This window comes from Roseibium sp., assembly GCF_051016195.1.
GTDB lineage: Bacteria > Pseudomonadota > Alphaproteobacteria > Rhizobiales > Stappiaceae > Roseibium.
This window is the reverse complement of record NZ_CP134616.1, coordinates 3,364,121-3,421,791: the sequence shown is the minus strand read 5'-3', so window position 1 is coordinate 3,421,791 and position 57,671 is coordinate 3,364,121. Positions and strand designations below refer to the sequence as shown.

The following is a 57,671-nucleotide window of genomic DNA, read 5'->3' as shown; positions in this document are numbered from 1 at the left end:
CTCCTGTCGGAGACCGGTGATGTCGGTCTGGCAAAATAGGGTTCAGGCGCTTTCGGCCGTATGAACCAAGCCTTTGAAAATGAACGGAAGCTGAACCGGCAAGCCTTATCCGCGCCGTATTGCCAACCCATGTTCACGCACATGTGAAATACAGCCTGAAAGGATTTTTCAATGACAGGTTTCATCGCCGTCCTGCGCGGCAAAAGACTGGCTTTCGTGCACGGCTTCGCCCTCGCGGTCGGGCTTGCCCTGGCACTGTCCGCCACCGTTCCCTCATCTGCCCAGGAAACTTTGCCGTCGACCGGCACAATCACCATGGACGGCAGGGGCACGGTCACCGTTGCTCCCGACATGGCGGTGATCACGACCAACGTTGCGACCACCGGCAAGACGGCAGCCGAAGCGCTGTCGGAAAACTCGGCGACGATCTCAAAGGTGATCGATGCCATCAAGGGCGCCGGCATCGAGGCGAAGGACATCCAGACGCGCGGCTTCGGCATTTATCCGCGCTACGAGCGCATCACCGACGGCTCGGATCGCCAGCCCAACATCACCGGCTACGAAGTGCGCAACGGCGTCGAGGTCAATATCCGCGACATCGCCAAGCTCGGCGATATCCTGAGCCTGGTCGTTGACAGCGGGGCGAATTCCGTCGACGGCATCCGCTTCGACGTGAGCGATCCGGCGGAGAAACTCGACGAAGCGCGCAAGAAGGCCGTTGAGGCCGCGCGCCACAAGGCGGAAATCTTTGCCAGCGCCGCCGGCGTCGAACTCGGAGAGATCCTGACGATCGCGGAAACCGGCACCCAGATGCCGCGGCCGCAGATGATGCGTGCGAGCGCCATGATGGCGGCGAGCCCGGAATCCGTGCCGATCGAAGCCGGCGAGGAAACCATCGGTGCCAACGTCACCATCATGTGGGCGCTGAAGTAACACTCCTGCGCCCGATTATCCGGTCCCGCACACACGGGACCGGGTCAGAGCTTACGGTACCAGACCTGCATCGGCTTTTCGCTCTCACCGGCATCACCGATATCCTGCCACGGGAAGGTGACAATGACCCCGTCGAGCTTTTCATAGCCGCGCTTCATCCAGAACGGGTCCAGCGTCCGGTAGTCCGCCGGCCGCATGGGATGGTCATCCGGCCGGATGACACCGCAGAACACCGCTTCGCCGAAGCCCAGCCTCCTGGCATGGGCTTCGCGCTCGTCAAAAAACCGATGCCCGATGCCCTGCCCGCGATAGGCAGGATCGAGCACGGATTCGGCCAGATAGAAGACTTTCTCCGGATCAAAGCCGCGCGCGCGGAGTGGCGACTGGAAAGCTTCGTACTCGTCGCCGAGCGGCTCCCCCGTTGCCGCGCCCACCAATTGGGTCCCGTCATAGGCGCCGACGATCAGGGCGCCCTCCGTCTCCGCGTATCGCTGAAGGTATCTCGCCTCGTATTCCATGGAGCCGTCGTAAAGATACGGCCAGTCGTGAAAAACGGATATCCGCAGCCGCGCAAGCTCGCCGAGTGCATTTTTCAGGTCTTCGCCCGTTAGTGTTTTTATGTCGACCGGCACAGCTAACCCTCTCAAATGTCGGCATGATTTTCCGGAGCCTTAGCACATGTTCCGGTTATCCGGGTTTGCAGTGCAAAAACCGCACGAGAATTTTGCAGATTTCCCATTGAGATTAAACACTCTTTTCTGTAAGGAGTGCGCTCCGGAAAATCACCGGGGACATCTGCTGGTTTGGGAGAGCGATATGGAAAGCAACGCCCTCTTCGAACTGGGGATGGACTTGGAGGCTCGTGTAGCAGAAGACGCAATCAGCGTTGCCGAGCCAAGAAGCACCACCCAGAAGGAAGAAAACGTTTCTAACGCGGCTGCTGGCATTTATGCCGATGACCGCCTGGATCACTTCATTCAGAAGGAAGGGGTCCACTGCGCTGGTGCGCACTTGATTATTGATCTTTACGACGCCGAAAAGCTCGACGATCTGCCTCATGTCGAACAGGCCCTGCGCGCCTGTGTCGAGGAAGCAGGCGCGACCCTGTTGCACATTCACCTGCATCCGTTCGAACCGACCGGCGTGTCGGGGGTTGCCGTGCTTGCGGAAAGCCACATCTCTGTCCACACCTGGCCCGAGGCCGGCTATGCCGCGTTCGACGTTTTCATGTGCGGCGATGCCAAGCCTGAAAAATGCGTCGACGTGCTGCGGAACGCCTTCAATCCGGGCAAGACGGCGGTTTCCGAATTGCTGCGCGGGCGCGAGGTCGCCAACCAGTTGTCGAAACCGCACACACTGGAAGCAGCCGAATGAGCGACGGCCTGGTCTTCAACGAAACCCTGTATCCGGGGGTTCAGGTCAGTTACGGCTGCGACCGGATCCTCTACCAGGAGAAAACGGAGCACCAGGACCTGGTGCTCTTTTCCAACCCGGTCTTCGGCAAGATCCTGATGCTGGACGGGGTGACCCAGGTCACTACCGCGGATGAGTTCATCTATCACGAGATGATGTCCCATGTGCCGATCATCGCCCATGGCGCGGCGAAGAACGTCCTCATTGTCGGCGGCGGCGATTGCGGCCTTGCCGAGGAAGTCCTGAAGCACCGGACGGTTGAAAAGCTCGTCCAGGTGGAAATCGACGCCTCCGTCGTGGAGTTCTCGAAGGAACACTTCGCGGACTTCAACGAAGGCGTCATTGACGACCCGCGCTTTGAACTCGTCATTGCCGACGGCATGAAATTCGCGGCGGAAACCGAACGCAGGTTCGACGTCGTGATCGTTGACAGCACCGACCCTCATGGACCGGGTGCCGTTCTGTTTTCCGAAGAATTCTACCGCAATGTTCACCGCATGCTGACACCTGGCGGTGTCCTGGTGACGCAGAACGGTGTGCCGTTCCTTCAGCGCGACGAACTGGTGACGAGCATCGCGCGCTTCTCCCGTATCTTCAGGGACGCGGCTGCCTATATCGCGGCAATCCCGACCTATTTCGGCGGTCACATGACGCTCGGCTGGGCGACGGACAATCCGGACCTGCGCAGGCAAGCCGCACAGGTGCTCGAAGAGCGGTTCAAAGCGGCCGGTTTCAAGACCAGGTATTACACGCCCGACGTCCACGCCGCGTCCTTCGCGCTGCCCAGGTTTATCCTCGACGCAGTAGAGGAAGGCCGCGCCGGGGTTTGAGAAAGTGCGAGTTTGCTATTGGGAAGCAGCTTGACTTGGCACCATGGGGCCGTTCTGAAAGTCATGCGCAAGTTGTCGCAAACAGCGTCAAGGGTGCGTGTCGGCACGCTTGTGTGACTTAGCACTCGACAACACTGCGGAATCGACCCGTACAGGATGTGCATCCTGCAATACGTACTGCACAGGCAAGTCGATCTTGGAAACCGCCTGGATCAGGATGAAGCAGCTCGACATGAGCGTGAAGACGACCAGCACATGGTCGAAATCGAAGTGCCCGGCCAACCGGCCGAAGATCGCCGATCCGATGATTTGACCGACGGGAAGCATGAAAAAGAGCACCGCGACGACGGTCGGCGCGTGGCTCTGCGAGATCCGCCCGGCCCAGATCAGGTACATCGCTGTTCCCGTCATGTAGAAGACACCGAACACGCAGGCGGCAAACATGGCGAGCGTTGCGGAATGTTCAGCCATTGTCAGCAGCAGCGCGGACGCCCCAAGTCCGACAAAGGAGATCGAATGCATCTCGGCAAGCGACAGCTTCGCAACGAGATCTCCGCACAGTCCGCCGAGGAGACCGGCAATGCCGAGCGCAATCCAGAAAAGGCTGATGTCCGCCGCACTCCAGTCGGCGAGACCGACAAGACTGAGGCCGCCACCAGTCCAGATCGCGGCACTGACCATTCCGAAGAGCAGGGCGCTCGATGCGGCCTGATGAAGGCCGGGCGACCTGAAAATCTGTCCGAAAGCGCCGGGCTTCGATGCACCCACGGGCCGTTTCGGCACCGCAAAAAACGCGGCCAGCGACAGCGCGACGGAAATCAGTGCAAACACGAGAAAACAGGTGCGCCACGTGTCCGCGAACCGCAATGCCGTGATGCTTGCGGCCACGATTCCTGCACCTGTTCCAGCGTTGATGATGCTGACCGCCCGTTCCTTGTAGCGGCTGCAGACGATGCTGACGCCGGAAACGAGCGGGGGCATCGAGAGCCCGGAGCCGATGCCGATGAATGAAAGAGAGGCGAGTAGATAGGCCTGTGATTGCGCGAGACTGACAGTCAGTGCGCCCATAGCTGCAAATGCCATCGCGGCCGTTACAGTGACGCGTGCACCCCATCTTTCGGTGAGATAGGCCGCGACAAGCAATGCGGCACAGGTTCCGGCATAGACGCTGCAGGCAAGCAGAGCGGTATCGTCATGATCGAGCCGGAATTCGTTCTGGATGGAAGGCAGAAACTGACCGAAAGCAAACCGGACGCCATAGGTGATTGAAATGACCCACGCACCCACGACAACAAACAGATAGCCCCTCATTGCAACATCCCCATCGAAATCTGGAATCGTATGAATTCTGAAAAACGGCCTCGTGCGCGAGCTACGGAATACACGCCCCACGCACGCCCAATCGGGCTATGACTCGATATGTGTTCGAAGTGTTTTGATAAAACAGCGGGAAGTCACGAGCGGCGGTAATTCAGAAAAAGTGTGATCCAAGTCTCAAATTCTATTGCAATTGCAACCACATACGCACGCAAAAGGTGCGACCCAAAATAGATCGGCTCTCAACGGTCACGTCTTCGCGGAACATCAACACATGGTTCACGCCACATGACAGACTACCAGAATGCGCCCTAATGATGTGCCTTGTCGGCCGGAACAACCCAACGTCTGGCCTATGGATTCACACCTCGTCCACGCGCGGTCGATGGTTTCATCACCGGGCGCAATCGCGAGCTTAAGCTGCAAGACATTCGTTTGGACAATCGCTTGGATGCTTGCCTACAGCCATCTGCGAAAGCGCCCGAAATCCTCAACTCTCTTTGTCTGATGCATGTTGCGTGCTGATGAGCTCGGACGAGTACACTATCGACCTCCTGCCTCTGCGCACTGTTTCGATGCGTGATGTGAACCTGCAAGCAAACTCACAGGCCGACGCAACGCCATCTCAAGAGGCCGTTATGCAAAATGGCACACCACCCAATGAGTCCGGGAAAATACACCCACAGGGCAGCCGACTTCGACTTGCAAAGGACACCTTTCACGGCGTGTCCGCGAAATGACGACCCGGACAAACCCGGTAAACCGCATTTTGCTATTGCGGAACCGCCGATTGCGTAGTGAGATTACCGATCAACCAAAGTCCCGAGGGCAACTAAACTCAATCGATTTCTATGATAATGCCTGTGTGGACCACGTGTGCGTCCGCCCAACGGTTGTATGGGATCGGGGGTTCGTTGAAGAACGCCGCCATTACCGCTTGGCCCTCGCCACTGTTGTTTGGTTGGCTTGGGAACCACGGTATCCAGTCAGCGGGTTCTCCAGTCACCCAGCCCCAACCTCCATCAGGTTCGCGCGCTCCCTCAGTCTGATACAAACCGAAAGTTGGACCTACATAGGAGTTGTCGCCATGGTCCCGCCAGAATCTCTGGTCGTCCTTGACCAACCGAAAGGCGAAGTCATTTTCCTCAGGTGTCGTGAGTGTCGCCAGATGTCCGCCACTTCGCTCGGCGAGCGCTTTCACCCCGTCGTGTCGCCCACAGCACCATGTCAGCACACCGATATACAATCGATCTTCAAAATAGCCATAAACAAATTCTTTGCCTGCAAGCACCTTTGCTGCGTTTAGAAGCCGTGGATCCGTCTCTAGCAGGGCCAAAGTCTTTGGGTCATATCGACGCGCATTGACAGAAGACACGATCGGGACTGAACTGGTTTCAGCCACAACAAATTCAACGTTCAGTGCCTCTGCCGTTCCCGCGGTCACCACGCCCGTCGATGGCAACCCCGCAGCTGCCTGGAAATCCGCGATCGCCCGGCGCGTCCGCGTCCCAATCACGCTATCCTCTGGACCTGCGTCGTAGCCGCGCGCGTTCAGCGCCACCTGCACCGCCCGCGCGTCTTCCTTCGACAGCCCAAGCGACTGCTCGGCCGAGGCCGCCGCCTCGCGAGCCACCGTGATCTGGCCGCTCTCGGCAACAACGCTTCCCGGCGCGCTTGCCAGCGCTGCCGCTGTCAACTCCTCGCGCGCTGTAAGCGCCAGATCGCGCATCGATCCCGTCGGAAACCGCTTCAAGTAGATGTCCCAGGCCCGCTCGGTGTTGATGGCCAGCGCCGCCTCGAAGATCGCCTCCTCCTGCGCTGCGGCGATTGCCGCGCCCTCACCTCCTTCGCCAAGATTCAGGTACACCTCCAGTGCCAAGTCGTTCGTCACCGTTGGCACCTGCTTGTCTTCCGTGTCGGCCTTCACATCGCGGATCACCCGCTTCATCAACGTCAGGATTTCGATGTTCTCGGTCGGCAGGTGCTTCGCCAGCGCCTGTGTGAACGGCGAGTTCTCCGAGTCGCCGTCATAGGCCACCTGTCCGGGCGAGGCTGCGAACATGAGCATCGAGCCCTGGAAGCGTCCTGCCATCGGTGCAAGGCCCCGGGTCGTGAGCGCTCGTGTCGGCGAGAAGTTCTGTGTATAGAAGTCGGTGGCCAGCGGATTGTCGCGGCAGGCGTCGATGAAGACCAGAGCGGCGCGCGCTTTTTCTTCGAGCATCTGCACGATACGGTTGAGCGGCAGCGCCTCGCTTTGCACATCGAAAGCACTTCGCAACGCGGCATCCACACCCAACAGATAGTTTTGTCCCTCGAACTGCATGCCGTGACCGGCGTAGTAAAAAAGAGTTACGTCGGCACCCTCGGTCCGGTCGAGGAAGGCGGAAAACTCTTCCGCCAGCCCTGCCCGTGTCAAGTCGGTCGCCAGCGCAACATCGAAGCCAAGTCCTTCGAGCGTATCGGCCACGAGGCGTGCGTCATTGACCGGATTGGCGAGCGGCCCCGCATTGGCGTAGTCTGCGTTGCCAACGATGAACGCTGTGCGTTTCTCGGCAAGAGCTGGAAACGTTGCGAGCGAAAACAAAAACGCAAGAATAAGAAATCGAAGCATTACAACCCTGCTGGCAATTGATCCGTTCAGAACAATTCACTTGATATGCATACCCAAAGCAGCAACAAGCGACAAGTTTCAGACCATCATCCAATAGCGACACCGAAATCAATACGATTGAACCGCGCGCTTTTGGGAAGCTCTCGAAGATCTGCTCACCAGAATTTGTAAGGTTCGGGCTCGAAGTAGAGCTGTACTGCACAACCGACCGATGACGGCTATGCTGTTTTCGCGAAATTGACGGATCGACTGCCAAATCTCGCATCACCCTTCAAACCGGATATCGCAGGTCATGAGCTCACGGCCTGGTTCGCTTGCTATTTGCTCGAGGAAAATTCAATCATCACCTGGATCGGCCCGACCGTGATGCTTACCGGCGTGCCAATCGCGAAACCGATTTAAGCGCTCCTGCCGGTCCTGCCCGCAGGCCACCGCCAGACATGATTGCCCTGATGACAGATTTGACAATCAGAGCATTGGTTACAATATGTGCATTATTGCGGATGGATTTTTACAACGAAACATGAGTAAATGAGATTGAGTTCCGAAGAGGAATTTTTGAGAAATAGACAGTAATTTCAGATTTAATATTATTGTTATTGCAGAAAATTTTTACGCGCTTAAGCTGCTACATATCAAATATAAGTTGGACGCTGTAAATCCGCTCATGGCTTAGCGCTTAGCCAAAGGTTTCAGCAATGTACTACTGTTTTTACGCGACACAGGATCTGCGAGGCTACTCGCAATGATTTCGACCTCGTACAAGGACATTTTCACGCTCGGTACGGGGCTCTTGCGGGTGAACAGAGCGGTTCTGTTCGCCGACGTTGTTGATTCAGTACGTCTTTTCGAGGTTGACGAAGAAGGCACCATTCTTCGCTGGGTCGGGTTCGTGGATGACCTCGAGCGCAGGCTGGAGGCGTCCGGGCAAGGCCGCCTGGTCAAGCGCATGGGTGATGGCCTGCTGGCAGAATTCGACGATGCAGGCTATGCGGCGCGCACGGCGCTGGACATTCAGTCCTCGATTGAAAAACTCAACGAGAACCTGGACGCGGATCGCCGGATCGAACTGCGGATCGGCATTGATATCGGCGAAATCCTTCACAGCGCCGATCAGGACCTCTACGGCCAGCATGTCAACACCGCCGCCCGCCTGTCGTCGGCATCGCGCGCAGGTCAGATCGTGACCAGCGCGGCAATCCGCAATGAACTGGCAAGCGATCCTGATGCGGAATTTGAAGACATCGGGGAACTGCATCTGAAGAACCTCCCGCGGCCGGTCAGCGCCTACGTGCTGCGCAACCGCGATGAAGCGCAAAGCGTCACTCCGAGAATCGCTTCAAAGGATCTGCAGCCGACGATCGCCGTTCTGCCGCTCATGTGTCCCGCCGTGTCTCAGGAAACGATGGTGTGGTCGAACCTGATCACCGAAGACCTGGTCGGGGCGCTGGCAAAGTCACCTGCGCTCAGCGTGATTTCGAACCTGTCAACGGCAAGCTTCCGGACAAAAACGCTGGAACTGGAGGAAATCCGGTCCAGACTGAGCGCGGACTTTATTGTGTCCGGCTCCTTTCGCCAGTCACCCCAGCAGACAATTCTGGACCTGGAACTGATCGAAACCCGGACCGGTCTGGTTGTTCTCTCCGAGCGTCTGGAATTCGATACCTCTGAGCTTCTTCAGCGCAACACCCTATTCAGTGATCTTGCCAACAGGATGCACGGCGCCCTTTTGAACAGGCAAATGAAGAGAGCCCTCTCCGCTCCCCTTCCGACGCTTGAAGGCTACGCGATCCTGTTTGGGGCCATCGCGCTGATGAACCGGTTGTCGCGACAGGATTTCGAGCTCGCAAGGGAACTTCTCGACGGATTGATCGAGCGTGTGCCGAATGCCCCTGCCGCTCTTGCCTGGAAGGCGCGCTGGCACGTGCTCAAGGTCCAGCAGGGCTGGGCAGACGACCCCGGCCTCGAAGCCAGGCTTGCGCTGGACTGCACGGAACGGGCGCTGGACATAGACCCGCAGAACTCTGCCGCCCTGGTGGCCGAGGGGTTTGTGCGAAACAACCTGCTGCATGATCTCGACGAGGCCGAAGAACTGTTCGACAGTGCCCTCGAACTGACGCCGAACGATGCGACCGGGCGCGCATTGCGGGCAGGTCTCTATACCTTCCGAGGAGAAGGGGCCAAGGCAGCACAGGACGCCGAACACGCCCTGCACCTTGCTCCCCTGGACCCGAACCGGTTCTTCTTTCAGGCAATGGCGGCCGGCGCCAGTCTGGCGAACAGGGACAATGCGCGCGCCCTGGAACTTGCGGCCAGCTCTCTGCGCCTGAACCGCTCCCACACGTCCACGCTGCGGGTCAAGGCCGTCGCCGAATGGCGTTTGGGGAAGCATGAAGAGGCCAAAAAGACACTCGACAAACTACTGAAAAAACAACCGAATTTTTCGATCAGCTGGTGGCAGAAATCATCGCCGGCGGCAGATTTCGAGATGGGGCGGGCGTTTGCCCGCTCGCTGAAGGAGCTGGGGGTGCCCGAGTAGGGTTCGATTCCCGGTCGGACATGCCTTGAACAACATTGGTGAAAGGAGCACAGGATGGCGAATTCAGGAGGATTTGGACCCGAAGGAAGCCTGGGAAGTCTTGGAAGCCTCGGGAGCCTTGGAAGTCTCGGGAGCTTGGGCAGCCTCGGCAGTCTGGGAAGCCTTGGCAGTTTGGGCAGCCTTGGAAGCCTCGGATCCGCACCGGCAAATCCACCGCTGCTGGTTCAGGCCCTGATCACCAACCGTGACGGGATTGCCGGCAGTTTCGAGCCGGTGCCGGCCGGTGATGTCGACGCGGACAATCAGGAGAGCACCGCCTATCTCGATCGGCTGTCGCCCGGCGTTCGCGCAAGCATTTTCTCGCTCGAACTCGGCTCGCGCATCGGCTTCAAGTTCACTGGCGGCGAGGCCAATGTCTATCATCTGCAAACGGAATACGGGACGTCGCAGACCAAGTATCAGCTGCTCATGGCCATGAAGCGGCCGACACAGGAGATTTTCTCAGACCAGCTGACAATGATCGCCAACTATGCGGACCTGCGTGCGGACAGGGCCGGTGAAATCATCTCCCAGCTGGCAACGCCCCTGGAATTCCTCCGATCCATTGCTTTTGTCGATCCGGACCGGACACCGTTCACGGTCGAACTTCTGGGCATGTCTCTCTGGCTCGCAAACTACGTCGAGATGCGCGTCAAGTATGCCCTGGCCTGCAAGCGTCCCATCGAGTGGTCTCCGCAAATCCAGCCGATGATATGGACACCGACCCATGGGAGCCTGCCGAGCGGACATGCCACCGAAGCCTTCTGCATGGCTCAGGTGCTCTGGCGGTTGCTGCAGGAGACAGGAACCGAACCATACTCCGGAGACCTCTGGGGCGAGATGATGATGCGCCAGGCGGCGCGTATCGCGATCAATCGCACTGTGGCCGGCGTGCACTTCCCGGTCGACAGTGCAGCAGGGGCGGTCCTCGGGTTGAACCTTGGCGAGTATTTCGTCAGACGGTCTATGCAAAATGCTCCGGACAAGGGCTGGAAATTCGACGGGACATTGTTCAAGGACGCGTCCGGTTCCGCGGAAGGCCTGGATTTCGATTGGCGGCAATATTACGACTTCGCCACCTCACCACCGGGCCTGAAGGCCGAAACTGACTGGGTGAGCGAAGAAGACTTCCTGAATTCTGCTCCAGACGCCCCGTCACAGCCACTGGGCTGGCTTTGGAACAAGGCCAAGGCCGAATGGTAACGCAGTCTTTTTTGAACCTGTCCGAACGAGAGGGAGGCCGTCGTGGTCTTTACCTGGCACGAATTCGACAGTGGTGACATTGTCCTCAATCCGGAAGCGGATTTTCGCATATACACACTGAGCCGTGCAATCGCGGTGGATCTGAAAACCGATGCGGACGACATCTGGTGGCTGACGGTTGTGCAGCCGGCGATCGATCCGCGAACAAAGGAAAATTATACGCTTCTGGATATCCGGGAGTTTGCCAGATATCTGGGATTGGGCGACGACACGAGCGACTTTCTTCTGATTCCGCCCGAGTACTCGCAGGACTTCAGAAAGAGTGCGGCTCCGGAAACGGTCTCGTTCTATGCGCGTCGAAACTACCTGAACACGGTCAACCGGTTTGTTCTCGACCCGGACGCAAACGAAACCGGGATTGCCTGGTTCGAAGTCGGCCCGGCCTTTCGGCCGGACGACATCGTCAACCAGAAGGATCCTTTTGTCATAGAGAAGCCGGCGGAATTCGAGGTGCAGGAAGGCTCCGTCGTCATGGCGGTTATCGACAACGGCATCGCCGTCGGTCACGAGCTCTTTCGCGGCTCCGCCGATGCAGCCGAGACATCCCGCGTGAAGTTTTTCTGGAACATGGACGGTGTGGCCTCCGACGACTTGCCCGCCTCGGTGCATATTGAACCTGCGACGGTCGGGAATGTATGGACAGGAAACGGGCTGACGGAGCATCTCGCTGAAAACATGCATAACGGCATATTGGACGATACCGCGTTCTATCAGTCCATCGGTGCGACGGACTGGTCAAACCGCCGGCACACGCCGATCGCGCATCGCCTGTCGCACGGCACGCATGTGATGGGTCTTGCCGCAGGTTTCCCTTCCCATGGAACTGAATCTGCTGACGCCGAAAAACGCCCCATTATCGCAGTCAACCTGCGCACGTCGGACGTTCAAGACCCTTCAGGCAGCCTTTTCGCGTCCTGGCTGGAACAGGCGCTCTTCTTCATCCTCGACCGCCACAAGCGCATCGGGATCGAGGGACAACCGGGTGTTCGCCCGCCCCTCGTCATCAATTTCAGTTTCGGGAATTATGCCGGACCGCATGATGGCACCGGGGCCATCGAAAAGAAAATCAGGAATGCCCTGATCAAGGCGGCGAACCAGACGATCAAGTGCGAATTTGTTTTGCCGGCCGGAAACGGAAATGAAAGCCGTTGCCACGCGCGTATCGAAATTTGCGGTGATCCGCCCCGGCGGCAATCGCTGGACTGGCGCGTCCAGCCATCTGATCGAAGCCTGTCGGCCTTGCAGATCTGGCTGGATGAGGAGGGACAGGTTCCTGACGACTACGTCACTCTCACCGTTGACGGGCCGGGAGGGATCGAACCGGTCGACGTGCCGTCGCATCATCCCGTCGCATGGCAGGAACTGGTCAATGAGCAGGACGAGCGCCTGGGGCTGGTCTATTTTCTCGGTGCAAACGTCGGTCCGTTCAAGCGCGGTCACTTCGGTGTTTTTCTTTACGCGACGGACAGCCCGGAAGACGTTGGGCCCTTTGCACCCTCAGGGCTCTGGAAACTGCATCTGCAAGCACCGGAACACTCCGGCGACGTCCGGGCGAAAGCCTGGGTGATACGCGACGAAACGCTGCCCGGGTATCCCGTTTTTGGCCGGCAATCCTATTTCGATGACCCGCTCTATGCAGAGTTTTATGAGCCCGGGCTCCAGATCAATCCGCTCGACCGCCCGCTGATTGGCGGGCGCCTTGGCTATGACCCGGTCGCGACCCCGGCGCTGGTTCGGCGCGAGGGTACGTTGAGCGGTTTTGCCAGCGGCGACAGAACGGTTGTCATTGCAGGCTTTGTGAATACGGATCCGCGGGAACACTGCCCGATTGCGCTCTACTCAGCCTCTGGGCCAACCAACAATCCGGCCAAGACCGGACCGGATGCATCCGGTCAGAGCGATGACAGTATCGTCATGCATGGTGTCGTGAGCGCCGGATCGGCGAGCGGATCGTTTGTCGCGATGCCGGGCACCAGCGTGTCAGCGCCGCAGGTCGCCCGCTGGATCGCCGGTGAACTCTCACAGGGCAAGCCATCCGGCCCGCCACAGGTTCGCGCTGCTGCGGAGACAATGGACCCTCCGGGAGGCAGCAGCAAACCACCCGGCACCCGCTCCGGCGGCGGGCGAATGCTTGACCTGCCGATCTTGTTCGGGCGGTCTCGATGGCCGGGCCAGTCCAGGTGATTGCTGGAGGGGCGCAAACAGCGCCACTCCAACGGGCTATGTTGCCTCAGCTGTTGTTGTTCCCAAGCGCATCCAGCAGCGTGCCGAGATTATGCTGGAACATGGTGAGGTAACTTGTCGCCGGCCCGCCCCGTTCGGAAAGGGCATCCGAAAACAGACGGCCGCCGATCTCGATGCCTGTTTCGTCGGAGATCTGCTGCACCAGCACCGGGCTGGTGATGTTCTCAACGAAAAGCGCGGCAGCACCCTGCTCCTTGAGTTGGGCAATGAGGACGGCAAGGTCACGTGCGGACGGTTCGGCTTCCGTGTCGATACCGACCGGCGCGAGGAAGGTTAGACCGTAGGCATCAGCAAGATATCCAAAGGCATCATGCGCGGTGACAACGGTGCGGCGATCTGCCGGAAGTGCGGCCAGCCGCGTGCGGGTCTCCTTGTCAAGAGCCTCCAGCTTTGCAATGTAAGCCTCAGCATTTGCTTTGAAATCGTCGGCGTGATCCGGCATCGCTTCCGACATCGCGTCGGCGACGTTGCGCACGTAAATCACCCCGTTCGACAGGGAGTTCCAGGCATGTGGGTCGGTCTCGCCGTCAACCATGACCGGCGTCACGCCTTCGGTCGCAATGTGGACGGTGGCTTCGGTCCCGGATTCGGAAATCAGCGTGTCTGACCAGGTTTCGAATCCGAGCCCGTTGACGAAAATGAGGTCTGCCTCGGCAACTGCGCGCGCATCGGCAACGGAGGGCAGATAGACATGCGCGTCGGCATCCGGACCGACGATGGTCGTGACATCCGCATGATCACCAACGACCTGCTCAATCATGTCCCCGAGGATCGAGAAACTGGCGACGACCTTGATGTCGTCATGCGCATTGGCCGGCAAGGCAGCTGCCAAGAGCGATGTCGCCACAAAACCGGTGGCCAGCGTTTTCAAAATAGTCATTGGATTCTCTCTTCAGCATAGGGGTGTTCAGTAGAGGGTTTTTTCTCTGCGGACGGTTTGCGGAACCGGCCGCCAAAGCCGAGCGGCCCGAACAGGGCGGAAATCAGAAAAAAGCCGCCGGCAACCAGAACGATCGCCGGGCCGGACGGGGTTTCTGGAAAGACATACGACAAGGTCAGGCCGATCCAGCAGCTTGCCAGGGCAAACAGAAAGCCGAGCACCAGCTGGCCGGTAATGGTACTGGCCCAGTAGCGGGCTGCCGTCGCGGGCAGGATCATCAGGCCGACAGCCATCAGCGTCCCGAGTGTCTTGAACGCGGCGAGCAGGTTCAAAACCAGAAGCAGCATGAACCCCTGGTCGACGAGCCAGGGCCGCCGTGTCTGTGACTCAAAGAAAATCGGGTCACAGGTGCTGACGATCAACGGCCTGAGAAGAACGGCGAATGCAGCAAGCGTCACCGTTGCGACCCCGCCGACCAGCATCATGGATGCATCGTCGATCCCGAGGATCGACCCGAACAGGAAACTTTTGAGCGGCACCGCAGATCCGGCCGCGGACAGGATGAAGATCCCGACCGCCAGGGCAATGAGATAGAGCGAAGCAAGGCTCGCATCGCTGCGCAGGATCGTCTTGCGCGCGAGCAGCGCCGTGAGGACGGCAACACCGACCCCGGCCACCAGCCCGCCAACGAGCAGCGACATCACCGACAGGCCCGTGGCGACGAACCCGATGACGATACCGGGTGTGATTGCGTGGGCCATTGCCTCGCCGGCAAGGGACAGGCGCCGCAGGACAAGAAATGCGCCAATGGGCGCAACGGAAGCCGACAGCACGGTGGTCGCCACGAAGGCGCGTCGCATGAACGCAAAACTCCACATCTCGGCGACAAATTCAAACATGGGCCGGTTCTCCCCGTTCAAGGGAGCCGCGGAACATCCAGGACGCCTGGCTTTGCGAGAGATAGCCCTGCGCCACGAGGCGCTCCGGCGTTAGAACCTCTTCCACGGGACCATGCGTCGCGATCCCGTTGCCCAGCAGCAGCGCGTGGCTGCAGTGATCGAGGACCGATGAAAGATCATGAACCACAAGGACAACTGCCCGGCCTTCCCCGCGCCAGCGCTCGATGATCGACAGCAGGTGAGCCTCGGTACTCTGGTCGACCGCCGCGAATGGCTCGTCCAGCAGGATCAAGGGTGCGTCCTGAAGTATGACGCGAGCAAACAGGGCGCGCTGAAGCTGCCCGCCGGAAAGCGTGTGAAGCGATCGGTCTGCAAGATCCAGGATTCCTGCCTCTTCCAGCGCTGCCGCGACCCGGTCTCGGCCGCTTCGTCCAAGACCGGACCACAGCCCGAACCCGCGCCATGCGCCCATCGCGGCGAGGTCGCGCACACGAATGGGAAAGCGCCGGTCGAACTCCGTCAATTGTGCCAGGTAGCCGATCTCGCCCGGCCGTCCTGACGGCCAGTTCAGGCGACCGGCAAGCGGTTCCTTAAGGCCAAGAAGCATCTTGACGAAGGTGCTCTTGCCGGAGCCATTTGCACCCAGGACCGCCAGCGCCGTTCCCGCCTCCACATCCAGGGACAAATGCTTGAAAAGCGTGAGGTTCGGATAGCCGAGAGACAGATTTCGCAATTCCAGGACGGCTGCCATCACAGCACCATCCAGATCATGAGCCAGAGAAGAGCTGACGACGCCAGTGCGCCTGCGGCGAGTGTCACGACACTCATCTCAGTCAGGCACGAAGGCCGGCTTTGCCGGATTTCACTTCCGGGAGCATGCCGCGCCATCAGTCCGTATCCGGACTTGGTTCCGCGAACGACGTCAGCAGGGACCCGCAGCTAGGTCTGTCGTGACTTTCCCGCAATGGGATTGATCGTGTGATCTGGCGCATCGCCCCCTCCGAATGGACGGGGATCTGGCAGAACCATATTTTTGAACGGCAGCACCGCTTTGCACATGGACGTCTCCCACCGGGACACCCCGCCCGGTCAAGTTAAGATTGCGATGGCAGGTCTCCTGACTCGCGGGTCCAAGCTTTCCCGATCCTTCCCGGGCCGTTGTTCAACAAGGCCCAGTGGCGATCATCGGGGTCGCTCACCGCTCACAGTTGCGGGGGCAGTCACGGATTTGGCGCCCTTCGGCTCTTCCTCACCGTGTTCCCTTTTCATCTTGCAGCCGTTTTCATTCTGCAAGAACCATCAAAGGCGAACCTATTTTGCCGACCAGAAATAATCAACACGTATTTGTGCTTAAGTCCTGTTTCACGCATCTCGCCTGATCTGCAGGACGGGTCAGTCCCGCGCTTCCAGCCACGTCTGCGCCGAAGCCATATTGCTGGAGACAATACCGTCTGCCAGCTTCTGCCCGACCACGGCCCCGAACTTGTAGCCATGTCCGGAACAGGCTGACACGATGGTCGCCCTGTCTTCGGTTGCCGCGAAGAAATGCTCGTCCGCCGTAAAGGTGTAGGCGCAGGTCACCACGCCGTCGACGCGATACTCCTCGATCCGTGAAAACGGTGGTGAAAAGTGGTTGCGCAAAACCTCCCCTTCCCCGGTTTTCGGCGTCCGGTCCTGGTCCGGGGTGGCTTTGTATTTGTGTATTCCGGCGCCGAACTTGAGGCCTGTTCCGGCAACGGGAGGCAGAATGTAGCCGTCGACAGGCCCGCCAGGATCCAGGATTGCAGGCGCACGTTCCCAGACCTCCGCGAGATCAGGCGGAGGTGTCAGGTAGACAACCGCCGTGCGATAGGTGGTCAGGCTAGCTGCAAGTTTCGGAAACAGTCCGAGGGTCCAGGCACCGGAGGTGACAATCACATGATCGCCTTTGAGGACCTGACCATCGGCAAGCGTCAGTGAACCGGCCGCGGTATCGACCGCGGTGACCTCCGCGTTCTCGCGCACCTCCGTTCCCTGCGCCCGAAGCCAGTCACGAAGATCTGCAGCAATTTTCTGGCAAAGAAGAACGCCGCCCTCATCGCTGACAAGGCCATAGCGGATGGTCTGCGGGGCGACGAAAGGGAACCGCGCGGCGGTCTCTTCCGGTGTCAGGTCTTCGAAAGGATAGCCACCCTCGACAAGTCCGCGCCGGTAGTCTTCGCCGCCATCGTCCTCAGTCTGCGACATCACCATGAAGCCGGTGTCGACGAGATGTTTTGTGCCCAGGTCTTCCCACATCTCGTCCCACGCCGAATAGGCATCTCCGATCCGGCGCTGATAGCCGCCCTGCCCGCCATAGGCCCTGCGGATGATCCGGTGCTGGTCACCGGAGGCGGAGAGAGGATTGGGGATCGGGCCCTGCTCGAACAGCGTGACAGGGACACCGCGCTTGGTCAGGGCCCAGGCGGTTGAAAGACCGGAAATTCCGGCTCCGACAACAAGGATTGTCATGAAGAAGTTCCTGCGGTTTGATCCCGCAGATTACCCGGCACCGGGGTGGAAGCAAGGGGCAATATGCCGCTCGATCCGCAAAGCGCCATACCCGTTTGAACGCATTGAATCTCTTGTTTAAGCCGCTCACAAACCACATGAAGCGGAAGCACGAACTGAAGTGTTTCTTTAAGCGAATAATTCGTCAGTTATTGCTGCAAATCAGCATGTTAGCCCGCAGTTCGGAATCAAATCCTTAGCGCCCTGGCTGTGGACTCTAAATAGGTTGTTCACTCACATTGAGTTCTTGAGACTGGTTGTTGACCAAACACAATCAGTTTCAGGATCGATGGAATGAACAACCTTTTTGAAATCCACACCTAGTCCCCGAGCGGCTGCGGCCCCGTCCGGCCATGATAGGCTGTCAGGGAAGCCCGGATCCGGCGCAGGTTCTCCGTCGTGTGGTCGGACCTCATCTGGGCAACCGCCATGGCCAGCGCGTCGATGATGACGAGATAGGCGTAGCGGGACGCCGTTGGTTTGTAGATGTCCGGATCTTCCGGAAGATCAATCTGCAGGGCGCAGTCAACAGCGCGCGCAAGCGTGCTGCCCGACTTGGTGATTGCCAGGGTAGCTGCTCCGTATCCCGCCGCAATTTCGGCGGCGCTCACGATTTCATCCGCCTCCCCGCTGGAAGAAATCAGCAGCATGACATCAGACTTTGACAGGGTCGCTGCCCGCATCTGAAGGACGTAGCTGTCGGACACGGCCGCCGCGGAAATACCGAGCCTGAAAAATCTGTTGGAGGCCTCTTGCGCCAGCATGGAGGAACCGCCGCCGACACCACCGACAAGCAGGTTTCGTGCGCCGGCAATATGGTCTTTCGCGGTCTCGAACACCTCCCCTTGGACCTGCTTGCGCATGACGTTCAGGGATGCCGAAAGGGCCCCGATCACCTGATCGAGAAACCCGGAGCTCGACGCCGACGCGGGCCGGTCACCGACATCGAGATACTGCAGGCTCACGGCAAGGTTTTGCGCAAGCCGGATCTTGAATTCCCGGAAGCCGTCGCACCCCATCGTCCGGCAGAAGCGCACCACCGTCGGTGTGCTGACGTCGCACGCCTTTGCCACCTCGGCAATGGTCATCGCGCTGATCCGCTCCAGGTTGGCCGAGACGAAGTCGGCAACCTTCTGTTCCCTCGCGGAGAGCTGACCATCGGATTTTCTCAGATTGGAAATCACGTCGACAGCCGCGTGTCCCAGTCCCTCGTCTATTTTCAATCGTGCTTGCATGATACCTCACCCCCATTTTGTAACTCGATTACAAAATTAGGTCAATAAACACACCCATTTAGCCTATCAGGTCGGAATTTTTGTAATTAAATGACAAAAATTCCTTGACTCACTTGTCATTCCCACGAAATTATCTAACGGAGTTTCATGCGGGAGGGGCAAACGTGAAAATCCTTGCGGAAAGAATCGGCGGAACGCTGAACCGGCTGATCGAAGCGGTCGTCGCACTCCTGATGCTGGCTCTTGTCTTCGATGTCTGGATCGGCGTCATAGATCGCTACTGGTTTCACTGGCAATTGCCTTGGCCCGAAACGCTTGCCCGCTACCTGATGATCTGGGCAGCCCTTCTGGCGGTCTCGTCCGGGATCGCCCGCCGCGAGCACATCGGCCTGACATCCTTCCTGATGAAGCTGCCCTATCCTGTCCGCCGAAGTGTGCTCATCGTGATCGACCTGCTGGCGATCGCGCTGTTTGCCTATGTGCTCTGGTTCGGCGTCGGCTTTGCCCAGAGCGGCGCGTCGCGCCAGGCGATGATCTTCGGCGCAACGCTCGAACCATTCTTCTGGGCAGTTCCCGCTTCGGCCTTCCTGGCAATCGTCCAGCTTGTCCTTGTCCTGTTGCGCGACCAGGGACTTCAGCTCGAAACATCCGCGGAGGCGCGCGCATGATTGTCGCCGTTACCTTCGTTCTCCTGATCCTGTTCGGCATGCCGATCGGTTTTGCCATTGGTCTTGCGGGTGTTGTCGGGCTCATCGACATGGGTGGCGGCCCCAACTTCCTGGCCATCGGACCAAGCAAGATCTTCAATGGGTTGAACATCTTCCCTTTCCTCGCCATGCCGTTCTTCATTCTGGCCGGCGAGATCATGAACGGAATCGGCATTACCGACCGTCTCGTGAAACTGGCGCAGGTTCTGGTCGGGCGCTTTCGCGGCGGCCTCGCCCACACCAACATGCTCGCCTCCGTCTTTTTCGCTGGCCTGACCGGGTCGGCGACCGCCGACGCCGCCGCCTTCGGCCGCACACTGGTCCCGGCCATGGAAAAAGAAGGCTATTCACGCGACTATGCCTGTGCCGTCACCGCTGCAGGCTCAATCATTGGCCCAACCATTCCCCCGTCAGGGCTTATGGTCGTCTACGGATCGCTGATGGGCGTATCCATCGGCGGCCTGTTCGCGGCCGGCATCCTGCCGGGGCTCGTCATCTGCCTCGTCTGCATGGGCGTCATCGTCATTGGGGGAAAACGCGAAAACCTTCCCAAAGCCGCGCGCGGAGCCACATTGCGCGAGGTCTGGCACACGTTCGTGTCGTCGCTCACCGCCCTTCTGATGCCGATCATCATTCTGGGCGGCATCCTGGGTGGCGTCGTCACACCGACGGAAGCGGCATCGATCGCCGTTGCCTATGCCCTCTTCATCGGGATCTTCGTCTACCGGACGCTGAACGTGCGGGATTTCTATTCCATGCTCGTTCGCACGGCGCGCATCACCGGCGTCATATTCGTGATCATCGCTTTCGCGGGCATTCTCGGCTGGTGGATGAGTTTCGAGCGCATTCCACAGATGCTGGCCGGAACGGTCCTGGGGATCTCAGAAAATCCCTACGCGGTCATTGCCATCATCATAGCGATCCTGCTTGTCGTGGGCATGGTGATGGATATCACCGCCATCCTGATCATTCTGGCACCCGTCCTTGTTCCGCTCACCGAGCAGATCGGCCTGGAACCGATCCATGCGGGCATCATTTTCGTGCTGGCGCTGAACATCTCCCTGATGACGCCGCCGGTCGGTGCCTGCCTGTTCGTGCTGTCCTCGGTCACCGGGGAAAAGCTGGAACGGATCGCGGTCAAGCTCATGCCATTCCTGATCGCCGAAATCACCATCCTGTTCCTGTTCGCATTCTGGGAGGACGCGGCCCTGTTTCTGCCGCGCGCCTTCGGATTTGTCCAATAGACCACGTCTTCAACTGAGGAGGTAATCATGAAGACTTTCAAGAAGGGGTTTGTTGCAGGCGCTGTTCTGGCGCTGACCGCGACAACCGCACTGGCCGAAGGCGGTGTCATTCGTTTCGGACATGACAACAAGACCGACCCGTTCGAAAACCCGGCGCATGCCTGCACGGCGGTGTTCTCCAACATCGTCGCCGCCGACACCAATGGCAGCGTGACCGTCGAGGTGTTCGGTTCCAACCAGCTCGGCTCTGCGGCGGAGCATGTCGACCAGGTGCGGAACGGCGTCATCCAGGCGACCCTGACGTCGACGGGCGCGCTTGCCAGTTACTACCCGCGCATCGACGTTCTGAACCTTCCATTCGCCTTCGCCAACAATGCGTCCACCTATTCCGTCTTTGACGGTCCCTTCGGTGAAGCGCTGGCGGCGGACATCGAGGAAACGCTGGGCGATGTCGTCGTTCTCGGCTTTCCGGATACGGGCGGTTTCTTCGCCGTCACGAACTCCCAGCGGCCGATCGCGGACCTTGACGATTTCGACGGCATCCGGATTCGGACAATGACGCTGCCCTCGCACCAGAAGATCGTCCAGGCTCTGGGTGCGGAAGCCTATCCGCTGAGCTGGGGTGAGGTCTATTCCGGTCTGCAGACCGGCGTGATCGACGGACAGATGAACCCGGTCCCGATCATTTCCTTCGCGAACTTCGCCGAAGTCCAGAAATACATGACCCTGACCAACCATTTGTTCTCGCCGTATACCTTCATGGTCAACCGCGCGTTCTTCGAGGGCCTGAGCAAGGCGGAACAGGACACGTTACGAGTTGCGGCGGAAAACTGTGTCGCCGCGAGCCGGGGCCTGTCACGCATCATCGAGGCCTCCGACCGTGGTCTTGCAGGCCTGATGGACAAGATCGAGGTGACAGCCCTGACAAACGATCAGCGCAAGGCCATGGCAGGCGCGACGCAGCCGGCCTTCGAGACCCATGTCGCCGAGAACCTCGACGCCAAGGCGACCGAACTGCTGACCCTGTTCAAGAGCGAAGTGGAAGCTGCCAACGGCAGCAGCTACCTGAACTGACAAAGGGTACGCACTCATAACTGGCTTGGGGAGCTTCAGCTCCCCTCGCCATCTTTTCATTTTGACCGGGGTTTTCATGCGCGTTTTTTGTGCTTCCGTCGCGACCGAGACCAATACTTTTTCTCCCTTGCGGACGGACTTTTCAGATTTTGAACAAAGCTTCTACGCACCGCCCGGCGCACATCCTGAAACACCGACGCTGTGCAGTGCCGTGTTCCCTGCCTTGCGAAAACGCGCCGCGCGCGGCGAGATCGAGCTGATCGAGGGGACCGCAACGTGGGCCGAACCCGGTGGTCTCGTGAGCGGGCCGACATGGCAGCGCCTGCGCGCCGAGGTGCTCGGCCAGCTGAAAGCGGCGCTTCCGCTCGACACCGTGATCTTCGGCCTGCACGGCGCGATGATCGCCGACGGCTGTGTCGATTGCGAGGGCGATCTCCTGGAGGCAGCGCGGCAAATTGCAGGCCCAGATTGCCGGATCGGAGCAACCTTCGATCCGCATAGCCACCTCAGCGAAAAGCGCACCAGAAATGCCGACATAATCACCGTCTTCAAGGAATTTCCCCACACGGACTTCGTCGAAACGGGCGAAGTCTGCGCGGAGTTGACGCTCAAGGCTGCACGCGGTGAAATCTCTCCTGTGATCAACGTCTTCGACGTGCGCATGATCGACGTTCTGCCCACCAGCCTTGAGCCGATGCGCGGTTTTATCGACAGGCTGAAGTCGCTCGAAAGCTCCGGCGAAGTTCTGTCGGCTTCAGTCATTCACGGTTTCATGGCCGGGGACTCGCCCGATCTTGGCGCGAAGATCATTTTGACCACGAATGGAGACATGGCGCGCGGCAAGCGGTTGGCGCGGAATCTCGGGATGGAACTCTTCGGTTTCCGCGGCCGCGCAGCGCCGGAGTTTCTAGCGCCCGTCGAAGCCCTGATGCGCGCAGATAGAAGCGCGCGTGCACCGGTGGTCATCGCGGATGTCTGGGACAATCCCGGCGGTGGTGTCGCTGGTGACTCGACCATCCTGCTTCAGCATGTGCTCGACCGGGATCTGAAGGGTGTCGCGCTTGGCACGATCTGGGATCCGATGGCGGTGCGGCTGTGTTTTGCCGCCGGTGAAGGCGCTGAATTCGAACTCAGGTTTGGCGGCAAGACATCGGCCCATGCCGGGCAACCGATAGATGCCCGGGTTCGCGTGACCCGGCTGGTGGAAAACGCCGTGCAAAGCTTCGGCGCCTCTGTCGTGCCACTCGGAAACAGCGCGGCAATCCGGATCGGGGATCTGGATATCGTTCTTAATTCCAACCGGTCGCAGGCGTTTTCGCCCGATCTCTTCACGAACCTCGGTATCGATCTGGACGCGAAACGGATCCTGATCGTCAAATCGACCAATCATTTCCACGGCGCATTTGCACCTATCGCGGGAGAAATTCTTTATGCTGCCGTTGATGGGCCCTATCCTAGCGACCCGCGCCGGACCGCCTACACCCGTTTGCAACGCGAGATATGGCCGATGGTAGACAATCCCCATCACGAGGAACTCGTATGATTTTCCCGACCCTCGACACACCTTGCGTCCTGGTGGACATGGACATAGCCGAGGCCAATATTCGCAAATACCAGGCCCATTGCGACAGCAATGGCTTGAGACTGCGTCCACACATCAAGACACACAAACTGCCGGGCCTGGCGAAATACCAGGTCGCGCAGGGAGCCGTCGGCATCACCTGCCAGAAGGTCAGCGAAGCCGAGGCCATGGTGGCCGAGGGTGGCATTGATGACGTCCTGATCACCTACAACATCCTTGGAGACACAAAGACGGCGCGCCTGCGCGCGTTGTCCGAAAAGGTCCGGCTCTCCGTCGTTGCGGACAACGACGTGGTGGCAAACGGTCTCAGCCGCGCCTTCTCGGACGCTGCCGACCCGCTGACCGTTCTGGTTGAATGCAACACCGGCGCGGACCGGTGCGGTGTTCCCTCGCCCGCCGCCGCAGCCACACTTGCAAAGCTGATAAACACTCTGCCGGGGCTGAGGTTCGGCGGCCTGATGACCTTTCCTCCGGTTGGACGGATGCAGGAGGCCGAAGCCTGGTTGACCGAAGCCAAGACCCTGATCGAGACCGAAGGACTCGAGGTGAATGTGGTTTCATCCGGCGGCTCTCCCGACATGTGGCGCACGCATGGTGATGGGCCGGTCACGGAGCACCGGATCGGCACCTATGTCTACAACGACCGTTCGCTTGTGGCCCACGGGGCCTGCACCTGGGAGGATTGCGCGCTCACGGTCCTGGCGACCGTCGTCTCCGTTCCCTCCCCAAACCATGCGATCGTCGACGCCGGGTCGAAGGTGCTGACGACGGATCTTTTCGGGCAGGTGGGGCATGGGCATGTGCTCGGCCGCGACGATCTTTCAGTTGATCAGCTCAGCGAGGAACATGGGCGCATCGTTTCCGATGGCCCGATCAACCTGAGAGTTGGCGAAAGACTGCGGATCGTGCCCAATCATGCCTGCGTGGTTGCCAACATGCTTGACAGGGTCGAAAGCGTGCGCGGCCCGGATCTCACCGGACCCATGCCTGTCGCAGCGCGCGGACAGGTCTGGTGACGTCCGGACGCCGTTTATCTTCTGAAATCAACCGTCCTTTCGAACATCACGATATTGGAGAATGAAATGCCTATCGAACGCATCGGCGTGGAACGCACCGGAGCCGGCGGACAGAACCTGCCCTTTTCTCCCGCCGTCAGGGCCGGCGATTTCGTGTTCATCTCGGGCCAGGTGGCCATGAAGGAAAACGGCGAAATCGAGCCCGGCGGGATCGAAGCCCAGACACGGCGCACGATGGACAATGTCGTCGCCGTTCTGGCAAAGGCCGGCTGCACGCTCGAGGATGTCGCCAAGGTCAATGTCTGGCTGGACGACACGCGGGATTTCTGGATCTTCAACAAGATCTACGCCAGCTATTTTCCGAACGGCGCTCCGGCGCGCTCCACGGTGAAATCGCAATTGATGGTCGATGCCAAGATCGAAATCGACGTGGTTGCCTACAAGCCGCTGTAAAGGCCCGGAGCCAGACAACCGCGGCTTGTGCCCGAGAGCATGGGTACCGCCGTTGCTCCCGCCCCTGAGACCCTGCTGCCTTTGTTGCTGCCATTTTTTGATTGGCGCGAATTCTGCTTGTTGATTTCCGCTGCGTCGGTGCTATGTCCCGCGCAGCATCCGGAGTTCAGCAAAGAGGCGAAAGCGTGCTTGAGGAAGACAAGGTGACCGACGAGACCGGCCAGCCGGAGGACTATCTGTCCAACTACCCGGACTGGGGCTATTTGCTGCGCGAATTCTATGAAGCCTACCGGTTTCTGTCTTCCGGCGGCAGCGACAAGATCCGGTCCCATCAACGGTCCGTGCGCGAAGCCATCAGCCGCGTGAGCAGATCAAAGACGGTCATCGACTTCGGTGAGCCTGCCCAAAAACCGGTCACGGCGCATCTGAAACGGGCGCTGGATGAAGGCAGGCTTGAACGGACGGCGCCCCTGATCCGGGCAATCGAAAGCGTTCAGGGACAACTTGCCTGGCAATACGGATATGAAAAAGTCCCGCGCGGGCTCAGCAAGAGTTACGCCTATGCGGAGCTGTGCGGCCCGAACGGACCGGTTCTGACGACCGAGGTAATCCTCGGCCTTGTGCTGTTTGCGCCGGGCTGCGTTTATCCTTCGCATGCCCACAGCGGCATTTCGGAGAGCTACATCTGCCTGTCAGGCGCTGTCTCGGAGAACCATCAGGGCGTCTATGCGCCCGGATCCATGATCTTCAACCCGCCCGAACACACCCACCGGATCACGGTGTCAAAGCTTGAGCCCGCGCTCCTCGCCTATGCCTGGACGGGACCGCAGGACAAGCTCGCCAGCCAGAAAATGGTGTTCAGCCGCAAGCGCAAATGAGCAGGCAAGCCACGGTCACGCGGCCGCCGCACCTTTCTCAATCACGCGGCTGATCGTGAGTTTGGCGGGCTGAAGACGGCCATCGTCCGACACCCAGCCTGGTTCGCTGATAAGTTTTTCGCACGCGATCCCCAGAGCGGGAAAGCTCAGTCCCATGGAATGGGCGAGCGCTACCCGGTCCCCGGGTTTCGGATTGAGACCGCAGCAGACATCGCGCGTCCCCATCTTCAGATGATGGGCAATGTCCCATTCCAGCACGACACCGTTGTGCCGCGTGACCACCCAGCAATGCGCGTCTTCGCAGCACCCGTCCTTCTCCTGCGGGAAGAAGTAGCCGGTCAGGTAACCCGCCTCGTAGCCTGCTGCACGCAGGGATGCGATCAGGTAGGTGTTGATGTCGACACAGGACCCCTCGGTGAGACCGCAGGAAAGATAGGGCACCTCGTCACAACCGTCGTTGAAGCGCACATCCGCATGCCCGTAGCGAAATTTCTCGGCGCAGGAATTCACAAGCGCTTGGATCGCGGCGTGACCGTCCGGCTGCGTCTCGGCAATGTTGATCGCGTCGAAGACAAGCGCTTCGGCAGCCTGCGTGTACCGGTTCCTGTGCGGCGCGAAGATGCTGTTGGGGTAACCGGGGCCACCTTCCACGTAGCTGTAACGCACCTCTACTTGCCGCCCCGGCTCCGGTGTAACGACCGCAACGATCTGTCCGGTCGTCGTTTCACCGGTCAGGGAGAACGCTCCCCCGGCGACGTCGAAGTGAACGGGCATCTGGTGCGGGGTTGGCAGGCCAACCGGAACAAGAAGCATGCGGCTTGCGTCTTTGTGCGGGTCAACGGTAACAGATACCTGCGTCTGCATCGTGCGGTCCTCAGATTGCGAGCTGGAAGATCAGGCCGGACAGAACCGCCCCGACAAAACCAAGTCCCAGATAGGTCGCAAAGACCTGCGGCTTGACCAGCGACCAGACAGCGGCCATGGCGGGGATCGAACTGACCGCTCCGGCGATCATGAAGGCCATGGCAGCGCCTGCGCTCATGCCCTGTTCCATCAGACCTGCGAGCAGTGGCGGCGCGACGTAGCTGTTGAGATAGGCCGGCATGCCGACCAGTGCGGATATGGCAATCGACCCGATACCCTCACCACCGACAACACCCGCGATCAGGTTGGCCGGAACATAGGTGACAAGCGCGGCTTCAAGCACATAGGCGAGCGCCAGCCACTTCACCAGGAAAAACGCATTGACCTTCAGTTCGCTGACGAATTTCTTGCTGCGCTCGGTTTCGCTCCAGAATTTCCAGACAGGTTTGCCGGTCAGCGGTGACGCGCCGCATCCGCAACCGCTTGCCGAAGAGCCGATCTTGACCGGGTTGGAGAAAGCGCCCGTTTTCAAAAGCACGGACACGAGGAAACCACCGAAGAGCCCGAGAGCAACCGCGAAAATCGCCTTGCCGATGGCAAATGACCAGCCGAGCGCACCGGCCGTGATCAACAGCGTTGGCGGATCGATCAGCGGCGAAGACAGCCAGAAGGCCATGATCGCGGACAGCGGCGCACCGACGGCCAGCAACCCTGCGATGAAGGGAATGACCTCGCATGAACAAAAGGGTGCCAGCCCGCCAAAGAGGGCAGCCAGCACGATGGCCTGTGTCTCGCGCCCCTCGAAGGCACGTGCGACATAGGATTCGGCTCCCGCTGCCTTCAGCCACGCGATCAGCGCGACGGCGAAAGCAATATAGGGAAGCGTGCCCAGGAACGCCTTGACCGCAAAACTCACGAAAGGAACGAATTGCACCTGGTCCGTCAGCAGAACAAGCAGCGGGCCGCCGACGACGATTGTCCAGGTCGAAAGGAGGTACTCCCGGCCCGGAAACGACTTCCAGCTCCATTTCGCTTTCTGCGGCGCACTGCTTTCGGCTTTCGCTCCGCAGCAGCCCGTGGCCCCGCCGTCCTGGTCAAGCTCTATGCGATCAATCGTATCCGACATCTGCCTTAATCCTTGTCGCAGGCGCTCGTCACCTGAATCTGAAAATCGACTCATTTTGCAGCTCGCTTCGAACGAACTTCAGATTCAAGAAGGTGACTAGCAAGTCTATGTTTCTAGTGCGGTTTACGAATTTGAAGTTCGCATCATTGCTTCTGCAGTCTCCGAAGCGAACTTCAAATTCGCCGCGCTAGCGCACGCCTTCGTCTACACAGCATTCCTTGAGGATGTACCCGGCGAGCCCTTCCAGATGATCGAACGCCGCACGATTGACCACCGACCGGCCATCCTTTTCCTGGAGAACCAGACCTGCGGAAGACAGAAACTTGAGATGGTGCGCGAGCGTCGACGCGGCCATACCGGTCCGGGTCTGGATATCCCCGACGGTCAATCCGTTCCGCCCCGCCTTCACAAGCGTCAGCACCACCTGAAGCCGGGCCTCCGAGCCAAGCGCCGCAAAACCCTGTGCAACTTCTTCCAGATCCATTTTCGTCATCCAATATAACTATATTTCTAGTTATATAGTTTTAATTGCCGTGTCAAGCCCTGCGGCCGCGATATGGGCAGCCGCACACCCACGGCTCTTCTGCCAGGGCATCGGGCAAGAGACTGCAATCCGGACGCTGAATCTTGGACCGGAATTCAAGAACAGGCGCCGCGCCGGTCTCACTCGATTTCGATGATAAACGACCGCACCCGGCCGCCTTGACCTATGTCGTTCCAGACCGGCGCCGGTTGAACTTTCCCAGACGCTCCTCGATAAGGCGCATTGTTATAGAAGATGGCGTGATGCTCGCGGTTCGCGTAGTTGTCCGGGTTTGAACCCTTCCAGTTCGTGTATTCGAGCGGCTCACCCGTAACCCAGACCCAACCGCCTGCCGGCTCGCGCGAACCGGGTTTCTGGTACAGTCCAATGTTCGGACCGATTGCTTCCGTAAGTCTGGTGTCGACATGCGCCTTGACCCAGAAGCGGTCATCGCCCCGGACGAGGTCATAGACAAAGTCGTTTTCCCGCCTCGAGGTGATCGTCACCAGATGTCCGCCGGCGCGTTCAGAAAGCGCCACCGCATCGTCCCATGTCACGAAGCTCCAGCTCAACACGGCGATGTAGATACGGCCTTCGAAGAACCCATAGATCAACTCCTTGCCGGCAAGCTCTTCAAGTGCTTTCAGCAACCGCTTGTCGTTTTCGACTTTGGCGATCAGGTCGGGGTCGTAACGGCGCGCATCGCGCGACGACACCACCGGTCCTTCGGACTTTTCTGTTCCCGAAAGTGACAGACCGAGCGCCTCGGCGGTGGCTTGCGACACCACGCCTGTCGAAGGCATCCTGAGTGCCTGCTGGTAGTTGGAAATGGCGAGCCGCGTGCGTCGGCCCATGACGCCGTCCACGGGACCGGCATCATACCCGAGACCGTTGAGCGCGGCCTGAACCTTTCTCTTGTCTTCTGCTGACAAGCCCAACCGGGTTTCTATATCGTCGGCCGTCGTCTGTTCGACCGCCTGCGGACCGAGTTCCGCGACCGCGACACCCGCCTGGCTGGCGATTTGCTCCGCTTGCAGGGTTTCCCGCGCAGTCAGCGCCATCTCCCGCATGAAGCCGTTGGGGTATCGTTCCAGAAAAATGTTCCAGGCGCGCAGGCTGTTCAGGTCGGACGCGGCCGCAAACAGGGCCTGCTCCTGCTGCATCAGCAAGGCGTTGCCGGCGCCACCCTCACCCAGTTTCAGGTAGATCTCATCCGTCAGATCATTCGTGACCATGGGGACCTGCAGATCCTTGGTGTCCGCCTTCACGTCCCTGATCACGCGCTTCATCAGGCTGAGCACCTCAAGGTTTTCGGTTGGAAAGTGCCGCGCAAGAGCCAATGCGAACGGGGAGTTTTCGCCTTTGCCGTCATAGGCCACTTGTCCGGGGCTGGCGGAAAACGTGATCATGCTGCCCTGAAACGAGTTCTGCAGCGCAGCCAATCCTCGGCTGACCATGGCCCGGGTTTGAGAAAAATTCTCGGTATAAAACCGATTGGCGATGGGATTGTTGCGGCAGGCATCGACAAAGACCAGTGCCGCGCGGGAATTTCGCTCAAGAAGCCGCACGATCTTGTCGAGCTCCAGTGCCTCGCCCTCGATATCGAATTCCGTCTGCAATTCGGCGTCCGTGCCGATCAGGTAATTCCTGCCCTCATACTGCATGCCGTGTCCGGCGAAATAGAAAAGCGTGACATCAGCGTCGCTTGTCTCGCGCAGGAAAGCAGACAGCTCCCGCCCGATTTGCTCGCGGTTCAAGTCCGTTCGTTGGGTAACCTCGAAGCCAAGGTCAGAAAGTGTTTCGGCGATCAGGATGGTGTCGCGGACCGGATTTGCGAGAGGCGGCGCATGTTCGTAATTCGAGTTGCCGACAAGAAAGGCGACGCGTTTTTCCGCTAAGGCAGGCGTGGCCAGAATTAGGAACAGAACAAACAAAAGGCGCAATTCGAAAAATCCCACATGAAGTAATCACGCGTAGAATAGGGTTGTTTTCAAACAAACGTCAATTTTGAACGGCAATCTGTGCAGCCGGCATTTCAGATCAACTAGGCATGCGTCTGCTCTTCTGGTGTCTTTGCGATCACGATCGCATCGCGGATCACATGGGCCGAGAAGGGGCGCATCCGTGTGGCGACCGAGGCAGGCTGCATATTTAAGATCGACACAACCTGCCTGCGCGATCACCGGCGAAGCCTATTTTCGTGCGGAGACCGGTCTCGTGCCCCTGCGAAACCTGTTTCCCCGCGTTTCGGACGGCAATTCGCCGAACAGCTTGTGATAATATTTGCTGAACCGGCTCCACTCCCAGAACCCCTCTTCAGCTGCAATGTCACCGATACTGTCGTTGATCCTGCTTCCGTCGATGAGCTTCTGTCTTGCGCTGTTCAGCCTTATGATCCGCGCATAAGTCGCGGGACCCATGTTCACGTTGGACTTGAAAACATTTTCGAGAGTTCGCCTTGAACTCAGGGATTCCAGTGTCTGGAAGGTCTCCGGTGCCAGGCCGGGTTGCATGCTCACCAGAAGCGCATCACGCGCCGAAGCGAACCTCTCGAACGACCGTGTACTTCTGAGCAAGTCCGGTGACTGTGAGGACAGCCATTCGAAAGAAAGTGCATTCGCGAGGCTCGAGATTGCGAGATCGCCCAGCACGTGTTGATCACCCTTGTCCCGCAATGCCGCGGCACACTCGATCAGCACCTGCGTGTCCTGTCTCAAGCGTGCTGTGAGATTTGCCGATCTTATGAACTCGCTGCGGCGATCTCGGGTCGCCAGCCATTCCGCAACATCGGGCATCAGAGCTTCGTGGCTCAAGAGCGCACTTGCGTCGACTGCAAACAAGGCAATTGCTCCACCGGGCCGAAACACTTCGAAACAATCGGAACCGGATGGCGAAATCCGCAGGATGTCGGCCCCCAAATCCGTTCCGTCGACAATCAGCGACGACTGCGGCCTGAGACCGAAAGAGAAAAGGAAAGAACCGGGAGGAATGTTACCGTCGACTTCGATCACCTGACTGTGGTCTTCGATCATCACGAGCAGACGGCCAAAGTCGAGTATCTGCACCTTGGATCTACAGTGTCCGTCGCCCAGTTGAGAGACACTGATGGACGCACCGGGCTTTTCCAGGAATTCGATACAGTCTTCCATACTGCTCGACGTGAAGAGCGAGAAATTGAAATTTGTTTCTATTGCTTGCTCTGGCAGAAACCACCACGCCATTCTCTGCGCTCCACTCCCTTATCGACGCATCTCATATGACTTAAATTAATCAATACTGTCGTTTTTAACAAACAAAGAAATGAAAGTACGCTCAAGATTTTGATTATCGTCATTTTTACTGATGCAAAAAACTGATGAATTCGACCAAGGTTGCTTGTGAATTCTATACGCCCTCTCCTTTTGTCTCTAGAGCGGTGCAACTTGTTGCGGCAAACTGGGCCTGGGCCGGAGATTGATCACGGGCATGGAGCCAAAACGAAAAAACGGCCCCGGAAGGACCGTTTTCGTGCTTCATCGATACGCGCGCCAAGCGGCTTGGTTTCAGCCGGCAATCATTCCCTCCACCGCTTTCACGAGTTCTTCGTTCTTTCGCTCATCCAGGCCATCGGGATGCGGGTTAGAAAAACGGCCGCTGTCATTGTCGAAATACTTCCCGCTCGCAGATGCAAACGCGTCCGAGAGTGCTGCCCGCAGCAGGATGTCGACGCCGATGGACAGATCGTTTCCGGCCACACCGAAGCCTTCCTTGACCATCTTGCTGGCGAGCAGCGAGCCGGGATTGACCGCGACGATCACGGGTCCGTTTGTACCAAGCTGCCCGGCAAGATGCCGTGACCACATGGTCAGGGCCAGTTTGCTTTGGGCGTAGGCGTCCATGGCTGACAGGCGCACCTTGCCGGCGAGCGCTTCGAGGCTGACTGGCGCCTGGGCCGCCGACGACAGGTTGACCACACGGCTTGACGCATCCATCAGCGGCAACAGCCGTTTTGTCAGCAAAACAGGTGCCAGGAGGTTTACCACGAACCGGATATCGAGGCCGTCTTCCGTAACTTCGTTTGCCGTGCGGAGGATGCCTGCATTGTTGATCAGTGCATCGAGCTTCGAGTGCTTGGCTGTAACCTCATCGGCGAGCTTTGCCACATCGCCAAGCCTTGAAAAATCCGCCTGGTAAGTGTCGACGTCGCCACCGCCGGTAGTTGCCATCACGGTTTTTCTCGCCGCAGCAAGCTTTTGGGCGTTGCGCCCGTGCAGAAGCACGGTGTGACCCTGTGCGTGCAGCCCCTTGGCCAACTCGAGCCCGATCCCGTCGGTCGATCCGGTCACCAGAATTGTCTTGCTCATCATGTTCTTCCTTACTGTGCGAAATCGGCGACGATTGCGTCGGAAAGCCGTTTCAGGGTTGTCTCGACATCCACCTCGTTGAAGCGCAGGTTGAGGGCGACGTGATTGAGACCGATCGCTTCGAGCGACTTCAGATACGCGCGCAGATGATTGACGCCCAGCCGGAACCCGAGATGGATGGGCCGCGGCGCAGCGTCCGCTTCTTCAGCAAGATCGACGTAGAGCGGTTGCATGACCGGCTTGTCGAAGGCGTCAAGCGTCTGAACATTCCGACGGTAATCCCGGATGACCTGCTCCTGGGCCTGCATGTTGCGAGGATAGGTCATCCAGCCGTCGCCGTTTGCCGCGATCCAGTCCGGGGCTTGCTGACTGCCACCGGTAATCAGCATCGGCAACTTGCCTGCGGACGGTTTCGGCAGCATGTCCATGCCCGGCTCCGGTGCGCCATGTGCATTCGAGAATTGCGGCCGGGTCTCGGCCATCTTCCGGATATAGTCAAAACTCTCCCGGAAGCGCGCACCTCTGTCCGCGAACGACATGTTGAGCGCCGGGTACTCTTCGGGCCTGTCTCCGGAAGCAACGCCGAGAAGCAGGCGGCCGCCTGACAGAACGTCGGCGCTGGCGGCTGCCTTGGCGACATGGGCCGGATGGCGCAGCGGCAGAATAATGCTGGCCACACCGAGGCCGATCCGCTCCGTTCCAGCCGCAAGATAGCCCAGGTAGACGAACGGATCGAACATCTGACCGGCATCTCCGAAAGACGGAACATTGAAAGGCACGTCGCGCAGCCAGACAGACGAGAACCCGAGTTCTTCCGCAAGCTGCACGCGTTCAAGATGCCGGTTCATTTCGGGAACCGCACCCATGCCATAGTTTTCAAGCGGCACAACCAGTCCTAACGACAACCGGCCGGGCTTGAAGACGGTATTGTAAGCCCGGTTTATCTCTTCAAAACCGGTCTTGTCCAAACGATTGAGCATCTTGCCCCCGCTGCGCTGGAAGCCTCACGTATATCGATTTGCTTCGAGCTGAACCATGACTGTCATCTCACCGTCGCACGGGGTCGCAAGACGGTTTCACTTTCCCGCGCCTTCAAGCCAGGTCGTCTTTTCCCTCGATCAGAAAATGAAAACTGTTCGACCCTTCCGTACGGGCCTTCAGATAGGGAGCGTATTCCGCGTCCTTCATGAAATTCAATGCCGCTTCCCTGGACGGCCACTCGATCACGATGCGCAGAGCGGCCGCGTCTTCGGAGCCTTCCACCTGCTCGTGAGACGCGGTCCGCGCCAGGTATTTGCCGCCATGCTGGGCAACCAGCCTGTTTGCCGGACCGATATAGCCGGGAATCCAGTCTTCCGCCGTTGGTGTCACGGCAAGCACGGAATAATACGCCATTTCAATTGATCCTCGATCTGTTCTGACTGCACGTCCTGCAGCCTCAACGAACAAATAAAGATCTTGATTTTCAGTATAAATAGGAGATTTAAGATTACATAATTCGTATTTCGGATATAATTGCATGGACACCGACAGCTTGCGGCTCTTCGTTCGGGCCGCGGAAAAACTGAACATCAGCGCAGCCGGACGCGAACTCGGCATGCAGCCTGCCGTCGCCAGCAACCGTCTGGCCAAACTGGAACAAAGCCTCGGCTCGGATCTGATGCACCGCTCGACGCGCAAGGTGGCACTGTCTGTCGAAGGTTCGGAGTTTTTGCCCTTCGCCCGGGAGATACTTGCGCAGGAGGATGCCGCAAGAGCTGCGCTCGGCCTGTCCAGTCCACAGGTCAGCGGCCTCCTGCGATTTGCGGCCTCGAGCACATTTGCGCAGCTCTATATCGTTCCGTTGATACCGGAGTTCCTGGCGCGATACCCGGAAATCAAGCTCGACCTCAAGCTCTCCGACACAAGATTTGACTTGATCGAGGGAAGTTACGATCTGGCATTGCGAAACTCCGCGCTCGAAGACAGCAGCCTCAAACTCCGCAAGCTCGCTGACGATACCCGCATTCTGTGTGCGTCACCGGGCTATCTGGACCGTCACGGCTATCCCGAAGCTCCCGCCGATCTCCTGCAGCACCAGCTCATCGCCTTTCAGGATCTGACCCCAAAACCATTGATCGGGCCGGGCCGCACGGCGGAATACTTCGATCCGCGCGCATCCGCGAGCCGTCTGGTCATGGACGACGGCCGGTCCTTGAAACTCGCCACGATCGCCGGCGCCGGCATTTCGATGAACTCCCTCTGGAACACGCATGCCGAGTTGAAAGCCGGAACGCTGATCAGGGTCCTGCCGGACTTCGCAGTCGACGACCGGTCAGTGCTCTGGCTCGTCTATCCGAAATCGAATGTCCTGACAGCGAAAGTCAGGGTCTTCATCGACTTCCTCCTGGAAAAGATCGGCAAGGCCCCCGCCTGGATTGACGACTGATGCAGGACTGCAGTCAGTTGCAACAGGCGGATTGAGACGCACCGCAGCACGCACTCACATCTGCGCTGGTGAGATCCAGCGCCGGTTTGCAATGGGCCCGCACCTCGCTCAAGCGGATCGCCACGGCACCGTCACCGAGTACCGGCTCCGACAGGCAATAGATCCGCATGCCCCTGTTTTCATGGGCAAACTCCACCTGTAGCGGGCTATCGCCGAGTCCCTTCAGGCTGGCAATGCTCTGCGCAAGGATCGCGTTGAACTTTCCAAGTTGCATATGGCTGCCGCCATGCCCGTCAAGCAATTGCAATCCGGCTTCGGTCCACGAAGCAAGCCGGCCTCCACAATCGATGCTGTTGACCTCGGCAAGTTTCAGTTCGGTCACATGGTATCCCTCACCGATTGCACCGTCCCCGGTCCGGAAGATCAGGGGCAATTCGGCAGGCATTTTCTCCAGTGCATCCAGAAGCGACAGTGGTGTCATGGCGGCAACCTTTCATTTCAAACTTTGTTGAAATATAGTTCAATCACAATTCAGAAAACATTTCAAGAAAGTTTGAAATATGAACGAAACTGATGCCCTGGTCGCATTTGCGTCCATGTCCAGCGCGACACGTCTGCGCATTTTCAAACGGCTGGTCGAAGCAGGCAGTAACGGGCTGACGGCAGGCGAAATCGCCGGCAGTGTCGGCGCGACGCCGTCAAGAACGTCGTTTCACCTGTCCAACATGTCGGACGCGGGTCTGGTGACTTCAAGCAGGCAGGCCCGGCAGATCACTTACCGGATCGACTTCGCGACGATCGGAGCTTTGATGCGCTACCTCCTGGAGGACTGCTGCAAGAACAACGCGACTGTCAGGGCATGTTGCCTGCCGGGCGGCAACTGCTGACCCGCCAGACATCGTGCCTAGAAACGCTCAACATGCGGGCGCAGTTCAATTTCATTGGTCCAGACGCTCCGGTGCTGACGCGTCATTTCAAGATATGTCCGCGCGATTTCATCAGGATTCAGCGTCTTCTCCGGGTCGTCATAGGGCGCACCGCGCCCCGGGCTGTGAATGGCGCCGTCAATGACAAAATGGACCACATGAATGTTCTTCGGGTGAAGCTCGCGGGCCAATGACTGGCAAAGCCCCCGCAAGGCGAATTTGCCCATCGCGAACGCCGCCGATTGCGGAAACCCCTTGATCCCGGCGGACGCTCCTGTGAACAGCATTGTGCCGGCGCTCTTTGGAACCATGCGTTTCGCCGCTTCGTGGGCGACAAGAAAGGCACCCCAGGCCGTGACATCCAGGGCAGCACGGACCTTGTCCGGATCGAGCTGCTCGATCGGTCCCTTTGTCCGGCCACTGGGGTTATAGGCGACCACATCGGGGGTCGCTCCGTCATCGTCGAGGGCCTGAAACAGACGCTCGACACTGGCCTGGCTGGAGGCGTCGCAGCCATAAGCCCCCGCACCGGTTTCCCGGCACAGATCTTCCAATTTGTCCGGATTGCGTGCCGCCAGATTGACCCGATAGCCGTCCTGAGAAAAGAAACGTGCGAGCGAAGCACTCAGCCCCTCTCCCGCACCGACGATCAACACACTCTTTGTCATGAACCTTCCCCTGGTATCCAACTCAAGCTTTTACTTGGGTATCGGACCCGGACTTGCCCAGTAAAGAGCGTGTGTATTTCATACCTCGACCTCCGGACAGCTGTCTTCGCCGGAAGAAACTGTGTCGCACAAGCACCCGCTCGAAGCCGGCCGGGGCTTTTCAGCCCGCGTCGATCGGTCGGCTGAAGCCGTGGGACAGCACTGGGGCTACCTTCATCTCCGGGAGATCGGCTACCAGGCACCCATCGACATGATCGATGATGATCGGGTCTGGCGCCCGGCTGGGTTGACCGACCTCAACCTGGAAATCAGGGAGAAAGGACTGAAAGGCGCTCAGCTTTCACCGGAGACGTCGCCGGAGCTGATTTCATCAAGCACCTGAACCTGATCGATCCAGTTCTGGAGATTGTAGTAGGTGGTGATGCGCGCGATCTTTCCGTCCCGGATTTCAAAGAAACTGCCTGCCGGAAGATCGTAGGTCTGCCCATTGGCGGGCGGCAGGCCCTCATCGGTGCCGATATAGGTGCCATGCACGATGAACTCCGCAGCCGCGCGGGTTCCTTCCTCGTTGACGAAAAGGACGATATCCGAAAGCCGTTCCTTGTAGCAGCGAGTCATGTGCACGTTGAAGGACCAGAACTTGTCCTTGCCAATGCGACGCTCCCCTTGATTGACATCGTGCACGAGATCTTCGGCAACGAGGCTCTCCATCTTCTTGGTATCACCGGCATTGAAGGCGGCGAAATAGGTGTCGATCAGAAAGCGGGATTGCTTGTTTGGCATAACGTCTCGCACAGATTGGATTGCAGCTGGACGGCGAGTTTGCACGCGACACGAATGTCGTGCAAGGGAAACACAACATTCGGGTTTACAATGCCTTCTCGCCCTCGGCGGAGCATACCGGCAGCTGCCGGGAACGCGCGTCTCGCCGCTTAGGCGAACCGGATCGCGAACCCATTTGCTCCGAATTGAGCCGAATATCCCAATCCGCAAAAGTGTGACGTAGCGGCATTGACGGATTCGCAGCGAGACACGAATGTAAGGGCAGTATTTTTTTAAAGGACTATCTGACCCATGGGAATGCCAGCCGCCCGCGTGACCGATATGACCGCCTGCCCGATGGCGACACCGGCCGTCATCCCGGTACCCCATGTCGGCGGTCCGATCGCCCCGCCGTGCTGCCTCACTGTCCACACGGGCGGTCTGCCCCAGGCCCGGGTGACGGACATGGCAATCTGTGCGGCCGGCCCGCCGGCACAAATTATCACGGGTTCACCGACCGTGCTTGTGGGCGGGATGCCGGCGGCCCGTATAACCGACAAGACCAGCCACGGCGGCATGATCATCACCGGCTTTCCCACCGTACTTATCGGAACTGCCAGCGGTGGTGGCGGCGGCGCTGGCGGCGGCGGAGCTGGTGCTTCGGGCGGCGCGCCGTCTGCAGGAGCCGGTGGCTCAGCAGCAGCTGGCGGTGCAGGCAATCCGGCGTCACCGGCCACACATCAGCAAAGCGCACTGGACAACTTCAGTGCGCAGGAGCAATCGAATTCCTGCGTCGTGGCGACATCGCGCAACATGATCAGATATTACACCGGTGTGGATGTTCCAGAATCCCAGCTGCGTGACGAAATGCGCCAGATCATGGGAAGGCCGAACCACAATTTTGAAACCCAGCCTATCAACCCGGCGCATGCGGAGCAGCTTCTTGAGAACCACGGTGTTCCAAGCACTGTCCGTAACAACCAGTCACTCGACGACATCGAAAACCTGACATCGAATGGCGACCCGGTCATGGTGGGTTTCCGCAATCCCGGGCACCGGGTTGCTGTGTCGGGTGTGGAAACCGATGCGAACGGGGACCGGACATTTGTTGTTATGGACCCCGCGTCCTCCTACAATGGCCAACCACGCCGGATGAGCGAAAGTGACTTCAACAATCGCTACAATCCGAATGCCATCGTTATTGACCCGGACTGACCATGTCCGCCCTTCGCCTTTTGTCCCTGTTTGCGATTCTGATCGGATTGACGGCCATGTCCCCACAAGATCTTCCACCGACACTCATCGGGGAGCTCAAAAAGTACAATATCGCCTTTACAAACGATCTGTTCGCTCGAGACTGGACAGGCAATGTGGAGATCTATCAGCCGGGCAAGCTTTTCTGGGTTGTCGATCCGGCTTCAAGCGAATCCCGGGTGTTTGCAAGCGCCGGCAACGGGGTCTGGAAGCCATTGAACCGGCCGCCCGATACGGCCATGCTGAACCGGGATCTGATCAAACCGGATCTGGCTGCACCCGAAACGCCCGAGATCGTCACTCAACGCCTTACGGCACTTCTGTTTGATCCCCGCGTCATTCTTTGTGAACCGGGGTTTGCCGGTTGGTCTGACAAGATACTGCAAACCTATCTCGTTGCCGGCGGACAGCCGCTAGAGACACTCCGCACTGTCTGCCAGGTTCAGCCGACCTTGATGACGCGCGACAACCAGTGGATCGCCAGAGCCCGTGTCATGGACTGGCGCGGTGCGATCGTCGACGTCGAGTTCACCGGTTCCATCGATCCTTTTCTGGTTGAAAACACCAGCGCGGTGGAAACAATGCCTGCCGGGTCTTTCAATTTTGCGGAGGAATTCTGAGGACGCGCATCCGCCTGTTGGACGGACAAGTCGGCGCACTGCCAGAGCGAAAGGCTCTCGACAATCCCTAGAAGCTTGACAGTCCGCGGGCAAGCCATTGGGATCGTGGGATCTCTTCCCCGATCTTGAAGCTGAACCGTTCGACCCGCGTTACACCTGCATTCGTCTCACATCTGAAAGCGATATCAAACCAGCGCCCGAGACTGCGAAAGGCCACGCGTTGGTATTCGAGCACCGTTCCTCCGCGCGCACGCGCACGCGGCAGCGCTTCGGGCGGCACAGGGCTGACTGCGGTCAGCTGCGCATCAAGCTCGGTAATACAGAGCAGGCTCAACCGCTCCCCTTCCGTGAGGCCACGCATTCTGGATGTGATGCGCGGATTGTTGGCAGAATAGATCTGCCGCGCCTGAATGTGGCCCGGACGGCGCACCGTTCCGGCAGAGGACGACCCCGACGAAGCCGGCGGCGTCGCACGGGCGACCTGACGCGCGGGTTTTGGCGCAGGCGGTGCTGCGCTGATGATCGGGCCCACCGTGCCAAAATCATCCGGTGCAATCTCGTCCGCGTTGCCGACATCCGCAGCGGCATCCGTTCCGGCTTCCGCCAGTTCCACCGGTTTCGGCTGCGGTTCGGGCGTGACATCCGTCTCCGTTTCACTGACGGGACCTGCAAGGGGGTCGAAGTCGTCCGCGACCTCGGTTTCCGAGGGAGCGTCTGGTGTGGTTTCTTCTGCTTCCGCGATCTCTTCTTCAGAAGCCTCTTGTTCTGGCAGCTCTTCTTCTGGAACATCTGCCTCGGCAACATCTTCTTCGGTGGCCGGTTCGTCGGCCGGCTCGGAGGTCACCACCTCTTCGCTCACGTCTTCCGCCGCTTCCTCGGCGACGTCCTCTGCAACGTCGCTGTCCTCCGTGCCGGCGTCAGCGATCTGCTCTGCCTCGTCCAAAGGCTCCGTCTCTTCTGTTTCCTGTGCGTCTTCGGCCTCTGCCACCTCTTCCTCCACGGGCTCTCGAAGTGGCTGCAGTTCCGTTTCCTGCGGTTCGGGTTCTTCCTCGGCGAATTCCTGAACCGCTTCCTGGATCGATGGAGGCGGCGGATCCTCCCTCACCTCTTCCTCTTCAGGAGCGGGCGCCGGTTCGGGTGGCGGCTCTTGAGCTTCCTCTTCTTCCGTTTCTTCTTGCTCGGGAGCCGGTTCCGGCGGCAGGTTTTCTTCCTGCTCGTCTTGTTCCTCCGGTTGTTCCTCGCTCTGGGGCTGGTCTTCTGCGGGCGTTTCCGCGGCGGCCTCCTCTTCTGCCGGGGCCGGCAATGTGATGATTTCCACCTCGACCGGTTCCTGGCCGGGCTCTGTCACATAGCCGGATATGTTGCCCAGAAGCACGAGAGCGAGCGCCCCGTGAAAGACGAGCGATGCCGCAAGTCCCCAGGTAAATGTCTGCCGGTCGTCTTTGGCCGTCTCGATCATCGGACGGTTCATATCTGCGATTATGGCCAAAAAAGCGCCCTCGACCGAAATTTCGCGATCACCATTTCTTCAAAAAGGGTCCTGATCGTAAACAAAAAACCCGGCATCAAAGCCGGGCTTTTCGCAATTCTCGTCAACTGGGCAGCGTCTTAGCTGTCCAAGAAGGAGCGCAGTTTGCGCGAACGGCTCGGGTGCTTGAGCTTGCGCAGCGCTTTCGCCTCGATCTGGCGGATCCGTTCGCGGGTCACCGAGAACTGCTGACCGACTTCTTCCAGTGTGTGGTCCGTGTTCATGCCGATACCGAAGCGCATTCTGAGGACACGTTCCTCGCGCGGCGTCAGCGAGGCCAGAACACGTGTCGTGGTTTCGCGCAGGTTCGACTGGATCGCCGCATCGATCGGCAGCACCGCGTTCTTGTCCTCGATGAAATCTCCGAGATGGGAATCTTCCTCGTCACCGATCGGGGTTTCGAGAGAGATCGGCTCCTTGGCGATTTTCAGAACCTTGCGGACCTTTTCCAGAGGCATCTGCAACTTTTCGGCAAGCTCTTCCGGAGTCGGTTCGCGACCGATCTCATGCAGCATCTGGCGCGATGTACGCACGATCTTGTTGATCGTCTCGATCATGTGCACCGGAATACGGATCGTCCGCGCCTGGTCCGCGATTGACCGGGTGATGGCCTGCCGGATCCACCAAGTTGCGTAGGTGGAGAACTTGTAACCGCGCCGGTACTCGAATTTGTCCACCGCCTTCATCAGGCCGATATTGCCTTCCTGAATGAGATCCAGGAATTGCAGGCCGCGGTTGGTGTACTTCTTGGCGATCGAGATCACGAGACGCAGGTTTGCCTCTACCATTTCCTTCTTGGCGATGCGTGCCTCGCGCTCGCCCTTTTGCACCATCGCGACGATGCGGCGAAACTCGGTGATCTCGAGACCGGTTTCGGTTGCAAGCGTCTGGATCTCCTGACGCAGCTCGCGGACGGTCTCTTTTTCCTTGGCGATGAAGTTCTTCCATCCGCGCGTCGACAGGTTGGCAACCTTGCGCAGCCAGTTCGGGTCCAGTTCCGCGCCCTGGTACTGTTTCAGGAAATCGGTGCGATCGACATTGTAGCTGTCGGCGAGGCGCAGCAGGCGGCCTTCGTAGCCCATCAGACGCTTGTTGATGTCGTAAAGCTGGGCAACCAGAGCATCGATACGGTTCTGATTGAGCGACAGGCTCTTCACATCGACGATGATGTCTTCTTTCAGCTTCTTGTAACGGCGCTCCTGGCTCGGCGACAGGGTCTTGTTGGCCAGCTTGTTCTCTACAAGCTGATCCTGCAGCCGGCGCAGTTTCTTGTAGTTGTCGGCAATGTTGTCGAATGTTTCCAGGACGCCCGGTTTCAGCTCGGCTTCCATCGCGGACAGGGAAACGTTGGATTCGAACTCGTCGTCGTCCTCGTCCTCGCCTTCACCTTCCGCGTTTTCGTTTTCCGTATCTTCGGATGCGCCTTCCGATGGCTTTTCCTCACTGGTCTCGCTCGGGGCAACATCGTCATTTGCCACCTGAGGTCCGGCCTTGGCATCCGGACCTGCATACGTTGCTTCCAGATCGATAATGTCGCGCAGGAGGACTTGGGCCTCGTTGAGCTCGTCGCGCCAGATGATGATGGCCTGGAACGTCAGCGGGCTTTCGCAAAGACCGGCAATCATCGCTTCGCGGCCAGCCTCGATGCGCTTGGCAATCGCAATCTCGCCTTCGCGCGACAGCAGCTCGACGGACCCCATTTCGCGCAGATACATGCGCACCGGATCGTCGGTCCTGTCCGCGGGCTCCTTGGTGTTGGTTGTTTTCGCGACGGCTGTCGTGGTCGTCGTGGCCACTTCGCCGCCATCGACTTCTTCCGGACCGTCCTCGGCTTCATCCGAATCGATCACGTTGATGCCCATATCGGACAGCATCGACATCGTGTCTTCGATCTTCTCGGAGGAAACCTGTTCGGAAGGCAGAACCTCGTTCAGCTCGTCATAGGTGACATAGCCGCGTTTTTTCGCGGCCTTGATCATCTTCTTGACGGCGGCGTCCGACAAATCGAGAAGCGGGCCGTCCGGGCCGTCCGTGCTTGCTTCCTGCGTTTCGTCTGCTTGCGTCGCTTTGGCTACCATATTGTGCTCCAGTTCGCGACCGCCGTGGTCGCGCAGCGCTCTATTACCGGTTTCAAACCAACCTGCCCTCTGCGCGCCGGCAGTGTCTGCGGCCGCGTCTGAAAGAATCAGTCATGTTCGGTTTGTAAGCCGTGTCCCTTAAGTCCCAATTAACCGTGCGCGTTTCGACATTGATATTTCTTGTGATCAATGCAGCACACAGCCTTTCATTGAGGCACGCGCGATTGCGCATGCCGAAGCGGTTTTCAAACGGGTCTGCAGCTTTTGTAGACTATTGCCGCGAGCAGGCTTGGGCTCCGGCGCTTGAATGCTGCAAAACCCTATTTAGCTCGGTGCGCACGATTCGCAAGTGTGATTCGTCATCGGTCAATCGGAAAATGCAGTTTTTTGGCGTCTCGCACACGTTTGGGGGCCTATCAAGCCCCTCCGAACCGACACTTCCATATGTCTTGTACATATGTCTTCACGTCTTGGCGGCAGGATTTCGTATCGTCGGCGAGCGCCGCTACTGCACTGCGGCCACAGGTGGTGCCGCTCTGATCTTCTTCGCCCGTTCGGCGAGATCCGCCTCATCGCGTGCGCACTCTTCCCGCCGGCGGCTCAGGTCCTGTGTCAGAGCCTGAATGCGTGCCCATGAATGCTCGTCCAACTGCTCATCCGCGCTTGCCAGTTCGCCGGAAAGTTCCTCTTCAAGCGCATTCAGTTCGAGCTGGTCTAGGAAATGCAGATAGGCCGCCTCGACGAAGTCTTCGGGCGGATTGGATTTAAGAAGCGGAAAACGGTGATTCAGAGCGGAGAATTCCGCCATACGCTGTTCCTGAAGACCAATCGTCTCCAGCATCATCTCGTTCATGATCTCGCGCAAAGGCTCGTCGAAAGAACTGGTCAGCTGTGCAATCGGCGCAGCTTCCAGGTCATCAATGATGCGGCAAAGGATATCACGCAGCTGGAGATGCAGAGCGTTGGTAAAGGGCAGTCCGGAAAACCGCTCAAAATTCCGGTCAAGCAAATGCGGAAATCGCATGCAAAGGCCGAGGACAAGGCGTTCCGTTCCGAAGGCATTGCTGGTTGCCACGCGCTCGCGTGCAAAGCCAAGGCCGGTGGCTGCATCCGGAGCCTTGTTGCCGCCCCGCCGGTTCTGACGCGCCTGTTCGAAAAACAGGTTGGACAGCTTGAACTTGAGGTCGAGCTGATAGCGCCGCCGCACCCGTTCATCGCGGATGGTGCCAATCAGATCGTCAAATCGTTTTTCCAGCGCGGCCTTGCGTTCGGGCGTGTCAATCCGCGAGACCGAAATCTCGCGTTCCCAGACCGCATCGAAAAGCGTCTGGGCCTTGCCAACCTCCTGCCGGAAGCCGTCCAGTCCCTTTTCGTTGACAAGGTCGTCTGGATCCATCCCGTCGGGCAGAAAGCAGAACTGAAACGAATACCCGCTGCGCAGGACCGGAAATATCCGGTCAATCGCGCGATGCGCAGCCGATACACCTGCCGCATCACCATCGAAACAGATCACCGGTTCAGGCGCAAATTTCCACAGCCGGACAACCTGGTCCTCCGTGAACGCCGTCCCCAGAGATGCCACGACATGGTGGATACCTGCCTGCCAGAGCGCAATGGCATCCAGGTAACCCTCCACCACGACCGCTTCCCCGGCCTTGAAGGCCGGTTCGCGGGCACGATGGGCATTGAACAGCATGACCCCCTTGTGAAACAGCGGGGTTTCCGGGGAATTGAGATATTTCGGCTGGCCGTCCGGCAACAAGGTTCTGCCCCCGAACGCCACCACGCGGCCCCTCTCGTCCTGGATCGGGATCATGAGGCGTCCGCGAAACCGGTCGTAGCCGGGACGACCGTCATCCGGGCGGATGACCAGCCCGGCTTCCACCATCGCGGCTTCCGGAATGTCCTTTCTCGCCAGATACGACTTCAGAGCATCCCTGCTGTCAGGTGCGTAGCCGAAGCGAAACTCCTTGAGCGTCTGCGGCATCAGCCCCCGCTTTGCGGTATAGGCTCTTGCCTGTTCACCGCGCGGCCCGGCGTATTCGTTCTGGAAAAACTGTGCCGCCATCTCGCAGATGTCGGCCAGCCCGGCCCGCTTCTTTTCCCGTTTCGCCGCCTGCGGGTCCGGTGCAGGCAGGGCAACACCGGCCTGCTCTGCCAGGCGTTCGACGGATTCCGGAAAGCTCAGGCCTTCGGTTTCGCACAGAAACGTAAAGTGATCGCCCGAGGCTCCGCAGCCGAAACACTTGTAGCGATTGCGCCGGTCATCGACGTGAAAACTGGGGCTCTTTTCCTGATGAAACGGGCAGCAGGCCCAGTAATCGCCCTTGCCCGGCTGCGTTTTGCGCCGGTCCCACGTGACGCGCCGGGCAACGATGTCCGACAGCGTCAGCCGGGCACGGATTTCATCGAGTAAACGCGGTTCAAAACGCATGTGCAGAACGAACAATCAGCTGTTTGCCTGGAGACCTCCGGCAGTCGCAACACCACTGCCGGGCCGGCCAGCAAAGATAGAATGAGTTGACCGGCAGCGCCAGTGCTTCGACCCGGCGGCGCCCATTTTCGGACAACCTGTTGACGATTGTTTGAAAACCATCAGGTTTCGAGGGGTCGAAAAACGGATGCCGCGCGAGCGGTGAACGCCTCAGTTCTCCGCGACATCATCCGCACTTTTGGAGGCATGATATCCGTTTGCTTCGCTTCGCAGCATTTCCTTCACGAAACACGACGCCTGGACAAAGTCCATTTTCCCGGGATACCGGCTCTTGAGTTCGCTCATGCAGCGTCCGATATCGCGCAGACCGTGGGCGTCGATATCCTTGACGGTTTCCTCGCACAAGGACCGGATTTCATCATCGCTCAATTGAACCGGAAGAAATTCCCGAATGATTTCCTGCTCGACCCGCTCCTGCTCGGCGAGATCGAGCTGACCGCTTGTCTCGAATTCATCGGCCGATGTCTCCCGTTGCCGGATCATCTTCTGAAGGATGTCGATGACTTCGGTTTCCCCGACGCCGTCCTTGCCGTTGTCACGGGCTGCCGCTTCCCTGTCTTTCACCGCTGTCTGGATCAGGCGAAGCGTCGCGCATCTGCGCTTGTCGCCGTCTTCCTGCGCCGATTTCAGCGCAGAACCGATTCTTTCGCGCAATTCGTCGCGCATGGTTCACCCTATCCCTGCCGCACTGAGCCCTCGGGCGGATTGACGCCCTTCCACATCTCTCAGTCAAGCCATTGAATTTTAACGATCTTTTTTCAAAGGATCAATATTGACGATCCCGGTCGCTTCCCATAGAGTCCCGCGCTTGATGCAGACGGCTATTTGCATGCAACTTTGCCTGCCACAGACGCCTATCCTGCAGCGCATGATGTCACCAACAGACTTTGGATACAAGACATGACGACTGCAGACGCATGGTCTGAGACCCCGGCGACCGCCCTGCTTGTGCTTTCAGACGGCAGCGTAATTGAGGGTCAGGGTCTGGGCGCCACCGGCCAAGCCGTTGGTGAGATTTGCTTTAATACCGCGATGACGGGCTACCAGGAGATTCTCACCGATCCGTCCTATTCGGGCCAGATCATCACCTTCACATTTCCGCATATAGGAAATGTGGGCGCAAATGACGAGGACATTGAAACGGTCAACATGGCCGCATCGAGCGGAATTCGCGGTGTCGTGCTCGCAGCGTCGATCACCGATCCGGCGAATTACAGGTCGGCAAGGCACCTGGACGCCTGGCTGAAATCGCGGGATCTGATCGGTATTTGTGGCGTCGACACGCGCGCCTTGACCGCCCTCATCCGCGAAAAAGGCGTCCCCAACGGAGTGATTGCGCATGCGCCTGACGCGCGCTTCGACCTGCCTGCCCTCAAGACGGCCGCGGCGGAGTGGCCCGGACTGGTAGGCATGGACCTCGCAAAGGACGCGTCGACGACGCAATCCCATCCCTGGTCACAGACCACATGGAAATGGGATGAAGGCTTCGGCGAGGCGAAGTCCCGCGACTTCAAGGTTGTCGCCATAGATTTCGGGATCAAGCGGAACATCCTGCGCCTGTTGTCGGAAGCCGGCTGCGATGTGACCGTTCTCCCGGCGACCGCGACCGCCAGCGACGTGCTTGCGCACGAACCTGACGGCGTTTTCCTGTCAAACGGTCCAGGTGATCCGGAAGCGACAGGCGAATACTCGGTTGAAATGATAAGGGCAGTCGTTGAGAAGGGTGTCCCGACATTCGGCATCTGCCTGGGTCACCAGATGCTGGCGCTGGCACTTGGCGGCAACACGGTCAAGATGCACCAGGGGCATCACGGAGCCAATCATCCGGTGTACGACCACACAACAGGCAAGGTGGAAATCACCTCGATGAACCACGGCTTCGCGGTGGACGCCGACAGCCTTCCGGACAACGTGGAACAAACGCACGTATCGCTGTTCGACGGATCCAACTGCGGGCTCGCGATCAAGGACAAACCTGTTTTCTCTGTCCAGTACCATCCCGAAGCGTCGCCCGGACCGCGCGACAGCCACTACCTGTTCGAACGTTTCACGGATCTGATGCAGTCTTCGAGGTCGGCCTGATACCAACTGACATTGCGGAGCGGCAAACGCCCGGCTGCAGCGGCGCGATTGCCGCGCACAGATGTCGCACACGGGCGGCCACCGGTTCGCCTCGCACCCGTTGGTGAGCCGACGCCCCGGACGCGCGCGCATACACCCCGGCCCTAGAGTTGGACCGGGGTTCCGCGGTAGACTTTGAGACTTAGGCGATCAGTTCGTCGAAAGCGGTCAGGATCTGCTCGACTTCGGCAACCTGCTCATCGAGCATCTGCTTCTGTTCAACGAGAATCTCCTGTTGCCCCTTGCAGATTTCCTGCAGTTCGCGGAATTGATCCTGCTTGCTTGCGCTGCTCTCAACCAGTTTGATCACGCGCCTGATCTCGGCGAGCGTCAGACCGATCTTTTTTGCCTGGGCAATTACGCGCATCCTGGAGACATCCCGAGTGCCGTAGAAGCGGCGCGCGCCTTTGCGAACAGGGTTCAAAAGCCCTTTTTCTTCATAAAAGCGCAGAGTTCTGAGCGTTACGTTGAAACGCTCCGACATTTCAGAGATCGCGAGGGAGCGATCTTCAAGTACCAGTTCGTTGTCCGGACCGGCTATGTCCGGAACAATGACCATAGCGGTAGCGACATTGTTCATAATATTTAGCCCGATCTTTTTCTTTTGTTTCGAGTTCGGCCTTTGCTTGCTACGCCCCCGATTTACCGGTCCCACCTCCGGCACGTCAGGTCCCACTAGCGCATTACCAAGGGTCGCTCGATTATTGCCATTGCACACGGCATGAAGCCTCAGCCTTTTGTCGGCCACGACTTACAGGTTAGACTAATACACCTGTTCGATAGTTAAAATCTAGGTAAAAATCAGAATTATTGTTTATTTTTAACATAGAATTCAGATTACAAAAAAACAAAACGTGACCAATTATAGAAAGACTAGGACCCCGCCAAACATAAAACACAGCCCTAAAGTTCGATAGTTACACCAATATTAATTATCGATAATCTGAAATGAATAAATCACCTTTTCTATGTGAGCGAATTCCTGCTCGCGCTTATTTACGTCACGGCAGGAAGACGCGGAAAAACTACTTAGTTTTCTTTGATTTTCCGAGTTTTTTTGTTTTGGTCACCAAATCAATTTTAGATGGTATCTAGGCGAATCGGCACAGTGAAGTAGCAATTCGCCAGAGCAACCTGAAATACACCTTATGATGGAATTCTTCTTAAGCGCGATTACTCAGGCAATTTAATACAGTTTGGTATTCATTGACGAATTTACGTTGGTGCAATTTGCGCCTGTGGACAACTTTCCTTGAATACGACTGCATGGCCAATTCGTTCAGTTTCAGGAGACGCCGAAAGAGGTGTGCACCGCGCCGGACGAAACCTGCTGCGCAAAGGTAATGCGCACAAATTTCAGCGGTTTTGCGGCAAACGGTCTGTTTGGGTGACAAAAAAGAGCACATTGTGCACTTCTTGATTGACAAAGTGCAATCCAGGTTATTTTTCTGAGTTCGGTCTGCGTGCGCCTGCAATGCGCTCACGCGAAACTATCGCCTTTGGAACAATCGAAATATGGCCGAAAACAAAACAAAAGCATCTCCGTCGGGCATGACACCACAGCAATTCCGCCACTGGAGACGCACGCTCGGACTGAAGCAGAAAGACGCGGCGGAACGATTGGGCCTCAAAAAGCGAATGATCCAGTATTACGAGAAGGGAAACCGGGACGGCCGGCCGGTGGAAATACCGAAATCGATACGTCTGGCATGCTACGCCTTGTCGGAAGGGATCGGCGATTTCGACGGCCAGTCAACGACACCGCTCGGTCCCGATCTGCTGGATGCCGACTGAATAAGCGTATTTTCATTCCGGAAAACGTCCAGATGTGGCCGTGCCGGGGTTTCCTAGCGATGCTCTTTTCCCTATAAGACGCGCTCAGCCAACATTGATACTTACCGTTAGACCGAGCCAGACCGGAAAGCGACAGCGCTGATCGGGGTGGCCGCTTCGACCTGCGAGCCGAGATGCCCAAACGCACAGATATTTCTTCGATCCTGATTATTGGGGCCGGTCCGATTGTCATCGGACAGGCCTGTGAATTCGACTATTCAGGCACCCAGGCCTGCAAGGCACTGCGCGAAGAAGGCTACCGCATCATCCTGGTCAATTCGAATCCTGCGACCATCATGACCGACCCGGATCTTGCGGATGCGACCTATATCGAACCGATCACCCCTGAACTGGTTGCCAGGATCATCGAGAAGGAAAGGCCAGACGCGCTGCTGCCGACAATGGGGGGGCAGACGGCGCTCAACTGTGCGCTCGACCTGGAACAGATGGGCGTTCTGGAAGAGTTTGGCGTGGAGATGATCGGTGCGCGCGGTGACGTGATCGAAAAAGCCGAGGATCGCGAGAAGTTTCGCGCCGCAATGGACGCAATCGGGTTGGAAAATCCGCGCGCTTGCATCGCTTCCTCGCCCGCGATCCGGGGCGAAGACGGCAGAATTACGGGCTACGACCGCAACACGGGTTACCTTGAAGCCATGCGGGCACTCGATGAAATCGGACTTCCCGCCATCATCCGCCCTGCCTTCACGCTTGGCGGCACGGGCGGCGGTGTCGCCTACAACCGCGAAGAATACGAAACGATCGTGCGCTCTGGTATCGACGCATCGCCGGTCGGCCAGGTTCTGATCGACGAAAGCCTTCTCGGCTGGAAGGAGTATGAGATGGAAGTGGTCCGCGACAAGGCGGACAACTGCATCATCATCTGCTCGATCGAGAACGTCGACCCGATGGGTGTTCACACCGGCGACAGCATCACCGTGGCACCGGCGCTGACCCTGACGGACAAGGAATACCAGATCATGCGGGACGCATCGATTGCGGTCCTTCGTGAGATCGGCGTGGAGACGGGCGGCTCCAATGTTCAGTTTGCCGTCAATCCGGACAACGGCAGGCTCGTCGTTATCGAAATGAATCCGCGCGTGTCGCGTTCCTCGGCGCTCGCGTCCAAGGCAACGGGCTTCCCGATCGCAAAGATCGCGGCAAAGCTTGCCGTCGGCTACACGCTCGACGAACTGGAAAACGATATTACCGGGGGTGCGACACCGGCATCCTTCGAACCGACGATCGACTACGTCGTCACCAAGATCCCCCGCTTCGCATTCGAAAAATTTCCGGGCTCGGAAGCAACCCTGACAACGGCCATGAAATCGGTCGGCGAAGTCATGGCGATTGGCCGAACCTTCAACGAGAGCCTTCAGAAGGCATTGCGGGGCCTGGAAACGGGTCTGAACGGTTTTGACGAAACCGACATTCCCGGCCTCGACCAGGGCGACGACAGGAATGCCCTTCGCGCGGCCGTGGCCACGGCGACACCGACACGGCTCCTGAATGTCGCGCAGGCCATGCGGCTAGGCATGTCGATCGAGGACATCTATCAGGCGAGCGGTATCAACACCTGGTTCCTGGAACAGATCGCCGACATTCTGGCGATGGAAGCCAAGGTCCGGAATATCGGACTGCCTCAGGATGCCGCAAATCTGCGCAAGCTGAAGTCGATGGGCTTTTCGGATGCGCGGCTCGCAAGCCTCGCCGGCCTCGACGCCAAGGACGTTGTCAGGCTGCGCAACGAACTGGGCGTTCATCCCGTTTACAAGCGCATTGATACCTGCGCGGCCGAATTCGCCTCGCCGACCGCTTACATGTACTCCACTTACGAGGCCCCCTTCATGGGCGCGCCCGCGTGTGAAGCGGCGCCTTCTGACCGGAAAAAGGTGGTCATCCTCGGTGGCGGCCCGAACAGGATCGGCCAGGGCATCGAGTTTGACTATTGCTGCTGTCACGCGGCTTTCGCGCTCGACGATGCAGGCTACGAGACCATCATGGTCAACTGCAACCCGGAGACCGTCTCGACGGATTACGACACGTCTGACCGGCTTTATTTCGAACCGCTCACGCCCGAAGACGTTCTGGAAATCATCCGCAAGGAACAGGAGAACGGAACGCTCCACGGGGTGATCGTTCAGTTTGGCGGACAGACACCGCTCAAGCTGGCGCAGGCTCTCGTGAAGGCAGGCGTACCGATCCTGGGCACCGCACCGGACATGATCGACCTTGCAGAAGATCGTGACCGGTTCCAGAAGCTCCTGATCAAACTCGGACTGGAGCAGCCGGAAAACGGCATTGCCTATTCGGTGGAACAGGGCCGCCTGATCGCCGGTCAGCTCGGCCTCCCTCTGGTGGTGCGCCCCTCCTACGTTCTGGGCGGGCGTGCGATGCAGATCATTCGCGACGAGGAAGCGCTGAATTCCTACTTGCTCGGCACGCTGCCGGAGCTGGTACCGGCCGAAGTGCGCGCGAAGTACCCCAATGACAAGACCGGGCAGATCAACACGGTTCTCGGAACGAACCCGTTACTGTTCGATCGGTATCTGGAAGGCGCGATCGAGGTCGACGTGGATGCGCTTTGCGACGGCAAGGACGTCTTTGTCTGCGGCATCATGGAGCATATCGAGGAAGCCGGCATTCACTCCGGAGACAGCGCATGCTCCCTGCCGCCTTTCTCCCTTTCCGATGAGCTCATTGACGAACTCAAGCGCCAGACGAAGGCGCTGGCGCTTGCGCTTGAAGTCGGCGGCCTCATGAACGTTCAGTATGCCATCAAGGATGGCGAAATCTACGTTCTGGAAGTCAACCCGCGTGCATCCCGGACTGTCCCTTTCGTGGCAAAGACGATCGGCGCACCGATCGCAAAAATCGCGAGCCGGGTCATGGCCGGAGAGAGCCTGGCTTCCTTCGGCTTGACCGAAAAGAACTTCGACCACATCGCGGTCAAGGAAGCGGTTTTCCCGTTCGCGCGATTCCCCGGCGTCGACACGATCCTGGGACCGGAAATGCGCTCGACCGGAGAAGTCATGGGCCTCGATACCGCATTCGGGACTGCCTTCGCCAAGGCACAGATCGGCAGCGGAACCGGCGTTCCGGACAAGGGCACCGTGTTCGTTTCCATGCGCGACCCGGACAAGGATGGTGTCGTGGACGCCGTGAGGAGCCTGGAAGCGGCCGGGTTTGATATCATCGCAACGGGCGGCACCCAGAAGTATCTCGAGGACCAGGGTATTTCCGTGAGGAAAATCAACAAGGTGCTTGAAGGCCGGCCGCATATCGTCGACGCTGTGAAAAACGGCGAAGTTCAGCTCGTCTTCAACACGACGGAAGGCGCACAGGCGATCGCCGACAGCCGGTCGATGCGACGGGCAGCCCTGCTCAACAAGGTCCCGTACTACACGACCCTTGCCGGCTCGGTTGCAGCAGCCAAAGGTATTGCCGCCCGCAAGTCGGGGAGCCTTGAAGTAAGACCTTTACAATCCTACTTCGGCTAGGGCTATTATACTCGTTGACCGGCCGGGAAAGCGCGCCTTTCCCGGCTTGGTTTGTTTTTGCAAATACGCGGTCCTTGAAACGGGCAAGATAAGCCGATGGGACCCAATAAGCTGAAGGTCTGAGACCAATGGAAAAAGTTCCGATGACCTCTGCCGGTTACAAAATGCTTCAGGACGAACTGAAGGAACGTACCACGGTTGAGCGTCCGCGCATCGTCGATGCTATTGCGGAAGCACGTGCACACGGCGATCTGTCGGAAAACGCCGAGTATCATGCGGCAAAGGAAGCGCAGAGCCTGAATGAAGGCCGCATTTCGGAACTCGAGGACAAGCTTTCGCGCGCCGAAATCATCGACGTGTCCAAACTGTCCGGTGAAATCGTCAAGTTCGGCGCGACCGTATCCCTGATCGATGAGGATACGGAGGAAGAAAAGAAGTACATGATCGTCGGCGACGTCGAATCCGATGTTAAGCAGAACAAGGTCTCGATTTCGTCTCCGATCGCGCGCGCGCTCATCGGCAAGTCGATCGGCGACAGCGTCGAAGTCGCTGCTCCCGGCGGGGCCCGGTCCTACGAGATCGTCGACGTCAAATTCCTCTGAATCCGTGACATTCCAATTGGATATGGTCTGACGTTTGGAAAGAACGCCACCGTTTTCCCTTTGACGCATCCCGGTCAGCCGTTAAGGTGAAGACCGGAATGTGTTGGAGGTCAGGTGATGGTCTTTCATGCGATCGGGATGTGGCTCTTGGCGGCCGCCATCCCGCTTTGGATCTATCGCTGGTATGTTTTTTCCAAGCTTGATGGGCGCGAGCGCAGGATTTTCAAGCGCATCGTGAGGCGGCGTCATGAAAACGCCTATGCGTTTGCGCTGCAGATGTTCGGTTACCTGATTGCCCTTGCGGCCGCGGTCATCCTGCTTGTTATGGGGCTGCGCTACATCAAGCAGGGTTCGCTGGAATTCGGTGCCTATCGGGATGTCATGCGCAACCGGCTCTATTCAGGCGTCGAGCCGATCGATCAGGCGTTGGACGCCTATCACTATGATCAGATGCTCCCCATCGCGATCATCACCACCTGTGCGCTTTTGAGCGTTGCGTTCACGCTCGTCGCCACAGCCCTCAGGGATGTCTCTCTGATGTCGCGCCTCAACCGGAAGCTGGACGGGCTGAAGGAACGGCAGGAAGCCCTGAGCTAGGCTATGGACTCATAACTGAAGTTAATTTGGATTAGATCATGTCTCGATCGGCACCACGGGCTCGTCCTTGGTGCGCCGGATCGTCAGCGCGGTGCGCACACTGTCCACGTTGGCTGCCGCAGTCAGGTCCCTGATGATAAAGTTCTGGAACGTCTGCAGGTCGGGCGACACGCATTTCAACAGAAAATCGACCTCGCCGGAGAGCATGTAGCTCTCCCGGACCAGCGGCCAGTTCTGAACGGTTTCCTCAAAGGCAATCAGGTCGGCCTCCGTCTGGCTGTGCAGACCGACCATCGCAAAGGCGGTCACATCGTAGCCGAGTTGCTTTTCATCCAGCAGCGTCCGGTAGCCCTGGATGAGGCCCGCCTCTTCCAGCGCGCGGACGCGGCGCAGGCACGGTGGCGCGGAGATGCCGACGCGGCGCGCCAGCTCGACGTTGGTCATCCGGCCATCGTCTTGCAATTCTTTCAGGATGTGCCAATCAATGGCGTCAAGCCGCGCTTTCAAACCTGTCTCCTTTGAGTCTCGCCTCTCGGGCTCGCCTGCAAATAGGTGTTGCCGACCCGCTCTGGCACCTTGCCGGGGTTCGGATCTCCACGCTAACTTGTCGACCAGTGACGAGTTATGATTATTTGCGCGTTTGTGCAAGACTATAACAAAATTGCGCACGATTCTGAAAGATTACGACAGCGGATGTTCTCCTTAGATGCACAATGAGCCGGAGACCTCTCCCGGATCCGTATGGGTGCTTACCGATGGCAAGGCCGGTGATGTCGCCCAATGCGTCGGCATTGCCGAGGCGCTCGGGGTTCCTTACACGGAGCGAACAATCGCACCACGCCCGCCTTTCTCCTGGTGGCTTCCGTTCGGTCCGACAGACCCTCGAGAATGGGAATCGCGTCCCGGCAGCCCGATCGCACCGCCCTACCCGGACATTGCCATTGCATCCGGGCGCCGCGCCGTGGCCTATCTGCGCCGGATCAGACGGCTGTCCGGCGGCCGGACGTTCACGGTGTTTTTGAAAGATCCGAGGACCGGCCCGGACTCGGCGGACCTGATCTGGGTACCGGAGCATGACCGGCTGCGGGGCCGCAACGTCCTGACCACTCCAACCTCTCCGCATCGCTTTTCCGCCGCGAAGCTTGAGAGCCTGCGAAGCGACACGACGCCCGACATAGACAAGCTTGCACATCCGCGCGTAGCTGTTCTGATCGGGGGCGACAGCCGGCATCACACGTTCACTGATAATGACCAGCATCGCCTCTTGAACGGATTGCGGATGATGGCGTCGGAAGACGGGGCCTGTTTCATGATAACGGCCTCGCGCCGTACACCGCCCGCGCTGGCCTATGGCCTGTCGAGCCTTGCCAAGTCCGGAGGGCACCTTTTCTGGACAGGCGGAGACCCAAATCCCCTCGGACATTTTCTTGCCAAGGCTGACGCAATCGTGGCAACCGCCGATTCGACCAACATGATCGGCGAGGCAACGGCGACCGGAAAACCGCTTCACGTCTTCCATCCAACGGGCGGTCACAACAAAATCACCGCCTTTTTGACGCGTTTGGAGCACATGGGAGTTATTCACCCCTTCCCAGGCCCGCTAAAAACAACTACCTACGAGCCGATAGATGCCACGCCCGTAATCGCAGAGCAGATCAGGACAGCCTTCAGCGCCTCCCGGAAGCGCGAGACTGCGGCCTGACGACCAGCGGACACGGCGGGCAGGCACAACGAGAAGACAGGAAAAGGTGTCTCATGAGCACGGAACACAGCAAGCTCCTGATTGTCGGATCCGGCCCTGCCGGTTACACCGCAGCGATCTATGCGGCGCGCGCCATGATCGAACCGACACTGGTCGCAGGCATTCAGCCTGGCGGACAGCTCACGATCACCACGGATGTGGAGAACTATCCCGGGTTTGCCGATCCTGTCATGGGACCGTGGCTTATGGAGCAGATGCAGAAGCAGGCCGAGAATGTCGGCACGAAGATCATCTACGACACCATCGTCAAGGCCGACCTGTCGCAGCGGCCGTTCCGGCTCGAAGCTGACAGCGGCACGGTCTTCACCGCCGATACGCTGGTGATCGCAACCGGGGCGCAAGCGCGCTGGCTCGGCCTTTCTTCCGAGCAGGACTACATGGGTGCCGGCGTCTCCGCTTGTGCCACCTGTGACGGGTTCTTCTACCGCAATCGCGAAGTCGTTGTTGTCGGCGGTGGCAATACAGCCGTTGAAGAAGCACTTTACCTGTCCAACCTGGCCTCGAAGGTGACGCTCGTTCACCGGCGCGACAGCCTGAGAGCCGAGAAGATCCTGCAGGACCGTCTTTTCCAGAACCCGAAGATCGAGGTCATCTGGGACCATCAGGTCGACGAGATCCTCGGCGGTGGAACGCCGAAGGCCGTGACAGGTGTCCGCTTGAAAAGCACCAAGACCGGCGATCTGCAGGAGATCGCGACCGATGGCGTGTTCATCGCGATCGGTCACGCGCCGTCCGTCGAGCTATTCAAGGATCAGCTTGAGCTGAAACCGAACGGATACCTGGAAACCGCGCCGGACTCCACGCGCACATCGATCCCCGGTGTATTCGCGGCAGGTGACGTCACCGACGACATTTACCGCCAGGCGGTCACCGCCGCCGGCATGGGCTGCATGGCCGCCCTTGAAGCGGAGAAGTTTCTGGCCGAACATGAGGCCACATCCACTCAGCAGGCGGCCGAGTAAGGCTGCCTGATCGTCCAGCGGAGGGGCACGCATGGATTGGGACAAACTGCGCATCTTTCATGCGGCCGCTCAAGCGGGCAGCTTCACACATGCAGGCGACACCCTGCACATGAGCCAGTCTGCCGTCAGCCGCCAGGTCAGCGCGCTGGAGCTCGATCTGGGCGTTCCCCTGTTTCACCGCCATGCGCGCGGTCTCTTGCTGACAGAACAGGGCGAACTCCTCTATCGAACGGCGAGCGACGTCCTGATGAAGCTGGAGGCGGTCCAGTCCAGTCTCACCGACAGCAAGGAAAAACCCTCCGGCATCCTGCGTGTGACAACGACAGTCGGCCTCGGCTCGACATGGTTGACGTCTCGCATCAAGAGTTTTGTCGAGCTATACCCTGAGGTCGATCTTCATCTGATCTTCGACGACGACGAACTTGACCTCGGCATGCGCGAAGCCGACGTTGCCATTCGGCTGCGCCAGCCGACCCAGCCCGATCTGATCCAGAGAAAGCTGTTCACGGTGCATTTTCACGTTTATGCAGCACCTGAATATATCCAGCGCTTCGGATCGCCCTCCTCAATCGAAGACATCGACAATCACCGGATCATCACGTTCGGAGAACAGGCACCGGCCTATCTGCGTTCCATGAACTGGCTGGACTCCGCCGGCCGGCCGGCAAACGAGCCGCGGCGCTCAGTCCTGAAGGTCAACAATCTCGTGGCAATCAAGCGCGCGGTGCAATCGGGCGTCGGCATCGCCATCCTGCCCGATTACATCATCGATCAGGCGACGAACCTGGTGCCGGTCCTGACCGAACAGGAGGATAAGGTGCCGTCATTCGACACCTATTTTGTTTATCCTTCTGAGTTGAAGAACACTGCACGCGTCAAGGCGTTTCGCGAGTTCCTGCTCAGCAGCGCCGAGAAGTGGGTCTACTGATCCGGCCCTCGCATCGCCGGCAACACTGCCGTGATAATAAATTGTGCAGCCCAAATTTTCATCAATCGA

The 57,671-nt window shown here is 58.8% G+C and carries 53 protein-coding genes and 1 riboswitch (1 of these 54 cut by a window edge); of the genes, 27 read left to right on the top strand and 26 right to left on the bottom strand.

From position 1 onward, the window contains the following. Both RDA78_RS15595 and RDA78_RS15590 read left to right on the top strand, forming a co-directional pair. Positions 1-39 carry the final stretch of an AI-2E family transporter gene (locus RDA78_RS15595; protein WP_434050746.1) on the top strand. The gene continues 1,008 nt to the left of window position 1, outside the view, so the window shows 39 of its 1,047 coding nt (coding positions 1,009-1,047); the start codon falls outside the window, past its left edge; it ends in the stop codon at positions 37-39. Between the two features lie 132 nt (positions 40-171). Further along, the gene (locus RDA78_RS15590; protein ID WP_434050745.1) at positions 172-933 is read left to right on the top strand and encodes an SIMPL domain-containing protein; all 762 of its coding nucleotides are present in this window, start codon (positions 172-174) and stop codon (positions 931-933) included. 44 nt (positions 934-977) lie between these two features. Here the strand turns inward: RDA78_RS15590 and RDA78_RS15585 are convergent, their stop codons facing one another. Continuing rightward, positions 978-1,565 (bottom strand): GNAT family N-acetyltransferase, encoded by a 588-nt coding sequence (locus RDA78_RS15585; protein WP_434050744.1) that lies wholly within the window; start codon positions 1,563-1,565, stop codon positions 978-980. A 184-nt stretch (positions 1,566-1,749) separates the two neighbouring features. On the opposite strand from RDA78_RS15585, the gene speD reads away from it, so the two are divergent. Then, positions 1,750-2,307, top strand: coding sequence for an adenosylmethionine decarboxylase (gene speD, locus RDA78_RS15580; protein ID WP_434050743.1), 558 nt, complete (start codon positions 1,750-1,752; stop codon positions 2,305-2,307). Then, entirely contained in the window at positions 2,304-3,176 is an 873-nt protein-coding gene (gene speE, locus RDA78_RS15575) for a polyamine aminopropyltransferase (RefSeq protein WP_434050742.1), read from the top strand. Before speD ends, speE begins: the two co-directional genes overlap by 4 nt. 87 nt (positions 3,177-3,263) lie before the next feature. Here the strand turns inward: speE and RDA78_RS15570 are convergent, their stop codons facing one another. Both RDA78_RS15570 and RDA78_RS15565 read right to left on the bottom strand, forming a co-directional pair. Next, positions 3,264-4,487: an MFS transporter gene (locus RDA78_RS15570; RefSeq protein WP_434050741.1), complete on the bottom strand. Its 1,224-nt coding sequence runs from the start codon at positions 4,485-4,487 to the stop codon at positions 3,264-3,266. A gap of 844 nt (positions 4,488-5,331) precedes the next feature. After that, complete coding sequence (locus RDA78_RS15565) at positions 5,332-7,104, bottom strand: caspase family protein (protein WP_434050740.1); 1,773 nt, start codon at positions 7,102-7,104, stop codon at positions 5,332-5,334. 745 nt (positions 7,105-7,849) lie between these two features. On the opposite strand from RDA78_RS15565, the gene RDA78_RS15560 reads away from it, so the two are divergent. The 3 genes from RDA78_RS15560 to RDA78_RS15550 are packed head-to-tail and all read left to right on the top strand — an operon-like array spanning position 7,850 to position 13,129. Then, positions 7,850-9,643, top strand: coding sequence for an adenylate/guanylate cyclase domain-containing protein (locus RDA78_RS15560; protein ID WP_434050739.1), 1,794 nt, complete (start codon positions 7,850-7,852; stop codon positions 9,641-9,643). Positions 9,644-9,697: 54 nt separating this feature from the next. After that, entirely contained in the window at positions 9,698-10,885 is a 1,188-nt protein-coding gene (locus RDA78_RS15555; protein WP_434050738.1) for a phosphatase PAP2 family protein, read from the top strand. Positions 10,886-10,927: 42 nt separating this feature from the next. Then, a complete protein-coding gene (locus tag RDA78_RS15550; RefSeq protein ID WP_434050737.1) occupies positions 10,928-13,129 on the top strand; it encodes a S8 family serine peptidase in 2,202 nt (733 codons plus the stop codon). Between the two features lie 46 nt (positions 13,130-13,175). On the opposite strand, the gene RDA78_RS15545 is transcribed toward RDA78_RS15550, so the two are convergent. The 6 genes from RDA78_RS15545 to RDA78_RS15520 all read right to left on the bottom strand — a co-directional run bounded on the left by RDA78_RS15545 (position 13,176) and on the right by RDA78_RS15520 (position 18,732). Beyond that, on the bottom strand, positions 13,176-14,069 hold the full coding sequence (locus tag RDA78_RS15545) for a metal ABC transporter solute-binding protein, Zn/Mn family (RefSeq protein WP_434050736.1): 894 nt from the start codon (positions 14,067-14,069) through the stop codon (positions 13,176-13,178). Beyond that, the gene (locus RDA78_RS15540) at positions 14,066-14,968 is read right to left on the bottom strand and encodes a metal ABC transporter permease (RefSeq protein WP_434050735.1); all 903 of its coding nucleotides are present in this window, start codon (positions 14,966-14,968) and stop codon (positions 14,066-14,068) included. The genes RDA78_RS15545 and RDA78_RS15540 overlap by 4 nt, the downstream gene beginning before the upstream one ends. Further along, positions 14,961-15,719, bottom strand: a complete 759-nt coding sequence (locus RDA78_RS15535; protein ID WP_434050734.1) for a metal ABC transporter ATP-binding protein — start codon at positions 15,717-15,719, stop codon at positions 14,961-14,963. The genes RDA78_RS15540 and RDA78_RS15535 overlap by 8 nt, the downstream gene beginning before the upstream one ends. Then, complete coding sequence (locus tag RDA78_RS15530) at positions 15,719-15,856, bottom strand: hypothetical protein (protein ID WP_434050733.1); 138 nt, start codon at positions 15,854-15,856, stop codon at positions 15,719-15,721. The genes RDA78_RS15535 and RDA78_RS15530 overlap by 1 nt, the downstream gene beginning before the upstream one ends. Before the next feature lie 202 nt (positions 15,857-16,058). Continuing rightward, positions 16,059-16,284, bottom strand: a riboswitch (cobalamin riboswitch). A 76-nt stretch (positions 16,285-16,360) separates the two neighbouring features. Further along, positions 16,361-17,458 carry an NAD(P)/FAD-dependent oxidoreductase gene (locus tag RDA78_RS15525; protein ID WP_434050732.1) on the bottom strand — a complete coding sequence of 366 codons (1,098 nt, stop codon included), beginning with the start codon at positions 17,456-17,458 and terminating at the stop codon, positions 16,361-16,363. A 359-nt stretch (positions 17,459-17,817) separates the two neighbouring features. Beyond that, positions 17,818-18,732: a MurR/RpiR family transcriptional regulator gene (locus RDA78_RS15520; protein WP_434050731.1), complete on the bottom strand. Its 915-nt coding sequence runs from the start codon at positions 18,730-18,732 to the stop codon at positions 17,818-17,820. A gap of 164 nt (positions 18,733-18,896) precedes the next feature. On the opposite strand from RDA78_RS15520, the gene RDA78_RS15515 reads away from it, so the two are divergent. The 7 genes from RDA78_RS15515 (at position 18,897) to RDA78_RS15485 (ending at position 25,686) form a co-directional block, all read left to right on the top strand. Continuing rightward, on the top strand, positions 18,897-19,400 hold the full coding sequence (locus RDA78_RS15515) for a TRAP transporter small permease (protein ID WP_434050730.1): 504 nt from the start codon (positions 18,897-18,899) through the stop codon (positions 19,398-19,400). Then, positions 19,397-20,683 (top strand): TRAP transporter large permease, encoded by a 1,287-nt coding sequence (locus RDA78_RS15510; protein ID WP_434050729.1) that lies wholly within the window; start codon positions 19,397-19,399, stop codon positions 20,681-20,683. Before RDA78_RS15515 ends, RDA78_RS15510 begins: the two co-directional genes overlap by 4 nt. 27 nt (positions 20,684-20,710) lie before the next feature. Next, positions 20,711-21,757: a DctP family TRAP transporter solute-binding subunit gene (locus RDA78_RS15505; RefSeq protein ID WP_434050728.1), complete on the top strand. Its 1,047-nt coding sequence runs from the start codon at positions 20,711-20,713 to the stop codon at positions 21,755-21,757. Positions 21,758-21,833: 76 nt separating this feature from the next. Continuing rightward, entirely contained in the window at positions 21,834-23,300 is a 1,467-nt protein-coding gene (locus RDA78_RS15500; RefSeq protein WP_434050727.1) for a M81 family metallopeptidase, read from the top strand. Next, a complete protein-coding gene (locus tag RDA78_RS15495; protein WP_434050726.1) occupies positions 23,297-24,355 on the top strand; it encodes a D-TA family PLP-dependent enzyme in 1,059 nt (352 codons plus the stop codon). Before RDA78_RS15500 ends, RDA78_RS15495 begins: the two co-directional genes overlap by 4 nt. A gap of 66 nt (positions 24,356-24,421) precedes the next feature. Then, positions 24,422-24,808, top strand: coding sequence for a RidA family protein (locus tag RDA78_RS15490; RefSeq protein WP_434050725.1), 387 nt, complete (start codon positions 24,422-24,424; stop codon positions 24,806-24,808). Positions 24,809-24,993: 185 nt separating this feature from the next. Further along, on the top strand, positions 24,994-25,686 hold the full coding sequence (locus RDA78_RS15485; RefSeq protein WP_434050724.1) for a dimethylsulfonioproprionate lyase family protein: 693 nt from the start codon (positions 24,994-24,996) through the stop codon (positions 25,684-25,686). A 15-nt stretch (positions 25,687-25,701) separates the two neighbouring features. Here RDA78_RS15485 and RDA78_RS15480 read toward each other — a convergent pair whose 3' ends face one another. The 8 genes from RDA78_RS15480 to RDA78_RS15445 form a co-directional block, all read right to left on the bottom strand. Then, positions 25,702-26,550 (bottom strand): transglutaminase-like domain-containing protein, encoded by an 849-nt coding sequence (locus RDA78_RS15480; protein ID WP_434050723.1) that lies wholly within the window; start codon positions 26,548-26,550, stop codon positions 25,702-25,704. Between the two features lie 10 nt (positions 26,551-26,560). Next, the gene (locus tag RDA78_RS15475) at positions 26,561-27,676 is read right to left on the bottom strand and encodes a permease (RefSeq protein WP_434050722.1); all 1,116 of its coding nucleotides are present in this window, start codon (positions 27,674-27,676) and stop codon (positions 26,561-26,563) included. A 187-nt stretch (positions 27,677-27,863) separates the two neighbouring features. Then, positions 27,864-28,160: an ArsR/SmtB family transcription factor gene (locus RDA78_RS15470; RefSeq protein ID WP_434050721.1), complete on the bottom strand. Its 297-nt coding sequence runs from the start codon at positions 28,158-28,160 to the stop codon at positions 27,864-27,866. A 179-nt stretch (positions 28,161-28,339) separates the two neighbouring features. Then, positions 28,340-30,142, bottom strand: coding sequence for a caspase family protein (locus tag RDA78_RS15465; RefSeq protein ID WP_434050720.1), 1,803 nt, complete (start codon positions 30,140-30,142; stop codon positions 28,340-28,342). Between the two features lie 249 nt (positions 30,143-30,391). Next, complete coding sequence (locus RDA78_RS15460; protein ID WP_434050719.1) at positions 30,392-31,420, bottom strand: helix-turn-helix domain-containing protein; 1,029 nt, start codon at positions 31,418-31,420, stop codon at positions 30,392-30,394. A gap of 321 nt (positions 31,421-31,741) precedes the next feature. Further along, the gene (locus RDA78_RS15455; RefSeq protein ID WP_434050718.1) at positions 31,742-32,542 is read right to left on the bottom strand and encodes an SDR family NAD(P)-dependent oxidoreductase; all 801 of its coding nucleotides are present in this window, start codon (positions 32,540-32,542) and stop codon (positions 31,742-31,744) included. A gap of 11 nt (positions 32,543-32,553) precedes the next feature. Then, positions 32,554-33,522: an LLM class oxidoreductase gene (locus RDA78_RS15450; RefSeq protein WP_434050717.1), complete on the bottom strand. Its 969-nt coding sequence runs from the start codon at positions 33,520-33,522 to the stop codon at positions 32,554-32,556. Between the two features lie 112 nt (positions 33,523-33,634). Continuing rightward, a complete protein-coding gene (locus RDA78_RS15445) occupies positions 33,635-33,937 on the bottom strand; it encodes a DUF1330 domain-containing protein (RefSeq protein WP_434050716.1) in 303 nt (100 codons plus the stop codon). 124 nt (positions 33,938-34,061) lie between these two features. Here RDA78_RS15445 and RDA78_RS15440 point away from each other — a divergent pair, with 124 nt between their 5' ends. Then, a complete protein-coding gene (locus tag RDA78_RS15440; protein ID WP_434050715.1) occupies positions 34,062-34,970 on the top strand; it encodes a LysR substrate-binding domain-containing protein in 909 nt (302 codons plus the stop codon). A gap of 13 nt (positions 34,971-34,983) precedes the next feature. Here the strand turns inward: RDA78_RS15440 and RDA78_RS15435 are convergent, their stop codons facing one another. Continuing rightward, positions 34,984-35,451, bottom strand: coding sequence for a DUF6428 family protein (locus RDA78_RS15435; protein WP_434050714.1), 468 nt, complete (start codon positions 35,449-35,451; stop codon positions 34,984-34,986). Positions 35,452-35,530: 79 nt separating this feature from the next. On the opposite strand from RDA78_RS15435, the gene RDA78_RS15430 reads away from it, so the two are divergent. Next, entirely contained in the window at positions 35,531-35,857 is a 327-nt protein-coding gene (locus RDA78_RS15430; protein ID WP_434050713.1) for an ArsR/SmtB family transcription factor, read from the top strand. A gap of 17 nt (positions 35,858-35,874) precedes the next feature. Here RDA78_RS15430 and RDA78_RS15425 read toward each other — a convergent pair whose 3' ends face one another. Beyond that, entirely contained in the window at positions 35,875-36,564 is a 690-nt protein-coding gene (locus RDA78_RS15425; RefSeq protein ID WP_434050712.1) for an SDR family NAD(P)-dependent oxidoreductase, read from the bottom strand. Between the two features lie 121 nt (positions 36,565-36,685). Between RDA78_RS15425 and RDA78_RS15420 the strand changes: the two genes are divergently transcribed. Continuing rightward, positions 36,686-36,946 carry a hypothetical protein gene (locus RDA78_RS15420; RefSeq protein WP_434050711.1) on the top strand — a complete coding sequence of 87 codons (261 nt, stop codon included), beginning with the start codon at positions 36,686-36,688 and terminating at the stop codon, positions 36,944-36,946. Here the strand turns inward: RDA78_RS15420 and RDA78_RS15415 are convergent. Then, positions 36,898-37,347 carry a ketosteroid isomerase-related protein gene (locus RDA78_RS15415; protein ID WP_434050710.1) on the bottom strand — a complete coding sequence of 150 codons (450 nt, stop codon included), beginning with the start codon at positions 37,345-37,347 and terminating at the stop codon, positions 36,898-36,900. The genes RDA78_RS15420 and RDA78_RS15415 overlap by 49 nt on opposite strands. Positions 37,348-37,638: 291 nt before the next feature. On the opposite strand from RDA78_RS15415, the gene RDA78_RS15410 reads away from it, so the two are divergent. Together RDA78_RS15410 and RDA78_RS15405 are read left to right on the top strand one after the other, a co-directional pair. Beyond that, on the top strand, positions 37,639-38,541 hold the full coding sequence (locus RDA78_RS15410) for a PAAR domain-containing protein (RefSeq protein ID WP_434050709.1): 903 nt from the start codon (positions 37,639-37,641) through the stop codon (positions 38,539-38,541). Positions 38,542-38,543: 2 nt separating this feature from the next. Next, positions 38,544-39,200 (top strand): hypothetical protein, encoded by a 657-nt coding sequence (locus RDA78_RS15405; protein WP_434050708.1) that lies wholly within the window; start codon positions 38,544-38,546, stop codon positions 39,198-39,200. A 67-nt stretch (positions 39,201-39,267) separates the two neighbouring features. Here RDA78_RS15405 and RDA78_RS15400 read toward each other — a convergent pair whose 3' ends face one another. The 4 genes from RDA78_RS15400 to RDA78_RS15385 form a co-directional block, all read right to left on the bottom strand. Then, positions 39,268-40,689, bottom strand: coding sequence for a DUF930 domain-containing protein (locus RDA78_RS15400; protein ID WP_434050707.1), 1,422 nt, complete (start codon positions 40,687-40,689; stop codon positions 39,268-39,270). A 119-nt stretch (positions 40,690-40,808) separates the two neighbouring features. Beyond that, entirely contained in the window at positions 40,809-42,806 is a 1,998-nt protein-coding gene (gene rpoD / locus RDA78_RS15395) for an RNA polymerase sigma factor RpoD (protein ID WP_434050706.1), read from the bottom strand. Between the two features lie 505 nt (positions 42,807-43,311). Beyond that, positions 43,312-45,240 carry a DNA primase gene (gene dnaG / locus RDA78_RS15390; protein WP_434050705.1) on the bottom strand — a complete coding sequence of 643 codons (1,929 nt, stop codon included), beginning with the start codon at positions 45,238-45,240 and terminating at the stop codon, positions 43,312-43,314. A gap of 210 nt (positions 45,241-45,450) precedes the next feature. Then, the gene (locus tag RDA78_RS15385; RefSeq protein ID WP_434056154.1) at positions 45,451-45,954 is read right to left on the bottom strand and encodes a GatB/YqeY domain-containing protein; all 504 of its coding nucleotides are present in this window, start codon (positions 45,952-45,954) and stop codon (positions 45,451-45,453) included. Between the two features lie 246 nt (positions 45,955-46,200). Between RDA78_RS15385 and carA the strand changes: the two genes are divergently transcribed. Next, positions 46,201-47,382, top strand: coding sequence for a glutamine-hydrolyzing carbamoyl-phosphate synthase small subunit (gene carA, locus RDA78_RS15380; RefSeq protein ID WP_434050704.1), 1,182 nt, complete (start codon positions 46,201-46,203; stop codon positions 47,380-47,382). 181 nt (positions 47,383-47,563) lie between these two features. Here the strand turns inward: carA and RDA78_RS15375 are convergent, their stop codons facing one another. Beyond that, on the bottom strand, positions 47,564-48,001 hold the full coding sequence (locus tag RDA78_RS15375) for a MerR family transcriptional regulator (protein ID WP_434050703.1): 438 nt from the start codon (positions 47,999-48,001) through the stop codon (positions 47,564-47,566). Positions 48,002-48,936: 935 nt separating this feature from the next. On the opposite strand from RDA78_RS15375, the gene RDA78_RS15370 reads away from it, so the two are divergent. The 4 genes from RDA78_RS15370 to RDA78_RS15355 all read left to right on the top strand — a co-directional run bounded on the left by RDA78_RS15370 (position 48,937) and on the right by RDA78_RS15355 (position 53,950). Further along, a complete protein-coding gene (locus RDA78_RS15370; protein ID WP_434050702.1) occupies positions 48,937-49,215 on the top strand; it encodes a helix-turn-helix domain-containing protein in 279 nt (92 codons plus the stop codon). Between the two features lie 173 nt (positions 49,216-49,388). After that, positions 49,389-52,751, top strand: coding sequence for a carbamoyl-phosphate synthase large subunit (gene carB, locus RDA78_RS15365; RefSeq protein ID WP_434050701.1), 3,363 nt, complete (start codon positions 49,389-49,391; stop codon positions 52,749-52,751). A gap of 128 nt (positions 52,752-52,879) precedes the next feature. Continuing rightward, positions 52,880-53,353, top strand: a complete 474-nt coding sequence (greA, locus tag RDA78_RS15360) for a transcription elongation factor GreA (RefSeq protein WP_434050700.1) — start codon at positions 52,880-52,882, stop codon at positions 53,351-53,353. Between the two features lie 117 nt (positions 53,354-53,470). Next, the gene (locus tag RDA78_RS15355) at positions 53,471-53,950 is read left to right on the top strand and encodes a hypothetical protein (RefSeq protein ID WP_434050699.1); all 480 of its coding nucleotides are present in this window, start codon (positions 53,471-53,473) and stop codon (positions 53,948-53,950) included. Between the two features lie 36 nt (positions 53,951-53,986). On the opposite strand, the gene RDA78_RS15350 is transcribed toward RDA78_RS15355, so the two are convergent. Next, the gene (locus RDA78_RS15350) at positions 53,987-54,457 is read right to left on the bottom strand and encodes an Lrp/AsnC family transcriptional regulator (protein WP_434050698.1); all 471 of its coding nucleotides are present in this window, start codon (positions 54,455-54,457) and stop codon (positions 53,987-53,989) included. 199 nt (positions 54,458-54,656) lie between these two features. Here RDA78_RS15350 and RDA78_RS15345 point away from each other — a divergent pair, with 199 nt between their 5' ends. From RDA78_RS15345 to RDA78_RS15335, 3 genes are read left to right on the top strand one after another with little or no spacing between them, the layout of a single operon-like run. Continuing rightward, positions 54,657-55,652 (top strand): mitochondrial fission ELM1 family protein, encoded by a 996-nt coding sequence (locus RDA78_RS15345; protein WP_434050697.1) that lies wholly within the window; start codon positions 54,657-54,659, stop codon positions 55,650-55,652. 53 nt (positions 55,653-55,705) lie between these two features. Beyond that, the gene (gene trxB, locus RDA78_RS15340) at positions 55,706-56,674 is read left to right on the top strand and encodes a thioredoxin-disulfide reductase (protein WP_434050696.1); all 969 of its coding nucleotides are present in this window, start codon (positions 55,706-55,708) and stop codon (positions 56,672-56,674) included. 31 nt (positions 56,675-56,705) lie between these two features. Continuing rightward, on the top strand, positions 56,706-57,602 hold the full coding sequence (locus RDA78_RS15335) for a LysR family transcriptional regulator (protein WP_434050695.1): 897 nt from the start codon (positions 56,706-56,708) through the stop codon (positions 57,600-57,602). Positions 57,603-57,671: the final 69 nt, after the last annotated feature.

Coding starts and splice junctions, on each gene's coding strand:
- RDA78_RS15590 (WP_434050745.1), top strand. CDS start 172: ATGACAGGTTTCATCGCCGTCCTGCGCGGCAAAAGACTGGCTTTCGTG.
- speD (WP_434050743.1), top strand. CDS start 1,750: ATGGAAAGCAACGCCCTCTTCGAACTGGGGATGGACTTGGAGGCTCGT.
- speE (WP_434050742.1), top strand. CDS start 2,304: ATGAGCGACGGCCTGGTCTTCAACGAAACCCTGTATCCGGGGGTTCAG.
- RDA78_RS15570 (WP_434050741.1), bottom strand. CDS start 4,487: ATGAGGGGCTATCTGTTTGTTGTCGTGGGTGCGTGGGTCATTTCAATC.
- RDA78_RS15565 (WP_434050740.1), bottom strand. CDS start 7,104: ATGCTTCGATTTCTTATTCTTGCGTTTTTGTTTTCGCTCGCAACGTTT.
- RDA78_RS15560 (WP_434050739.1), top strand. CDS start 7,850: ATGATTTCGACCTCGTACAAGGACATTTTCACGCTCGGTACGGGGCTC.
- RDA78_RS15555 (WP_434050738.1), top strand. CDS start 9,698: ATGGCGAATTCAGGAGGATTTGGACCCGAAGGAAGCCTGGGAAGTCTT.
- RDA78_RS15545 (WP_434050736.1), bottom strand. CDS start 14,069: ATGACTATTTTGAAAACGCTGGCCACCGGTTTTGTGGCGACATCGCTC.
- RDA78_RS15540 (WP_434050735.1), bottom strand. CDS start 14,968: ATGTTTGAATTTGTCGCCGAGATGTGGAGTTTTGCGTTCATGCGACGC.
- RDA78_RS15535 (WP_434050734.1), bottom strand. CDS start 15,719: ATGGCAGCCGTCCTGGAATTGCGAAATCTGTCTCTCGGCTATCCGAAC.
- RDA78_RS15530 (WP_434050733.1), bottom strand. CDS start 15,856: ATGGCGCGGCATGCTCCCGGAAGTGAAATCCGGCAAAGCCGGCCTTCG.
- RDA78_RS15525 (WP_434050732.1), bottom strand. CDS start 17,458: ATGACAATCCTTGTTGTCGGAGCCGGAATTTCCGGTCTTTCAACCGCC.
- RDA78_RS15520 (WP_434050731.1), bottom strand. CDS start 18,732: ATGCAAGCACGATTGAAAATAGACGAGGGACTGGGACACGCGGCTGTC.
- RDA78_RS15510 (WP_434050729.1), top strand. CDS start 19,397: ATGATTGTCGCCGTTACCTTCGTTCTCCTGATCCTGTTCGGCATGCCG.
- RDA78_RS15505 (WP_434050728.1), top strand. CDS start 20,711: ATGAAGACTTTCAAGAAGGGGTTTGTTGCAGGCGCTGTTCTGGCGCTG.
- RDA78_RS15500 (WP_434050727.1), top strand. CDS start 21,834: ATGCGCGTTTTTTGTGCTTCCGTCGCGACCGAGACCAATACTTTTTCT.
- RDA78_RS15495 (WP_434050726.1), top strand. CDS start 23,297: ATGATTTTCCCGACCCTCGACACACCTTGCGTCCTGGTGGACATGGAC.
- RDA78_RS15490 (WP_434050725.1), top strand. CDS start 24,422: ATGCCTATCGAACGCATCGGCGTGGAACGCACCGGAGCCGGCGGACAG.
- RDA78_RS15480 (WP_434050723.1), bottom strand. CDS start 26,550: ATGCAGACGCAGGTATCTGTTACCGTTGACCCGCACAAAGACGCAAGC.
- RDA78_RS15475 (WP_434050722.1), bottom strand. CDS start 27,676: ATGTCGGATACGATTGATCGCATAGAGCTTGACCAGGACGGCGGGGCC.
- RDA78_RS15470 (WP_434050721.1), bottom strand. CDS start 28,160: ATGGATCTGGAAGAAGTTGCACAGGGTTTTGCGGCGCTTGGCTCGGAG.
- RDA78_RS15460 (WP_434050719.1), bottom strand. CDS start 31,420: ATGGCGTGGTGGTTTCTGCCAGAGCAAGCAATAGAAACAAATTTCAAT.
- RDA78_RS15455 (WP_434050718.1), bottom strand. CDS start 32,542: ATGAGCAAGACAATTCTGGTGACCGGATCGACCGACGGGATCGGGCTC.
- RDA78_RS15450 (WP_434050717.1), bottom strand. CDS start 33,522: ATGCTCAATCGTTTGGACAAGACCGGTTTTGAAGAGATAAACCGGGCT.
- RDA78_RS15445 (WP_434050716.1), bottom strand. CDS start 33,937: ATGGCGTATTATTCCGTGCTTGCCGTGACACCAACGGCGGAAGACTGG.
- RDA78_RS15440 (WP_434050715.1), top strand. CDS start 34,062: ATGGACACCGACAGCTTGCGGCTCTTCGTTCGGGCCGCGGAAAAACTG.
- RDA78_RS15435 (WP_434050714.1), bottom strand. CDS start 35,451: ATGACACCACTGTCGCTTCTGGATGCACTGGAGAAAATGCCTGCCGAA.
- RDA78_RS15430 (WP_434050713.1), top strand. CDS start 35,531: ATGAACGAAACTGATGCCCTGGTCGCATTTGCGTCCATGTCCAGCGCG.
- RDA78_RS15425 (WP_434050712.1), bottom strand. CDS start 36,564: ATGACAAAGAGTGTGTTGATCGTCGGTGCGGGAGAGGGGCTGAGTGCT.
- RDA78_RS15415 (WP_434050710.1), bottom strand. CDS start 37,347: ATGCCAAACAAGCAATCCCGCTTTCTGATCGACACCTATTTCGCCGCC.
- RDA78_RS15410 (WP_434050709.1), top strand. CDS start 37,639: ATGGGAATGCCAGCCGCCCGCGTGACCGATATGACCGCCTGCCCGATG.
- RDA78_RS15405 (WP_434050708.1), top strand. CDS start 38,544: ATGTCCGCCCTTCGCCTTTTGTCCCTGTTTGCGATTCTGATCGGATTG.
- rpoD (WP_434050706.1), bottom strand. CDS start 42,806: ATGGTAGCCAAAGCGACGCAAGCAGACGAAACGCAGGAAGCAAGCACG.
- dnaG (WP_434050705.1), bottom strand. CDS start 45,240: ATGCGTTTTGAACCGCGTTTACTCGATGAAATCCGTGCCCGGCTGACG.
- carA (WP_434050704.1), top strand. CDS start 46,201: ATGACGACTGCAGACGCATGGTCTGAGACCCCGGCGACCGCCCTGCTT.
- RDA78_RS15375 (WP_434050703.1), bottom strand. CDS start 48,001: ATGAACAATGTCGCTACCGCTATGGTCATTGTTCCGGACATAGCCGGT.
- RDA78_RS15370 (WP_434050702.1), top strand. CDS start 48,937: ATGGCCGAAAACAAAACAAAAGCATCTCCGTCGGGCATGACACCACAG.
- carB (WP_434050701.1), top strand. CDS start 49,389: ATGCCCAAACGCACAGATATTTCTTCGATCCTGATTATTGGGGCCGGT.
- greA (WP_434050700.1), top strand. CDS start 52,880: ATGGAAAAAGTTCCGATGACCTCTGCCGGTTACAAAATGCTTCAGGAC.
- RDA78_RS15355 (WP_434050699.1), top strand. CDS start 53,471: ATGGTCTTTCATGCGATCGGGATGTGGCTCTTGGCGGCCGCCATCCCG.
- RDA78_RS15345 (WP_434050697.1), top strand. CDS start 54,657: ATGCACAATGAGCCGGAGACCTCTCCCGGATCCGTATGGGTGCTTACC.
- trxB (WP_434050696.1), top strand. CDS start 55,706: ATGAGCACGGAACACAGCAAGCTCCTGATTGTCGGATCCGGCCCTGCC.
- RDA78_RS15335 (WP_434050695.1), top strand. CDS start 56,706: ATGGATTGGGACAAACTGCGCATCTTTCATGCGGCCGCTCAAGCGGGC.